This window comes from Thermobifida cellulosilytica TB100 (assembly GCF_001517975.1).
GTDB lineage: Bacteria > Actinomycetota > Actinomycetes > Streptosporangiales > Streptosporangiaceae > Thermobifida > Thermobifida cellulosilytica.
Genome location: NZ_KQ950180.1, coordinates 3,038 through 60,227, shown reverse-complemented (window position 1 = coordinate 60,227; position 57,190 = coordinate 3,038). Strand labels below are relative to the sequence as shown.

Below are 57,190 nucleotides of genomic sequence, written 5' to 3'. Positions count from 1 at the left end.
GGGCGGCTGGCCCAACCGGGACACCGCCAAGCGCTTCGCCGACTACGCGGAGATCGTCTACTCCCGTCTGGGCGACCGGATCACCCACTGGAACACCCTCAACGAGCCGTGGTGCTCGGCCTTCCTCGGCTACGCCTCGGGCGTGCACGCCCCGGGCCGCCGCGAGCCCGCCGCCGCGCTGGCCGCCGCGCACCACCTGATGCTGGGCCACGGCCTGGCCGCCAACGCCATCCGGGAGCTGGGCCGCCAGGCCGGCCACGCCCCGAAGGTCGGCATCGTGCACAACCAGACCACGGTGCGCCCCTACACCGACAGCGAGGCCGACCGGGACGCCGCGCGCCGCATCGACGCGCTGCGCAACCGCATCTTCACCGAACCCCTGGTGAAGGGCCGCTACCCGGAGGACCTGCTCGCCGACGTCTCCGGGATCAGCGACTACGGCTTCGTCAAGGACGGCGACCTGGAGATCATCTCCACGCCGCTCGACATGATGGGCGTCAACTTCTACAACCCCAGTTGGGTGTCGGGCAACCGGGAGAACGGAGGCTCCGACCGGCTGCCCTCGGAGGACTACTCGCCGTCGGTGGGCAGCGAGCACGTCGTCGACGTCGACCCCGGCCTCCCGGTCACCGCCATGGGCTGGCCGATCGACGCCAGCGGCATGTACGACACGCTCACCCGGCTGGCCAACGACTACCCGGGGCTGACGCTCTACGTGACCGAGAACGGCGCCGCCTTCGACGACAAGGTCGTCGACGGCGCGGTGCACGACACCGAGCGCATCGCCTACCTGGACGCGCACCTGCGCGCGGTGCACGCCGCGATCGAGGCCGGGGTGCCGCTCAAGGGCTACTTCGCCTGGTCGCTGCTGGACAACTTCGAGTGGGCGCTGGGCTACGGCAAGCGCTTCGGCATCGTGCACGTGGACTACGAGAGCCAGGTCCGCACGGTCAAGGACAGCGGCCTGTGGTACTCGCGGGTCGTCCGGGCCGGAGGCATCGTCGGGCAGCAGTAGCAGCTCCGATAACAAGGTCAGAACCTCGCCGTCCCGGTGACTTCCAAGATAGAAATAGAGACAAGGAGGCCACCGGGACGGCGTGGTCGTGGGTTGGGGGAAGAGGATGGAGCGTCGGCGGCGTCCGACACTGGAGATGGTGGCTGCCCTGGCAGGAGTCGGCCGCGGGACGGTGTCCCGCGTGATCAACGGCTCCGACCAGGTGAGCCCGACCACACGGGAGGCAGTGAAGAGGGCGATCAAGGAGCTGGGCTACGTGCCCAACCGGGCGGCCCGCACCCTGGTCACCAGACGCACCGACACCGTGGCCCTGGTGGTGGCAGAGGACAACCAGCGGCTCTTCGCCGAACCCTTCTACGCCGGGATCGTCCTCGGCGTGGGCGTGGCACTGTCCGACCGGGGCTTCCAGTTCGTGCTGGCCACCGGCCGCTCCGGAGCCGAGCACGAGCGGCTGGGCGGCTACCTGGCGGGCCAGCACGTCGACGGGGTCCTGCTGCTGTCGCCGCACCGCGACGACCCGCTGCCGCAGATGCTCGACGAGGCCGGGGTGCCCTACGTCTACGGCGGCCGGCCGCTCGGCGTCCCCGAGGAGCAGGTGTCCTACGTCGACATCGACAACATCGGCGGGGGCCGCCAGGCCACCCAGCGCCTGATCGAGACCGGCCACCGCCGCATCACCACCATCGCCGGCTCCCAGGACATGGTCGCCGGCGTGGAACGTCTCCAGGGATACCGCGAGGCGCTGCTCGACGCCGGACTGGAGTACGACGAGAGCCTGGTCAGCTACGGCGACTTCACCTACGACAGCGGCGTGGCCGCCATGCGGGAGCTGCTGGAGCGCCACCCGGACCTGGACGCGGTGTTCGCGGCCTCCGACCTGATGGGGCTGGCGGCGCTGCGGGAGCTGCGCGCGGCGGGGCGCAACGTGCCCAAGGACGTCGCCGTGATCGGCTACGACGACTCGACCGTGGCCGAGCACGCCGAGCCGCCGATGAGCAGCGTCAACCAGCCCACCGAACTGATGGGGCGGGAGATGGCGCGCCTCCTGGTCGACCGCATCACGGGCGAGACCAGGGAGCCGGTCCGGCTGGTTCTGGAGACCCACCTGATGATCCGGGAGTCCGGGTGATCCCGCCCGGCGGCGACCCCGTTCCGGCGGTGGACGGGGCCGCCCCCGCTGTGCCACGCTGACCTCTGAGAATGGTGGAGAAAACGACGACAGGGGACGGGCAGGAGCCGGTGGAGACGCTCCTCACGCGGTGTGCGGTGGACGGGTGCGAGTGGTGCAGCCGGTCCGACTATCCGTGCCGCTGCTGCGGCGGGACCGGCCAGTGGCGGCCGGAGCGGCCCAGACGCGACGCCGACGGGGTGATCGGCTGGGTCCGGGTGCTGGAGCGGTGCCGCATGTGCGGCGGCACCGGCAAGGAGCACAATCCGCTGTGAGCGTGCCGTCCGGCGCCTCCCGTCCGGGCGCCGCGGACCGGAGCCGGTAGGTTTCCTCCAGGACCGGTGTCCGCGACGGCGGCGGACCCGGACGGCAGGGGGTGGACGATGCGCTGGGTCACCTATCTCTCCCCGAGCGGGGGCGAGCGGCGGCCGGGAGTGGTGGACGACGGCTGTGTCTTCGGCTGTCCGGGCGGCGAGGACGTCCCCGGGCTGCTGGCCGGCGGAGCCGACGCGCTGGCGGCCGCCCACCGCCGCGCGCTGGAGGCTCCCGTGGAGATCATCGTGGAGTTCGAGACGCGGCTGTGCGCCCCGCTGGTCCCCGACCGGCCCGTCGTCCTGCACCGCGCGGGGCGGGAGCCCGTGGCCGTCCCCCCGGGCCTGGTGCGCGGCACCGACGACGGCGTGGTGCTCCCGGCCGGGGAGCGGGAACTGGTCGCGGAAGTGGGCGCGGTCGCGTTCCGGTACGGCACGGGACAGGTCGCCGGGTACACCCCGGCCTGCCTGTGGACCGCGGGGGAGGGGGAGCCGGTCGCGCTGACCCTGGGGCCGGCACTGGTCACCGCGGAGGAGGCCGACGGCGCCGCACTCGCCGTCTCCGTGAGCGTGGACGACCTCCCGGCGGCGCAGGGCGTGCTCGGGGACGGCCCGTGGCGGGCCCCCGGGGCGGGCACGGAGCCGGTCGGCTCGCTGCCCGCGCGGACCGGCCCGGTCGCCGCCGGGGCGGAGTTCTTCGTGGAGGCGGGACCGCTGGGCTCCTTCGAGCTTCGGGTCGGGACGGATACGGGCACCTGAGCCGGTCGCCCGCGCCCGTCCCAATTCCGGAGGTCCGGCCACCGCCGGGTTTTCCCCAGCCTGGGGACGGGGCGTGGGCAAAAAGTTATCCATGTGCTGGAATGGGCGTCGACCGGTCCTGTGACGGGGAGAATTTCGGCCTAAACAGCCTGGAAAGACTGGACCAGTCGGGCTGGACGGTATAAACCGGTCGTAGGTAACTCCGGTGATTAGGGACGATCAGGGTAGTGCGGGTCATCTGTCCTGATTGGTACGCTAACAGCTCACGCACGCTGTTCCCGGTACAGCGTCGCGTGACACCTCAAGCCCCCTGAGGTGCGTCCTGCGGCGACGAGTTCTCTCTTCCCGATACCGGGTTCCATACACATGACACCTCAGACGGCACACTGTGGCTTCACAGCGGGCCGGGTGGTGCTGTCCGGTACCCACCCCCATGGGGCTCGCCCCCGGGGCCCCAGGCGGTGACACGAAAGGTTGCGAGGGTCCGTGTCGACACGAGCGACGAACAACGGCGCTGATGCCCACGACGATGTGCCGGAGCAGACCGAAAAGGAGGCCGCGGCCAAGCGCCCCGCCAGACGGTGGCACCCCCGGAACTGGCGCGTCCGTTCCCGGCTGGTGGCGCTCGTGGTCGTTCCCACGGCGGCGGCTCTGCTCCTGGGCGTCATCAGGATCTCCGACAGCGCTCTGATCACCTTCAGGCACGAGCGCACCGAGGCGATGGTGATCCTCGCCGAGGAAATCGTGCAGTTGGGCAACGAGCTGGGCCACGAGCGGATGCTCGTCGCCGCCTACATCGCCGACAACCCCAACCCCGACCGGCGCTCCGACGAGCGCGCGGTCGCGCTGCAAGAGCAGCAGAAGGTCGTCGACCAGGAGCTCAACGACGTCCGCGCGGGCGCCAACGAGCTGGGCGACCCGGGGGACCCGGTGGTCCAGGACCGGCTCGAGTCCATGCTGGAGGCCCTGGAGAAACTCAACGGCGTCCGCGAGGAGGTCGCCAACACCCGGGTCACGATGCTCCCGGCGGTCACCAAGTACCGCCAGATCATCGACACCCTCACCGACTTCGTCGAGACGCTGGCCAACACCACCGACCGGTCCTCGACGCTGCGGGAGAGCATCCGCGCGCTCAGCTCGCTCGGCCGGGCCCGCGACGACCAGTCCTACGAGACCGCGCTGATGCTGCACTCCCTGATCCGCGGTTCGATGTCGGGCGGCGTCCGGGAGGCCATCGAGAACACCCAGGCGCGCTACAACAACGAGATCCGGAACTTCCGCAACAGCGCCACTCCCGAGCAGGAGGCGCTGCTGGACGACAACTACGGCGGCCTGGACGTCAGCCGCCTGGGCACCATGCGCCTGCGCGCCCTGCTGCGGGCCGAGGACGGCCGGGCGCTGACCGGCCTCACCGACGGCGACGGCCCGGAGACCTACGAGGAGACGGCCCTCAGCGCCATGGAGAGCCTGGCCCAGGTCGAGAGCTCCCTGGCCACGACGGTCCGCACCGAGGCGACCCAGCACAAGGAGAGCGGCCGCTCCCTGCTGCTGCTGGACAGCCTCGGCGTGCTCCTCGTGCTCGTCTTCGTCGTCCTGACCACCTCGTGGGTGGCGCGCACCATGGTCGTCCCGCTGCGCGTGCTGCGCGACAGTGCCACGCGCATCGCCGCCAAGGACCTGCCCGACGCCATCGGCCGGATGCGGGAGACCAACGTGCGGCCGGGCGAGGTGAAGATCACCCCGATCGAGATCGACTCCGCCGACGAGTTCGGCGAGGTGGCCCGCTCCTTCGACGAGGTCCACCGCGCCGCGCTGCGGCTGGCCTCCGACGAGGCCGCGCTGCGCACCAACGTCAACGCGATGTTCGTCAACCTCTCCCGGCGCAGCCAGAGCCTGGTGGAGCGGCAGCTCCGCCTCATCGAGCGCCTGGAGCAGGGCGAGCAGGACGACGAGCGCCTGGCCGAGCTGTTCCAGCTCGACCACCTGGCCACCCGCATGCGCCGCAACAACGAGAACCTGCTGGTGCTCTCCGGCCAGGACAACACCCGCAAGTGGGCCCAGCCGGTCCCGCTGGTCGACGTGCTGCGCGCCGCGGTCTCCGAGGTGGAGCAGTACGCGCGGGTCAACGTCCGCGCCCCCTCGCACGTCTCGGTCCTGGGCCGCCCGGTCAACGACGTCATCCACCTCATCGCGGAGCTGGTGGAGAACGCCACCATCTTCTCCTCGCAGGACACCCAGGTCTCGGTCACCGCCCAGGTGATGGACGGCGGCGAGGTCGTCGTCGAGATCACCGACTCGGGCATCGGCATGCCGCCGGAGGAGATCGAGAGCGCCAACCAGCGGCTCGCCGAGCCGCCGCTCATCGACGTCGCGGTCTCCCGCCGCATGGGCCTGTTCGTGGTCAGCCGCCTGGCCAACCGGCACGGCATCAGGGTGCGGCTCAGCGCCGCCCACAACGGCGGCATCACCGCGGCCGTGACCCTCCCCCACGACCTGCTCATCACCCCGATCGAGCCCGCCACCCCGGCGCTCGGCCCGTCTCGGGGAGCGGTGCCGGACACCTACGCCGAGGCCACCGCGGCCTTCGCGTCCTCGCCGGCGCCCGCCGACCCCGCCGACAGCGTGTGGCAGCCGCCGGAGGGCAACGACCGTCCGATCTGGGAGCGCACCAGCACGCCGTCCGGTCTGCCCAAGCGCCCCGACCCGGCCACGCGCGCCGCACAGCGCTCCCAGCAGGAGCGTCCGCCGGAGCACCCGCCCAGCGGCCAGGACCTGTGGGACGCCGGGTGGGCCAAGCGCGCCCGCGCCGCGGCCCAGTCGGCGCCCTCTCCCGCACCGCAGCACGAGAGCCCGGTGACCCCGCCGCCCGCGGCGGAGCCTCCGCGGCCCGCTCCGGCGGAGCCCGCGCGCTCCGACCGCCGGCAGGTCTACGGCTACTCCGTGGACCGGCCCGAGCAGCGCTCCGCCCACCCGCTCGGCGGGCCGAGCCGGCTCGGCGGGGAGAGCCGCAACTGGCAGAGCCCGCTGAACAAGCCCTACACGAGCAGCGGGGCCTCGGACCGTCCGGAGGTCCGCGAGGGCTACGGCTCCACCGCCTACCTGTCCAAGCGGTACGGGACGGGTGGCGGCAGCCAGAACACGATCATCCCCCCCTCCCCGGAGCACGAGCCCGACGAGCCGCTGCCGATCTTCGACTCCATCGAGTCGAACTGGTTCCGCCGCCGCACCGTCAACCCGGCGGTCCCGGTGACCGAGACCGGTCCGATCACCGCCGTCAACACCCCCGACGGACTCGGCACCACCCCTCCGGCCGGCAGCACCTCCGGACAGACCCGTCCCGAGGACGAGTGGCGCTCCGCGGCCGACGTCGGCTGGAAGACCGCTGCCGAGCGGGTCAGCGAGCCGATCGCGGGCGGGATCACCGCGTCGGGCCTGCCCAAGCGGGTCCCCAAGGCCAACCTGGTCCCGGGAACCGTCCCGACGCCGGAGAACTTCAAGCAGATCACCTCGCGGTCCGCAGACCGGGTGCGCAGCCGGTTCTCCAGTTTCCAGCAGGGCATCCGCCAGGGACGCGACGCCTTGAACAAGCGTTCGCACCGGGAGGAGTAGTGTCCGTTTTGAAGGTCGGTGTCCCATGACGGAGAGGCATCATGGGCCGTCAGCGAGGAGTGGATACCAGATGAGTAATGAATTAACATCATCTGCACTTCTCGGACATGGGATCGCCATCAAGTCATCCGCGAGAAACTCTCGGCTGTCGGCCGTTTACCAGATCGGTCGATGCAAAGGCTGGGACCGACAGGAGAGCAGATGAGTCAACCGGTGAACGAACTCAACTGGCTGATCACTGACTTCGCCAACCGTGTGCCCGACGTGGCGCACGCGATCGTGGTGTCGTCGGATGGTCTACCGTTGGCGGCCTCAGCCGGATTCCCCACCGATCGGGCCGACCAGCTCGCTGCGATCGCCTCCGGTCTCTCCAGCCTCACCCAGGGCGCGGCCCGGGTCTTCGAGGGCGGAGCGGTCGCCCAGACCGTGGTCGAGATGGAGCGTGGATTGCTCCTTATCATGGCGATCAGCGACGGATCGTGTCTCGCGGTACTCGCTGCCGCGGAATGCGATCTCGGCTTGGTCGGTTACGAGATGACCCTGCTCGTCGAGCGGGCCGGCCGGGCGCTGACCCCGGCGGCGCGCACGTCGGGTATCCACTGACCCACCACCGACAGGAGGAAGTGGTGGCACCACCTCACGGTAGAGACCCCGGGAGCGCCTCGTGGTTCGGCGATTCCCCGTCAGCCAGCGCGCCCAAGCCGCTGCCCGATCCCCTGACCGGTGGGGAGATGACGCAATCCCCCCAGCAGGTCACCGGACAACAGTGGTCGATCAGTGAGAACGCACCGAGTTCGCTGGTCCGCCCCTATGCGGTGACCCGAGGCCGGACCAGGCCCAAGACTCAGCTGCCGCTGGAGGCGCTGATCTCCACGACGGCGACAGCGCGCAGCGAGTTCGGGACCCTCACCCCCGAATGCCAGGCGATCAGCGACCTGTGCCAGGAGTGGCGTTCGGTGGCGGAGATCTCCGCCCTGTGCCGGATCCCGCTCGGTGTTGCCCGGGTCCTGGTGGCAGACATGGCAGAACAGGGTCTTGTGCAGATTAGGTCGTCGCTGAACACCGACAGCCGACCCAACGTCAACCTGCTTGAAAGGGTACTCAGTGGACTTCGCAAGCTCTAGCCCGGCCGACGAGGGCGGTGCTGTGGCGAACGCGATGACGTCGGTGAAGATCGTCGTCGCCGGGGGCTTCGGCGTCGGTAAGACGACGTTTGTGGGGTCGGTCTCCGAGATCGTTCCACTGACCACCGAAGCGGTCATGACCAGCGCCAGCGTCGGCGTCGACGACCTGGCCAAGACGCCGGACAAGCAGACGACCACGGTCGCCATGGACTTCGGTCGGGTCTCCCTCGACTCCGACCTCATCCTCTACCTGTTCGGCACCCCCGGACAGCACCGCTTCTGGTTCATGTGGGACGACCTGGTCAAGGGCGCCATCGGAGCCGTGGTCCTGGTCGACACCCGGCGGCTGGCGGACTGCTTCCCGGCCATCGACTACTTCGAAGAGGCGAAGCTGCCGTTCATCGTGGCGATCAACGGCTTCGACTCCTACTACCCCCACTCCATCAGCGAGGTGCGGGACGCCCTCACGCTCAGCGAGGACATCCCGATCGTGCAGTGCGACGCGCGGGACAGGGCCTCCACCAAGGCCACCCTGATCCGGCTGGTCGAGCACGCCATCGCGATCGGCGACGCCTCCGCCGAGACCACCTCCACCGGCGGTCACCCCTCCTGGCGCTAGATGAGAAGGACAGCGGGGTTCGGCCGGACGAGCCGTACCCCGCTCCTTTGCCGTGCTCCGGCGCGGGATGCTGGACCTGCCGACGGCGACGGGGAATCATGCGGGCATGACTTCCCAAGACGAACGCAGGGCCTTCTGGGAGGAGCGCCTGGCGGCGGACTGGACGGAGACCGGTGTCGGCTACCGGGCTCTGGGCAGGTCGTTCAACGAGTGGATGTACCGGGTGCGCCGGGAGGTGTTCCTGGACCGGGTGGGCGCCCTCGACGTGGACTGGACCCGCGCGCGCGTGCTCGACGTGGGCTCGGGGACCGGCTTCTACGTCCGCGCCTGGCAGCAGTTGGGCGCCGCCTCGATCACCGGCAGCGACCTGACCGAGGCGGCCGTGGCGCGGCTGCGCGACCACTTCCCCGCGCTGCGCTTCGAACGCCTGGACGTCGCCGAGCCGGGGGACACGTTCGCCGGGGCCGACTTCGACGCGGTCTCCTGCATGGACGTGCTCTTCCACATCACCGACGACGACCGCTACACCGCCGCCGTGGAGTCCGTCGCCCGCCTGGTGCGCCCCGGCGGCTACTTCGTGTTCTCGGAGAACTTCCTGCACCGTCCGGCGCAGCGCGGCGTCAACCAGGTCAACCGGCCGATCGGCTGGATCACCGCACGACTGGACCGGGCCGGTTTCGACGTGGTGCACCGCTCCCCGTTCCTGGTGCTCATGAACGCCCAGGTCGACGCGGGGACGCTGTGGCGCAAGGCGTGGGGCGGGGTGCTGCGCGCCGCCACGCTCACCGAGCCGACCGGGTGGCTCGCCGGGGCCGCCCTCTACCCGCTGGAACGGCGCCTGGTGCGGTCGCGGACGGAGAGCCCGACCACCGAGATCATGATCTGCCGCCGCCGCTGAGACAGCCGCGGCAGCCGGTGTGCGGTTTGCCCTCTGGATGGATGCTGTCGCGGTTGGTGGGTAGGGGCCCCGTGTTCCCGCTACGGGAGGACACAGGAGTGCGGGAACGCCAGCACAAGGGGGGAATCCATGACCACCGCCAAGGATGTCATGCACCGGGGCGCCACGTGCGTCGACGCGAACGTCAACCTGACCGAGGCGGCCCGCATGATGCGCGACCTGGGGGTGGGCGCGCTGCCCATCTGCGGAGAGGACGGCAAGCTGAAGGGCATCATCACCGACCGCGACATCGTGGTGAAGTGCCTGGCGGAGGGCAAGGACCCGGACGCCTGTAGCGCGATCGAGCTCGCCCAGGGCAAGCCGTTCTACGTCGACGCCCAGGCCGACATCGAGACCGTGTTGCAGGAGATGATCCAGCACAAGATCAAACGGCTGCCGGTGATCGAGAACCGCACGCTGGTCGGCATCGTCAGCGAGGCCGACCTCGCCCAGCACCTGCCCGAGGAGCAGGTCGGCCGCCTGGTCGAGGCGATCAAGTCCGGCCCCGCCGACCACGTCTCCTGACGGCCGCGGACCGGACCGCGGGCACCCGCACCGCCGCGTTCCGGCAGGGGCGGCCGGGACGCCTTGCGCCGCTCCGGTCCTCCGCGCCCCGGGTCGCCGACCCGGGGCGCTCCTGTGCGGGCGGCCGGAAAGCCGCGGGCCGCCACGGGACGGCCCCGCGGACGTGCGGTCACGGACCGTGGGAGAGTGGTCGAGGCGAGTGACGAATTCGGGGTGGACGTCTCGCCAGGGCCGGAGTTTGGTGGAAACGTGGCGTTATGGGCAGGTCTGTGAAAATTCCTGTCGCGCTGGCGACCACCGTGCTCCTGGCCGCCGCGGCCGCGGTGCTGTGGACGGCCGAAGACCAGCCGGGACCGGCAGCGGTGCCCCTCGGCTGGCTCGCGGTCCCCGCCGCGCTCCTGCTGTCGGCGGGCCTGTGGGGCTGGGCCCTGCGCCCCCGCGCGCGGGGTGCGGCAGCCGGACCGCAGCGCCACCGGGAGTGGTGGTCGGCGCCGGTGGCCGAGGTGGACCCGCTGCGGGTGGGCGTGCACCGCTCCAGGGACGGCCTGCCCGCCTACGTGGCGCGCGACTGCGACCTCGAGCTGGCCCGGCGGCTGGACCGGGCGGTCGAGCACGGGACGCTCGTGCTGGCGGTGGGGCCGTCCGCGGCGGGCAAGACCCGGGCGGCCTGGCAGGCGGTGGCCGCCCGCTTCGCCGACCGGGACGTGTACGTGCCCGACCCGGGGGCCGACCTGACCCGCCTCGCAGACGCCGTCGCCGCCCGCATCCGGGAAAGCAGCAGACGGGCGGTGGTGTGGCTGGACGACCTCGACAAGCACCTCAACGAAGGCACCCGGCTCACCAACTCCCTGCTGGAGCGGTTCCGCCGGGCGGGCGCGGTGGTGGTGGCCACCCTGCGCCGGGGCGCCTACGCCCGCCTCACCGACCCCGGCCCCGCGGAGCACGCCGTGCCCGGTCTGCGCCTCGGCGAGGAGGAGCAGGGCCTGCTGCGCGAGGCCGACCCGGTGGAGATCGCCCGCCGGTGGAGTGAGGCGGAGCTGGAGCGCGCGCAGGCCAGCGGGGACGCCGCGGTGGTCGAGGCGGCGCGTCGCCAGCGCGACGGCCGCGGCCACGGGGTGGGCGAGTACCTGTCCTCGGCGCCGGCCCTGTACGACCTGTGGCAGGCCCAGCGGGAGCTGTCCGTCGGCGAGGGCGGGCATCCGCGGGCGTTTTGGGTGGTGGCCGCCTGCGTGGACCTGGCCCGTATCGGCGTCGAACACGCCGACCGGGATCTGCTGGAGGCCGCCCACGAGCTCTACGACCTGCCCGCCGTGCTGCGCCCCGAGCCCTTCGAGCAGGCCCTGGCCTGGGCCGCCCGTGTCCACGAGGGCACCTGCGGCCTGCTGCTGCCCGCCACCGCCGACACCCCGCCCACGGCCTGGCGGCCCTTCGACTACCTCGTCGACCGGACCACCACCCCCCTTCCCGAGGGCCTGTGGCACCTGGCCCTGGAGCACACCGCCGACCCGGCCGTCCACACCTCCATCGGCTGGGCCGCCTACGACCACGACCTTCTTCCCATCGCCGAGGCCGCCTGGAGACGCGCCGCCACGGCAGGAAACCCCCGGGCCATGAACAGCCTCGGCCTCCTGCTCGCGGAGCGGGGGGAGGAGACGGAGGCCGAACAGTGGTACCGGAAAGCCGCCCAAGACGGCGACACCACCGCCATGTACAACCTGGGCGTGCTGCTCCAGTCGCGGGGGCGGACCGCCGAGGCCGAGGAGTGGCAGCGGCGCGCCGCCGAGAGGGGCCGGGACGAGGCGATGTACAACCTCGGCGTGCTGCTCCACCAGCGCGGAAAGACCGCCGAGGCCGAGGTCTGGTGGCACCGCGCCGCGGCCGCCGGAAACCCCGACGCCATGGACGCCCTCGACTACCTGCTCCGGCAGCGGGAGGAGGCCGGTGCGGACGAGAGCCTGCTGCGCCGCGCCGCCGCTTCCGGTGACGCCGACGCCATGGTCGGCCTCGGCACGCTGCTCCAGTCGCGGGGGCGGACCGCCGAGGCCGAGGAGTGGTACCGGCGCGCCGCCGAGGACGGCCACGTCGGCGCCATGCGCGCGCTGGCCGGGCTGTGCGAGGAGCAGGGGAGGGTGGTGGAGGCGGTGGAGTGGTGGAGCCGGGCCGAGGAGGACTGAGCCCGGCGCGGCGGGGCCGCCCCGGCGCGCTGCGGCGCCACCGGCCCACGGGAGCGGCGGCCCCCGTGCTGTGCTCCGCGGTGCCCTGCTCCGGGAGCGGGGCCCCGGGGACCGGTTCGTGGGGGCGTCGGCTTCCGGTACCCCGCAGCCCGGTGCGGGGCGGAGCAGAACGGCGGCGGGCGGGGACGGCCAGGCCCGCTACCACCGCAACCTCGCCGAGGCCGACGAGCACCGGTCTGAGGACGCCCGGGGCAAGGCGCGTGCCCGGGCCTGCTCGCCTCGCTCCGAGGGCTTCCGACGGTTCCGCGGAGCAGGCAGGCCCGCCGCGGTCCGCGTGTCCGTGGCGGGGAAGCCCCGCGGCGCCGGAGGGCGGGTGCCGCCGGTCCGGCCACCCGGTTCCTGCCCCCATTAAAAACTGTCCATATCTCCGTAAATAGGACACAATCGCCCGCGTGGAGTGAGGGGAGGCCCGGGTGCGGGCGCGGCGGTCCCGGTCACGGTCCGACCGTCGGCCCGCCCCGGCACCTGCTGCACTCTCTCGGAACCAGCAGCGGGGCGGTGGTCGACACATGGAAGACGCACGGGCCGAAGGGCCGCTGACGCCGGGGACGCGCCGGGGCGCCTCCCCGGTCGGGGAGCGGACCCGTGCGCGGGAGGTCCGCGCGGGCCGGGACGTGCGCGCCGGGCTCGCCCCGGCACCGGGCGGGAGGCTCCGGTGACCGGCGGCGGACAGCAGGGCGAGGACTCCGGGCGCCCCACCCCCGACACCCGGATCGACCTGACCGGGCTGCGGGCCGCGGCGCTGCCCCTCCTGCCGCCTCCCGCAACACTGGTGGGGAGGACGGAGGAGCTGGCGGCGCTGCTGGACTGGCTCGCCCCCGCCGGGGCGGAGCGGGACGGGAAGACCGGCACGGTGGTGTCGGCTCCGGGCGGGACGGGCAAGACCGCTCTGGTGGCGGCCGCCGGTGCGGTCGCCCGCCACCGGGGGTGGTTCTGCGCGGAGCTGTGCGTGGACCTGCGCGGCCACGCCCCCGGCGCCGAACCCCTGTCCGCGGAGGAGGCCCTGGAGGTGCTGCTGCACCAGGCCGGGGTGGACCCCGAGCGCGTTCCGCCCGGCCTGGAGGAGCGGGCCGCGTGCTACCGGTCCACCCTGGCCGCCCTGTCCCGCGCCGACGAGCAGCAGCGCCCGGTGCTGGTGGTGGCCGACAACGCCCGCAGCGCCGACCAGGTGCGTCCCCTGCTGCCGGGGCCGGGCGGGCACCGCCTGGTGGCCCCCGGACGGCGCGGCCTGCACTCCCTGACCGGCGTCCGCTGCGTGGACCTGGCCGCCCTCACCCCCGAGGCGGCCCGGGAGCTGCTGTCCTCCTCCCTGCGCAGCGACGACGTACGCGCCCGCGACCGGGAAGGGCTGGACCGCCTGGCCGGGCTGTGTGGGCGCCTGCCGTTGGCGCTGGAGATCGCCGCCGCCCACCTGGCCCGCAGCCCCGGCCTGACCCCGGCGGGCCTGGCCGGACGGCTGGAGCAGGCCGCCTCGCGGACAGATGAGGACGGGGAGCAGCCCCGGGCGCTGCGGGCCCTGCTCGACGTCTGCCTCACCGGACCGGCCCCGGACCGGGCGCGGGTGCTCCTCCTGGTCGCCTCCGCTCCCGGGCCGAGCGTCTCCACCGCCGCGGCCGCGGTGCTGACCGGCCTCACCCGGCACGAGGCAGAGGAGGCGCTGGGCGAGCTGGCGGCCGCGCGCCTGCTCACCCGGCCCGCCCCGGGGCGGTGGGCGTGCACGACCTGCTCGCCGACCACGCCGCCGCCCACCCCCACCGGGACCGCGGCCGGGCGCTGGCACGGCTGCTGGACCACTACACCGACACCGCCGGTGCCGCCGACGCCCGCCTGCGGGCCCTGCCCGGCCGGCAGGCTCCCGACGGGCCGTTCGCCTCCCGGGAGGAGGCGCTGGCGTGGCTGGACCGGGAGGGAGACGCCCTGGTGGCCGCCGCTCTGGCCGCCCCCGCGCTCGGCCACGCCCGCGCGGCCGTCGCCCTGCCCGGGCACCTGGCCCGGTACCTCTACCACGGGCGCCGTTTCGGGGACTGGGAGAAAGTCGCCCGCTCCGCCCTGGCCGCCGCCCACGCGGCCGGCGACCGGGCCGCCGAGGCGGCGGCCTGGAACAACCTCGGCGCCGTGCTCCAGCAGGCGCGGCGGTACGCGGAGGCCGTGGCCGCGCTCACCCGCGCCCGCGACCTGCACCGGCAGACGGACGACCCCCACGGCGAGGCGGGGGCGTGGAACAACCTCGGCCTGGCGCTGCGCGAAACCGGACGGTTCGACGAGGCGGCCGACGCCCACACCCGCGCCCGCCGGATCTTCCACCGCCTGGAGGACCCCTCCAGCGAGGTGGGCTCCTGGCGCAACCTCGGGCTGGCGCTGCGGGAGGCGGGGCGGTTCGAGGAGGCCGCGGCCGCGCTCGCCCGCGCCTGCGGCCTGTACCGGCAGACGGGGGACATGCACGGCAAGGCGGCGGCCTGGCACGACCTCGGCGTCGTGCTGCGGCGGGCAGGGCGCGTCGAGGAGGCGGTCGACGCCCACACCCGCGCCTGCGGCCTGTACCGGCAGACGGGGGACATGCACGGCGAGGCGGGCTCCTGGCGCAACCTCGGGCTGGCGCTGCGGGAGGCGGGGCGGTTCGAGGAGGCCGCGGCCGCGCTCGCCCACGCCTGCGGCCTGTACCGGCAGACGGGGGAGGGCCACGGCGAGGCGGGGGCGCGGTCCGGGAGCGGCGACGCCGGAGACCCGGCCTGAGCCCGACCGCCCCGGTTCAGGCGGGAAGCCCCAGCTCGCGGGCGATGAGCATGCGCTGGATCTCCGAGGTGCCCTCGCCCACCTCCAGGATCTTGGCGTCGCGGTAGAACCGGCCCACGGGGAACTCGTTCATGAACCCGTAGCCGCCGAAGATCTGCGTGGCGTCGCGGGCGTTGTCCATGGCCGCGTTGGAGGCCACCAGCTTGGCGATGGCCGCCTCCTTCTTGAACGGCTCCCCGGCCAGCATGCGCGCGGCCGCGTCGTAGTAGGCCAGGCGGGCGGTGTGCACCCGGGCCGCCATGTCCGCGATCTTGAACTGGATCGCCTGGTAGTGGCCGATCTGCCGGCCGAAGGCGACCCGTTCGCCCGCGTGGCGCAGGCTCTCGTCCACGCAGCCCTGGGCCAGGCCCACCGCCAGCGCGGCGATGGCGATGCGCCCCTCGTCCAGGATGCGCAGGAACTGCGCGTAGCCGCGGCCCCGCTCGCCCAGCAGGTGGTCCTCGGGCACCCGGCAGTCGGCGAAGACCAGTTCGCGGGTGTCCGACGCGCTCCAGCCGACCTTGGAGTACTTCTGCCCCACGGACAGGCCCGGGGTACCCGAGGGGACGATGATCGCGGAGATCTCCGGGCGCCCGTCGGGCCGCCTGCCGGTCACCGCGGTCACCGTGACCAGGGCCGTGATGGCGGTGCCGGAGTTGGTGATGAAGCACTTGGTCCCGTCGATCACCCACTGGCCGCCGTCGAGCCGGGCCGTGGTGCGGGTGGCTCCGGCGTCGGAGCCGCCGTCGGGCTCGGTCAGCCCGAACGCGCCCAGCGCCTCGCCCGAGCAGAGCCGGGGCAGCCAGGTCGCCTGCTGCTCGGGGCTGCCGAAGCGGTGGATCGGCATCGCCCCCAGCGACACCGCCGCCTCCAGGGTGATCGCCACCGAGGAGTCCACCCGCGCCAGCTCCTCCAGGGCCAGGCAGAGCGCGAAGTAGTCGCCGCCCATGCCGCCCACCTCCTCCGGGAAGGGCAGCCCGAACAGGCCCATCCGGCCCATCTTCGCGACGATGTCGTAGGGGAAGGCGGCGCGCTCGTAGTAGTCGCCGATGACGGGCGCCACCTCGGTGCGGGCGAACTCCGCGACGGTGCGGCGCAGCTCTTCGTGTTCCGGGCTGAGACGGTACGACATCAGCTCTGCTCCTCGGTGGTGGTGGACGCCGAGCGGTCCGGTTGCGGACCGGACGCCCGGGCGACGACGGCCAGGAGGTCGTCCATGGCCACCGACTGCCCGGGGCGGACACGCAGTTCGGTAATGGTGCCGTCGAACGGCGCGGTGACGGGGTGCTCCATCTTCATGGCCTCGACCACGGCGACCGTCGCGCCCGCCCGCACGGCGCCGCCCAGGACGGCCGGCACGGCCAGCACCGTGCCGGGCATGGGGCTGCGCAGCACGCCGTCGGCGTGCGCCTCCGGCGTCCGCAGCGGGGCCGTACGGGCCTCCTCCCGGATGTGCCAGGCCGCCCCGCCGCGGCCCAGCCACAGGTCGCGCCCGTGCTCGGCGCGGGCGTAGTCGTGGGCGCGCCCGCCGTAGACGACGTGCAGGCCGCGGCCGTCGGCGGTGCGGGTTGCGGAGGCGGCGACGGGCGCGCCGTCGCCCACCCGCACCTGGAAGCGGTCCGGCGAGCCGGGCTCGGCGCGGACCCGGACCGCGACGGCGTCGCCCCCGGCGGGGTGCAGCCGCCACACGGTCCAGGCGGGGCCGCCGATCCGCCAGCCGTCGGGCACGGCGAAGCGGTTCGCCTCCCCGGCGGGAGGGCGCAGGCCGAGCTGCCGGTCCAGGGCCGCGGCGGCCAGCACCTCCTCGTCCGCCCCCGCGTCGGCGGTCAGCTCCGGGCGCAGCCGTTCGACCAGGCCGGTGCTCAGGTCCCCGGCGGCCACCTCGGGGCGGGCCAGCAGGGCGCGCAGGAACGCGGTGTTGGCCCCGCAGCCCAGCAGCGTGGTGCGGGCCAGGGCGGCGTCGGCCCGCCGCAGCGCGCCCGCCCGGTCGGCGTCCCACACGGTGACCTTGGCCAGCAGCGGATCGTAGGCGGAGGTGACGACGCCGCCCCCGGCGATCCCGGAGTCCACCCGCACGCCCGGCCCGGCGGGCTCCTCCCACCGCAGTACCCGGCCCCCGGTGGGCAGGAAGCCCCGGGCCGGGTCCTCGGCGTAGATCCGGCACTCCAGGGCGTGGCCGGTCCAGGAGACGTCGTCCTGGGCGAACGGCAGCTCCTCGCCCAGGGCGATGCGCAGTTGCGCCTCCACCAGGTCGATGCCGCGCACACCGCGGATCGTGACCACCTCCTCGGTGACCGGGTGCTCCACCTGGAGGCGGGTGTTCATCTCCAGGAAGAAGTGGTCCGCGTCCGTGCCGGGCACGGCCGCGTCCGCGGCGGGCACGACGAACTCCACGGTGCCCGCGCCCACGTAGCCGCAGGCCCGGGCGGCGGCCACCGCGGCCCGCCCCATCGCGGCGCGCCGGTCCGGGGTGAGCAGCGGGGAGGGGGCCTCCTCCACGATCTTCTGGTGGCGGCGCTGGAGGCTGCACTCGCGTTCCCCCAGGTGCACGACGTTGCCGTGGGCGTCGGCGAGGACCTGCACCTCGATGTGGCGCGGATGCTCCACGAACCGCTCCGCCAGCAGGGTGGCGTCGCCGAACGCCGCCCGGGCCTCCCGGCGCGCCGCCGCGGCGGCCTCCGCCAGTTCGGCGGCCCGGCGCACCAGGCGCATGCCCTTGCCGCCGCCGCCCGCCGACGGCTTGAGCAGCAGCGGGTAGCCGACCCGTTCGGCCGCGGCGGCCAGCTCCGCGTCGGACATGGGGCGGCCCGGGGTCTCGGCGAAGCCGGGCAGCAGCGGCACCCCCGCGGCGGCCGCGGTGCGCTTGGCGCGGATCTTGTCGCCCATCGCCTCCACGGCCTCCGGCGGCGGGCCGACGAAGACCAGTCCCGCCGCGGCGCAGGCCCGCGCGAAGGCGGCGTTCTCCGCCAGGAAGCCGTAGCCGGGGTGGACCAGGTCGGCCCCCGCGGACAGGGCGGCCTCGACGATCGCGGCGGCGTCCAGGTAGTCGGGCACGCGCAGCGCGGTGTCGGCGGCGCGCACGTGGGGCGCGTCGGCGTCGGCGTCGCTGTACACGGCCACCGCGCGCAGCGCCAGTCGCCGCAGGGTGCGGATGATCCGCACCGCGATCTCGCCCCGGTTGGCCACCAGCACGGCGGGGGACCCGGACAGCGGGGTGGGGAAGGTCGTCATCGCGGGCTCCGTTCCTTGTCTGGCTACATGCGGAAGACGCCGTAGCCCACCGGTTCCAGCGGGGCGTGCCGGGCCGCGGACAGCGCCAGCCCGAGCACGGTGCGGGTGTCGACCGGGTCGATGACCCCGTCGTCCCACAGTCGCGCGGTGGAGTAGTAGGGGCTGCCCTGCTCCTCGTAGCGGGCCCGGATGGGGGCCTTGAACGCCTCCTCGGCCTCGGCCGTCCACTCCTCGCCGCGCGCGGCCATCTGGTCGCGGCGCACCGTGGCCAGCACGGCCGCGGCCTGCTCGCCCCCCATGACGGAGATCCGCGCGTTGGGCCACATCCACAGGAAGCGCGGCGAGTAGGCGCGGCCGCACATGCTGTAGTTGCCCGCGCCGAAGGAGCCGCCGATGACGACGGTGAACTTGGGGACGCGGGCGCAGGCCACGGCGGTGACCATCTTCGCGCCGTGCTTGGCGATCCCCCCGGCCTCGTAGTCGCGGCCCACCATGAAGCCGGAGATGTTCTGTAGGAACAGCAGCGGCACGGAGCGCCGGTCGCACAGCTCGACGAAGTGCGCGCCCTTCAGCGCGGACTCCGAGAACAGGATGCCGTTGTTGGCGACCACCCCCACCGGGTGGCCGTGGACGTGCGCGAACCCGGTGACCAGGGTGGGGCCGTACTCGGCCTTGAACTCGGTGAACTCGCTGCCGTCGACGATCCGCGCGATCACCTCGCGCACGTCGTAGGGGGTGCGGGTGTCGGCGGGGACGATGCCGTACAGGTCGGCGGGGTCGGCCGCGGGCGGCCGCGGGGCGCGGACCTCCCAGGCGGGGGCCGGGCGGGGGCCGAGGGTGGCGACGATCCGGCGGACGATGTCCAGCGCGTGCGCGTCGTCGTCGGCGAGGTGGTCGACCACGCCGGAGACGCGGGCGTGCACGTCGCCGCCGCCCAGCTCCTCGGCGGTGACGACCTCGCCGGTGGCGGCCTTCACCAGCGGCGGCCCGCCCAGGAAGACGGTGCCTTGCTCGCGGACGATCACCGCCTCGTCGCTCATGGCGGGCACGTAGGCGCCGCCCGCGGTGCACGAGCCCAGCACTGCGGCGATCTGCGGGATGCCCAGCCGGGACATGGTGGCCTGGTTGTAGAAGATGCGGCCGAAGTGCTCGCGGTCGGGGAAGACCTCGTCCTGCATGGGCAGGAAGGCGCCGCCGGAGTCGACGAGGTAGATGCACGGCAGGCGGTTGTGCAGCGCCACCTCCTGGGCGCGCAGGTGCTTCTTGACGGTCATCGGGTAGTAGCTGCCGCCCTTCACGGTGGCGTCGTTGGCCACCACCACGACCTCGCGGCCCGCGACCCGCCCCACCCCGGTGATGATCCCGGCGGCGGGCGCGTCGCGGCCGTCGGGCCCGTACATCCCGTGGGCGGCCAGCGGCGACAGCTCCAGGAACGGCGACCCCGGGTCGAGGAGGGCGTCCACGCGCTCCCGGGGCAGCAGCTTGCCGCGCGCCCGGTGGCGCCTGCGGGCCTGCTCGGGGCCGCCCAGCGCCGCGGCGGCCAGGTGGCGCCGCAGTTCGGCGGCCAGGACGCGGTTGACCTCGGCGTTGGCCCGGAAGGCCGGGCTGGACGGGTCCACGGCGGAGGTGAGCACGGACGGGCCGCTCATCGTCCCTCCCCACATTGTTAATGAGCATTAACAACAGTGATGTTAGTCACTGTTAACATTGGCGTCCAGGACCGAGGCGGACGGAGGTGCGACGGTGCGGAACAGCGGGGCGGGACGTCGGGAGGCCATTCTGCGCGCCGCCGCCGAACTCTTCGCCGAACGCGGCTTCCGCGGCGTGTCCATCGAGGACCTGGGCCGGGCGGTCGGCACCACCGGCCCCGCCCTGTACCGGCACTTCCCCAGCAAGGAGGCGCTGCTCGCCGAGGTCCTGCTCGACATCAGCGAGCGGCTGCTGCACGGGGGAGAGGACCGCGTCGCCGCCCACCCCGACCCCGCCGACGCCCTGGACGCCCTGCTGCACGGCCACATCGCCTTCGCCCTGGACGAGCCGGCGCTGATCACCGTGCACGACCGCGAACTGGGCAGCGTCCCGCCCGAGCCGCGGCACCGCATCCGCAGGCTCCAGCGCGCCTACGTGGAGCAGTGGGTGGCCGTGCTGGCCCGGCTGCGCCCCGGCACCGCCGAGCCGGTGCTGCGCACCGCGCTGCACGCGGTGTTCGGCCTGCTCAACTCCACCCCGCACAGCGCGGGAGAACTCGACCGGGACCGGATGGCCGACCTGCTGTTCCGGATGGCCCGGACGGCGCTGCTCACCGCCGCGGAGTAGCACGGCGCCACGTTTGGCCCCCCGGCCCGCGGGCAGCGGGCACGGCGAACGTCCGACTGACAGGGGGTCCGACGATGACACGGCCACGCATCGTCGTGGTCGGCGCGGGGTTCGCGGGACTGAACGCGCTGCGCCGACTGGAACGCAGAATTCCGCAGGGCAGGGCCGAACTGGTGCTGGTCGCGCCCAACGACTACATGCTCTACCAGCCGCTGCTCCCCCAGGTGGCCTCGGGGCTGCTGACCCCGCAGTCGATCGCCGTCTCCCTGCACCGCAAGCTCCGCCGCACCCGGATCGTCCCCGGCGCGGCCCTCGGGGTCGACGTCGAGCGGCGCACGGTCGTGGTGCGCAAGATCTCGGGGGAGTACAGCTACGAACGCTACGACCGGCTCGTCCTGGCGCCGGGAAGCGTCACCCGCACCTTCGACATCCCCGGCCTCATGGAGCACGGCCGCGGCAACAAGAACCTCGCCGAGGCGGTCTACCTGCGCGACCACGTGCTGGCCCAACTGGAGCTGGCCCACGCCAGCGACGACCCCGCCGAGCGCGACGAGCGCTGCACCTTCGTCGTGGTGGGCGGCGGCTACACCGGCGTGGAGACGGCGGCCTCGATGGAGCTGCTGTGCGAGGAGGCGTGCAAGCTCTACCCGGACCTGCACCGGCACATCCAGTGGCACCTGGTGGACATCGCGCCCCGCCTGATGCCGGAGCTGGGCGAGACCCTGGGGCGCAGCGCCCTGGAACTGCTGCGCGCACGCGGCATCCAGGTGGCGCTGGAGGTCACCGTCCGCGAGGTGACCCAGGACAAGGTGACCCTCACCGACGACCGGGTGCTGCCCTGCCGGACGCTGATCTGGACCGCCGGGACCGCGCCGAGCCCGCTCATCGCCGCCACCGGCCTGCCCACCGAGCGCGGCAAGCTCCTGGTGGGCCCGGACCTGGCGGTCCCGGGGCACCCGGAGATCTTCGGCATCGGCGACTCCGCGGCCGTCCCCGACCTGAGCAAGGACGACGGCGCGTTCTGCCCGCCCACGGCGCAGCACGCCTCCCGGCAGGGCCCGGTGGCCGCGGACAACGTCGTCGCGTCGCTGCTGGGACGCCCGGGCAGGGAGTACCACCACCGCGACCTCGGCCTGCTGGTGGACCTCAGCGGCCGCGACGCGGTGGCCCGCCCGCTCGGCGTGGAGATCACCGGCTCCCCCGCGCTGGCGCTGACCAGGGCCTACCACCTGTACTCGGTGCCCTCCGGCCCCGCCCGGACGCGGGTGGCCGTCAACTGGGGCATCCGGGCGCTGCTCGGCGGCGAGGTCTGCCGGCTGGGCTTCCTCAACCGCAGCATCGAGACGCTGGTGGACATCGAGGAGTACTCCCGCTACCTGAAGCCCGAGCAGGCCAGGGAGAAGGTGAGCCTGGCGCTGGGGGAGTGAGGGGCCGCCCCGTACGGACGGCACGGGCGCCGCCCGGCACCGCCCCGCGGGGAGCGCGGGACGGAGCGGGTGCGGCGCCCGTGCGGTCTACGGCCGTACGGTCAGGCGACCACCTCGTAGCCGGCCTCGGCCACAGCGGAGCGGAGCTGCTCGGCGTCGAGCGGGGCCGCGCTGTCGATCTCGACCCGTCCGCTCGCCAGGTCCACGCGCACGTCGGTCACGCCCGGCAGTTCGCCGATCTCCTCCTTCACCGAGCTCACGCAGTGTCCGCAGGTCATGCCGGTGACGGTGATGGTGGTGCTGGCCATGGCGACCCTCGTCTCTCGATCGGTGTCCACATCGGTCAGGAGCGGACCAGCCGCGCGATCGCCTCGGACGCCTCGCGCACCTTCGCGTCGGCCTCGGCGCCGCCGTCGGCGAGCGCGTGGGCCACGCAGTGCTTGAGGTGCTCGTCCAGCAGCGACAGGGCGAAGGAGCGCAGCGCCTTGGTCACCGCGGAGGTCTGGGTGAGGATGTCGATGCAGTAGGCGTCGTCCTCGACCATCCGTTGCAGGCCGCGCACCTGCCCCTCGATCCGGCGCAGTCGGTTCAGATGCCGCCGCTTGTTGTCGTGGTAGCCGTAGGCGGCCATCGCGGTGTTCTCCTGTCGGCTGGTCGCTTCCTCGGCCAATCATACCCCCTACGGGTATATCCGGAGTGGGCTCCGGAGACGGTCACTTCCCGACCGCGGAGGGCGCGGTCGCTCCATCGTCGCTGATCCGCCCGCGTGTCCCGGCCCGGGCGCTCAGGACCGCAGGCCGAGCCGCCGCAGCTCCAGGGCGGCCAGCTCCGCCACGACCCGCTCGTCCCCGCGCTGCCACGCGTCCACCGGGTCGGCGTGGACGCGGCTCAGCGCGCCCACCGGCGCCGTCGTCAGCGCGCGCAGCGCCAGCAGCCGGGTCCCGGTCCCCCCGGGCGCCCGGCGCAGCCCGCGGGCCTGCGAGGCCCGCCGGATCCAGCGGATCCGCGCCGGCAGCCACAGCCCCAGCGCGGCCACCGCGGGCAGGACCGCGACGGCCAGCGACAGCGTCAGGGCCAGTTCGGCCACGGTCTGCTGGAAGCCCACCCCGGCCGAGCTCAGGTCCTCGCCGGTCGCGCCCATGCTCACGAACGGCTCGGCCAACTGCTCGCCCACGAACGGCACCTCCCGCGCCGCCTCGGCCGCGGCCTCCATGTGGGTGCTCAGACCCTCGCCCGCGTCCTCCAGGAGGACGCCGGGGCGCGCCAGCGCGCTGAGCGCCTCGTGCAGGGCCGTCGCGGCCTTCACCCACAGCGCGATCCAGGCGATCGCGAGGACGTCGCACAGCAGTTGCACGCAGAGGCGCAGCGGACGGTCGGCGTAGATCTTCACCAGGGCTCCCGGAAGGGTGGGGGGACGGGGGATCGCCGGACGGCGGGGCGTGCGGCGGCGTGAAGAGGGTGTTCCCCCGCCTGCCCCGGCCAATCCGACCTGTGGGACATACCCTGCCAGACAACCAGTGATCTGCGGAAACCCCGCGTTGCGCGCTTGCCCTGCCGGGCGGGGCGGTCGAGCATGGGGGCATGAGCGGACAGAGCGGGCACGAGGTGGAGCTCATCCGGCGCATCGGTGAGCTCGTGACCGAGGAGCGCGACCTGAGGGAGCAGCGCGGGCACCGGCTCACCCCGGCCGAGCGCGACCGCATCAGGGAGCTGGAGACCACCCTGGACCAGTGCTGGGACCTGCTGCGCCAGCGGCGGGCCAGGGAGGAGTTCGGGGGAGACCCCGACGAGGCGCACCCCCGCCCCCGGGACCAGGTGGAGGGGTACCGGCAGTAGGCGGCCTGCTGCGGATCCGCCGCGGACGCGGGAACCCCGGCGGCCCGGTCGGCATCAAACGGGGATGAACCTCCCCATCGCCTCCGTGCGGGGCGACCGACCAGAAGGCGCCACACAGTGGAGATACTGACCGCGATCGGCATGGCCTCCTCGGCCGGACTGAACGCCTACATCCCCCTGCTCGTCGCGGGCCTGCTCTCCCGCTACACCGACGTGCTGTCGCTGTCCGGCGGGTGGCAGTGGCTGGAGGACCCCTGGGCGCTGGGCATCCTCACGGTCCTCCTGGTCGTGGAGCTCCTGGCCGACAAGATCCCGATCCTGGACCACCTCAACGACGTGCTCCAGACGGTCATCCGGCCGACGGCGGGCGGCATCGTCTTCGGCGCCAGCGGGACCGCGGTGAGCGGCGACGCGGACGTCGCCGCGGCCGACTCCGGGGGCGGGGTGTGGATGATCGTCGTGGGGGCGGTCATCGCGCTGTTCTTCCACGCCGCCAAGGCGGTGACCCGCATGATGGTCAACAGCGCCAGCGGGGGTGTGGGCGCGCCCGTGGTCAGCACCGCCGAGGACGCCGTCAGCGCGGTGACGGCCCTGCTCGCCGTCCTGCTGCCGGTGCTGATCCTGCTGCTGGTCGTGGTGGCGGTCGTGGCCCTGGGATGGCTCGCGGGGTGGTCCTACGGGCGGCGGCGCGACCGGGCCGCGGAGGCGGGCGGCGGGTCCGGCCGGGGCCGCCGCGGGTGAGCTCGCGTTCCCGGACGTTTGCCTCGGGCGCCTAGAGTACGGGACGTGGAAGAGCGATTCCCGACCTTGCGCGAGGGCGTCCGACACATCGTGTGGGACTGGAACGGCACCCTCCTCGACGACAACCACGCCAACCTGGCCGCGGCCAACCACGTGTGCGCGCTGTTCGGCCGACCCCCCGTGGAGCTGGAGGAGTGGCGGCGGATCTTCCGCCGCCCGCTGGTGCCCTTCTACGAGGAACTGCTGGGCAGGCCCCTCACCCCAGAGGAGTGGGCGCGGCTCAACACCGCCTACGACAGCCACTACCGGAACCTGCTGCCCTCCTGCCGGCTGGCCGACGGCGCGCTGGAGACGCTGCACACCTGGCGCGGGGCGGGAGGGTCGCAGTCGCTGCTGTCCATGGCCGCGCACGACCACCTGGTCCCGGTGATCACCGAGCACGGCCTGGTGCCGCACTTCACCAGGGTGGACGGGCGGCGCTACGACACCGACGCCGACTCCAAGGCCGAGCACCTGGTCGACCACCTGGCAGCACAGGACATCGACCCGGCCACGGTGGTGCTCATCGGCGACATCGACGACGACGCGCACGCCGCCCGCGCGGCGGGCGCCCGCGCGATCCTGGTCAGCACGGGGCTGATGAGCCGGGAGCGGCTGGAGGAGACCGGCCACCCGGTGGCCGACTCGCTGGGCGAGGCGGTGCGGATGCTGCTCGCCTGAGTGCCCGAGGACGACGGAGGGGCGGTGCTCCGTGCGGAGCACCGCCCCTGTCGCGTCAGTGCGCGGAACCGGGTCAGCCGAGGGCGACCTTGCGGGCGTCCTCGAAGCGCCGGGCGACGTCGGCCCAGTTCACGACGTTCCAGAACGCCTTGACGTAGTCGGCCTTGACGTTCTTGTACTGCAAGTAGAAGGCGTGCTCCCACATGTCCAGCATGAGCAGCGGGTAGGAGCCGGCCGCCAGGTTGCCCTGGTGGTCGTAGAGCTGCTCGATGATGAGCCGCTGGCCGAGGATGTCCCAGGCCAGGATGGCCCAGCCGGAGCCCTGGATGCCGGTGGCCGCGGCGTTGAAGTGGGCGCGGAAGGCGTCGAAGGAGCCGAAGGCGTCGTCGATGGCGGCACCCAGCTCGCCCTCGGGCTTGTCGCCGCCGTCCGGCGACAGGTTCGGCCAGAACACCGTGTGGTTCACGTGCCCGGCCAGGTTGAAGGCGAGGTTCTTCTGCAGCAGGTTGATCTTGCCCAGGTCGCCCTTCTCCCGAGCCTCCGCCAACTGCTCCAGAGCGTCGTTGGCGCCCTTGACGTAGGCGGCGTGGTGCTTGTCGTGGTGCAGCTCCATGATCTGGCCCGAGATCCACGGCTCCAGCGCGGAGTAGTCGTAGGGCAGTTCCGGAAGCGAGTACGGCGCGGACATCTACGCACCTTCCAGTTCTAGAGATCTGACAGTTGACCCCTGCGAAAGATCGCTACACAGAAAACTATCAGCCGGAGGGATTCCCCTCCGGCATCGCCTCTGGGGCAGGGGCTGCGGCGGCGGCCGCCGGCCGCCCGCTACCCTCCGCCGTTCTCCTCATGCCTGCCGGGTCCCGCACCGGACCGGGCGCGGCCGGGTCAGGGGACGACCAGGCTCAGCGCCTCGGCGACGAGGGCGGGACGCTCCCCGCCCTCGATCTCGACCTCGTGCCGCATGGTCAGCAGGATGCCCTTGGCGTTCTCCGCGGCGTCGACCAGTTCGAGGCCGTCGCGGACGCGCGAGCCCACCCGCACCGGTTGCAGGAAGCGGACCCGGTTCAGGCCGTAGTTGATGGCCATGGCCGGGGCCTTGCGCAGGCGGTAGACCTGCCAGGAGAACATCGGCAGCAGGGACAGGGAGAGGAAGCCGTGCGCGATGGTGCCGCCGAACGGCCCGGCGGCGGCGCGTTCCACGTCCACGTGGATCCACTGGTGGTCGCCGGTGGCGTCGGCGAACCGGTCGACCTGCTCCTGGGTGACGGTGTGCCAGGGGCTGTGCCCCAGGTGGCTGCCCTTGGCGGCGGCCAGCGCGTGGACGTCGGCGAACTCCTGCATGCTGGGCGACCCTTTCTCCTCCCGTCCGCGGCGGCCGCGCCGCCGACAGACCGACTGGATGGTATGTGTCATGGGCTACAGTACCGCCCGGAAAAGGGCGGTCGTGGGGGGCCCCGCGGACCTGGGGGCGGTCGGCCGGGCCCGCGGAGGCCGCCTCAGTCCCGGAGCAGCTCCTCCAGGCGCTGCTGGGGGACGCCGAGGTACTGGGCGACGTCGGGCAGCGGCAGCCCGGCGGCGGAGAGCCCCTGAACGATCTCCCTCAGCTTGGCCGAGGCGGTGCGCACGGCCTCGTCGGCGATGTGCAGCGCACGCCGGGCCTCGACCGCCAACTGGTCGAGCTCCTCGCTCACGTGCGGTTGCAGGTCGACGTGGACGGTGCGCTCCTCCCGGTCGAGCTGGGCGGAGATGAACTCCCTGGCCCGCGCGGGGGCGTCACCCAGAGTCGGCGACCAGGTGACCCCCACGTCGGGGACGCGGAGCTCCCAGCCGTTCTCCCATTTGCGGGCGCGTACCTCGTACAACGCCACAGGTCTTCCTTTCTGCGGAGGAGGGGTTTCTGATCATTCCGGAGCGGAGTCCCCGCGGCAATACGACGCAGTGAAATTGCAGCGGAGCAATCCCGGCGCATAGGGAAATAGTGAACCACCGATCATGGGGCGACCTCCGGGACTGCGTAGTTGCGAAACAGTCCCGTTACGCAAGTTGACAGAACGGAAACCAAAGCTTCCTAGTGTCACGATAAACGGTCCGTGACCGACTACCCACGGGATGTGGGTCGACGGCGGGGAGTGACGAAGGGAGGCCGGTGCATGCGGTGTGCGGTCCAGCACCACCACGAGAGCCGGGCCGCAGCACGACCGCGCGGACCTCCCGCACCGGGACGGCCATCCGCGCCTATGAGGACGCGGCCACCAGCACCCGGGAGGGCGCCCTCAGCCGTGCCGGGTCTTCCACAGCGAGGTAGAGGACCATGACTCACTCGGTCGAGGCGACCGGACGACCCCTCCACGTACCAGTGATCAACATCTCCCGCTGGGAGATGGGCTCGGCACGTCACCGCGCCTCCATCGCCGCACAGGTGGACGCCGCGGCCACGGAGACCGGACTGCTCCAGATCGCCGGGCACAAGATTCCCGACCCCGTCGTGAACGGACTGGAACGGGCGATGGACACCTTCTTCGCCCTGAACGACCGGGCCAAGCAGGCCGTCGGCGCCCCCGCGGCCTGGATCGACCGCGGCTACCGGTCGTTCCCCGTCGCGCCCGGACTCCGCCCAGCCGAGTCCTTCACCATCGGCACCCAGGCCGACGACTACCGCGACCTGGCCCTGCCCTCCGCGCACTACCCCGAGAACCTCTGGCCGGCGGCCCTGCCGCGGTTCCGCCACCAGATGATGGCGTGGTTCGAGGCGGTCCGACAGTTGGCCCGTCGGCTCACCCGGATCTTCGCCGTCACCCTGAACCTGCCCGAGGGGTTCTTCCACACCTACACCGGGCACTCCCTCGACGTGCTCCGCATCGAGAACCCTCCGGCGCCCACGCCGGAGCGCACCGACGCGGGCATCCTCACCATCCGCCGGGCCACCCCGGAGCCGTGCGTGCAGTACCGGGGCGACGACGGCCGCTGGCACCGCGTCGTCCCCGAAGGGGACGCCGTCCTGGTCAACGTCGGCGACCTGCTGGCGCGCTGGACCAACGACCGCTGGGTCTCGCCCGTCTACCGCGTCGTCCCCCCGTCCGGGGCGGACAGCCGGGACCGCTGCCGGATGGCCACCTTCTTCCACGACGGGGACTTCGACGCCCTCGTGACCCCGCTGCCCACCTGCGTGGACGAGCAGCGCCCCGCCAGGTACGACCCGGTGACCGTCGCCGCCCACCTCGCCGACCGGCGCGGCTGGGACCTCACCGGTCCGGGGGCCTGACCCCGCTCAGTCGAGGAGGCCCAGCGACGCCGAGCGCACCGTCAGCGCCTCGACGGTGCGCTCGTCCACCTCGTGTCCCAGCCCAGGACGGGTGAGCGGGACCGCCGCCACGCCGTCGTGCGCCCGCACCGCCGGAAGCACCAGGTCGTGCGCGAAGCGCTCACCCGCCGGAGGCATCTCGCACGGCAGCGCCGCACCGGGCAGCGAGGCCAGCGCCACGACCGCGGCCCGGCCCAGCCCCGACTCGTGGTCGGACCCGCACCACACCTGCCAGCCGGCGTCCACCGCCCGGTCGTGGGCGCGCCGCGCCGGGGTGAGCCCGCCCATCCGCACGATCCGCAGGTTCAGCGCGGAGCCCGCCCCCAGCCGGATCGCCTCGTCCAGCCGCTCCAGGGAGTCGGCGGAGTCGTCCAGCGCCACCGGGGTGCGCAGGGCGCGGCTGAGCCGGGCGTGGGCGGCGAGGTCGTCGGCGGGGAAGGGCTGCTCGACGGCGAGCAGCCCGTAGTCGTCCAGGGCACGCAGCGCGGCCAGGTCCTCAGGGCTCTCGGTGTAGCGGCCGCCCCCGTCCACCTGGAGGACGAGGAACGGGTAGGTCTCGTGCACGGCGCGCACCGCCTCCACGTCCCAGCCGGGGGCGATCGCCAGGCGGATGCGCTTGTGCCCCGCGCTGACCTGCCGGTTCACCTCGCGGATCAGTGACTCCACGGAGGGCTGCGGCCCCAGCGTGACCCCGGTGGCGACGGCGGTGCGGACCCCGCCCAGCGCGTGCGCCAGCGGGGTGCCGCGCTGGCGGCTCCACAGGTCCCAGCAGGCGGTGTCCAGCGCGGCCGCCACGGCGGGCCGGTAGGCCAGCGACCGCCAGGCCGTCGCGGCCTCGGTGGGCCGCTGCCAGCGGTACCCCACCAGCGCCGGGGCGTAGGCGGTCACCAGGGCCTCCCACAGGGAGTCGTCGGCGTCGGGGATCTCCCCCCAGCCGCTGGTCCCCGCGTCGTCGCGCACCCGGACCAGGATGTGCCGCACGAAGCGGCCGCAGCCGCCGGACCGCTGCCGCGGCCGGGGCAGCCGCACCAGACGCATCTCCACGGCCGCCACGCGGGTGAGGGTCGTCGGCTCCGTGCGTGCCACTGACCTGTCGCCTCCCGAACACCTGGGTCGCGGCCGCGGAACCGGCCGTTCTTCTCATCCCCGACGGTATCCGCTCCACCGGACCGAACACCACCGGTCAGGGGCACCCGCCGCCGCAGATCCCGTGCTCCGGCCGCGGACGGACACGCAGGAGCGCACCGCCCCGCACGCGGCGGACGCGGGATCGGGGCGCGGCGGCCGGGAGCGGTGGAGCGGGCCCAGGCCACGCCGTGCGGGCCGCCCCGGCCGCCTAGTGGTAGGCGGCCAGCAGGGGGCCGCCGCGCGGCGAGGGGTCCTTGTCGGGCTCGGAGGGCACCGCGGTGCCGGACACCCACGTGCCCAGCACCCTCCCTTGCAGGCGTCTCCCCGCGTACGGGCTGGTGTCGGAGGCGGGGACCACCTGGTGGGTGTCGGGGTCGAAGGCGACCAGGTCCGCGTCGCGGCCCGCCTCGACGGCGCCCTTGGTGGCCAGCCCCACCAGCTCCGCGGGGCGCTGCGCGGTCCACAGGCTCAGCTCGGCCAGTCCGCACCCGCGGCGCCGGGCCGCGGTCCACAGCGCGGGCAGGCTCCACCGGATCGCCGCGATGCCGGTGCCCGGCCGGTGCCCCGAGCCCACCGAGCCGACGACGGTCTCCCCGGAGGGACCCGAACCGCGCAGCAGGGCGTTCCACAGCGCACCGCGGTTGGCGTCGGAGCGCAGCGGCGGGCGGCAGCGGTAGGCGGGGTCGCTGTCGGGCACGTGCTCGGCGGGCAGGCACAGGTAGTGCGGACTGGTCTGGGCGCTCACCGGGATGCCGACGGCCCGCGCGGCGGCGAGGATCGCCGCGCACTCGGCCGCCACGAACGGCGCGATGTGCACCCGGGCGCCGCTGCTCCGTGCGGCGGCGAGCACCCGTTCCAGCCCGCGCCGCTCCGCCCGGGGCGGGCGCGCGGCCAGCAGCGCGCTGTTGCTCGGCCCCACCGGGGTGCCCAGTTCCCCGGCGTCCTCGGCGTGCACCACCAGCGGCACGCCCATCGTCGCCACCTCGGCCATGCTCTTGCCCAGGTGGATGTCGTCGAGGGCGGGCAGGTCCGCGCCGCCCCCGTCCGACAGCGAGCAGGCGAACCCCACCACGCCGTTGGCGCGCAGGTCCGCCAGTTCGGCGGGGCCGCTGCGCGGGGTGACCCCGCCGAGGAAGGCGACGTGGACGGCGCAGTCGCTCGCCGAGGCGTGCAGGTGGGCGCGGAGCGCGTCGGTGGAGGTGATCGCGGGGCTGGCGGGCGCCGGGGCCACGACGAGGGTGGTGACGCCCCCGGCCGCGGCGGCGCGCGTGGTGTGCGCGTACCCCTGGGACAGCAGTTGTCCGGGAGCCTGCACCGCCACGTCGACGTCCACCATCCCGGGCAGCAACGCGACCTCGCCCAGATCGGTCTCCTCCCGGCAGGGCAGGTCGGCGGAGTGGTCGGCGACCGCGGCGATACGCCCGTCGAGGACGGCGACCGCGGCCGGACCCACACCCGTCGGTGTGACCGCGCGTCGGGATCGGATGACGAGATCGAATTGGCGCACCTGGCCCCCTTGCGTGGTTGTCGCCGACAGTCGGGCCCGTCCCGGTGCCGGGCCTCGCGGACCGTGCGACGCGGGTCGGGCGTCGGTTCCCGGCGGATCGACCGTACCGCGGCGCCGACGTCCGGCCCGGGCACCGACACCGGCAGGTCGTGCCGCTGTGCGCCATTGTCCCCGGCATTCGGGAAGAGCGCGGGCTTTTCGACACACCTGGGCCGAGTTTCTGGCCCGCAGGCGCCTCCGGAACGCGGCAGCGCCCCTACGTATAGTGTCGGGGCAGGGGGGTACGACGGCTTGTAGTCGTTCGCTTAGGCTTGTCCGAGGTGGTGTCCGCACTGAACATCCTGGTCTGGTTCTTCGGTGACGCGGCCGAGACGGCCGCGTCGTGGCTGTGGGGAGCGCTCGGGGTACTGGTCGGTGCGGGGATCGCCGCCGCGGTGATCAGCAGTCGCCGCAGGACGTGAGGACGTTCGACGACGGAGCGTGGACGTGGCTTCCCCCGGTAACCAACGACCCAGGACCGACACACCCGGCACGGGCGAGGCCGTCGTGCTGGTCGCCGCGGCGTCGGCGGCGGCCTGCCTGGTCGCGCTGATCCTCGCCCTGCTGCTGGGCGGCGCCGGATACCCCCAGATCACCCCCGGCCTGCCCGACCCCGGCACACTCACCCGCTGGGGGCTGCCGGTCGCCAAGACCACCGTGGACGTCTCCGCCGCGCTCACGGTCGGGCTGCTGGTGCTCGCGGTGTTCCTGATCCCGCTGGAGCGGACCGCCCTCGGCGGGCAGGCCCAGGGGTACGTGCGCGCCGCCTCCTGGGCGGCCCTGGTGTGGGCGGCGTCGGCCGGCGCCGCGCTCGTCTTCCAGCTCTCCGACATCCTGGGGCGGCCGGTCACGGAGATCCTCGGCAACGAGATCACCAGCTACGCCAGCTCGGTGCCCCAGGGCATCGGGTGGACCCTGGCCCTGCTGATCGCCCTCGGGGTGGCCCTCACCGGGCGCACCGTCGTCAGCGCCTCGGGAACGGCCCTGCTCACCGGCCTCGCCCTGGTCGGGATGCTGCCGCCCGCGCTCACCGGGCACGCCTCCTCCGCGGGCAACCACGAGATGGCGGTCGTCGGCCTGTCCGCGCACGTGCTGTCCGTCTCGCTGTGGGTGGGCGGCCTGGCCGCACTGCTCTTCCACGCCCTGCGCGGCACCGGCGAGCACGTGCCCGTCGCGGTGCGGCGGTTCAGCACGCTGGCGCTGTGGGCCTGGATCGGCGTGGCCCTCAGCGGCCTGGCCAGCGCCGCAAGCCGCCTCTCCGCCGCCGCGGAGCTGTTCACCACCGCCTACGGACAGGTGATGCTCGCCAAGGTCGCGGCCTTCCTCGCCCTGGGCGCACTGGGCTGGGTGCACCGCACCCGCACCGTCCCCCGCATCGCCGAGGAGCCGGGGCGCCGCCTGTTCCTGCGCTTCGCCGCGGTCGAGGTCGCGCTCATGGCCGCGGCGATGGGGCTGGCCGCCGCGCTCAGCCGCACCGCCCCACCGCCGGACCTGACGCAGGCCACGGACGCCTTCCGCAACCTCACCGGCTTCGCCCTGCCGCCGCCCATGGGCGTGCGGACCCTGCTCACGCTGTGGCGGCCCGACCTGTTCTTCATCCTGGTCGTCGCCGTGCTGGGCGGCCTCTACCTGGCGGCCGTGGTCCGGCTGCGCCGCCGCGGCGACACCTGGCCGTGGGGGCGGACCGTCGCGTGGCTGGCCGGTCTGCTGGCGCTGGGCGCGGTCCTGTTCACCGGAGTGGGCACCTACTCCTACGTGCTGTTCAGCGTGCACATGGTGCAGCACATGGTGCTGTCCATGCTGGTGCCGATCCTGCTGGTGCTCGGCGCGCCGGCGACGCTGGCGCTGCGCGCCCTGCGGCCCGCCCGCCGGCGCGGCGACCGGGGGCCCCGCGAGTGGCTCACCGTCTTCCTGCACAGCGGGTACTCGCGGCTGGTGACGCACCCGGGCTTCGCCACCCCCATGTTCGTCCTCAGCGTCTACGCGCTCTACTTCACCCCGCTGTTCGGCACGCTCATGCAGGACCACCTCGGGCACATGTACATGAACGTGCACTTCCTGCTCTCGGGGTTCCTGTTCTACTGGATCATCATCGGAGTGGACCCCGCCCCGAGGAAGGTCCCCTTCCTGCTGCGGATCGTGCTGCTGCTGCTGGCGATGGGCTTCCACGCCTTCTTCGGCGTGGCGATCATGATGCAGTCGGCGCCGCTGGGCATGGAGTACTACGGCCAGTTCGACGTGCCGTGGCTGGAGAGCCTCGCCGACGACCAGTACGCGGGCGGCGGGGTGGCCTGGGCCATCGGCGAGGTCCCCACCATGCTGGTGCTGATCGCGCTGGTCGTGCAGTGGTCCCGCGACGAGGAGCGCGCCGAGCGCCGCCGCGAGCGCCACAGCCGCCGCGGCGGCTCCGAGGACGCCGACCTGGACGCCTACAACGCCTACCTGGCCTCCCTGGACCGCCGCGCCAGGGAGCAGGAGCAGCGCCAGCAGCGCTGAACCGGATCCCGCACCCGGCGGAGCGGGCCGCCCCGGGCCGGTCGCACGGCCGTCCGGGGCGGCCCGCTCCGCCCGGCTGCGGCTCAGACGAGGAGAACGGCGACGACCGCGCCGAGGAGGCCCACCAGCACGCACACGCCCAGCGAGCCCAGGTACACGGCCGGTCCCGACAGGCGCGGCAGCGCCTCGGACTGCGCGGCGCGCCGGGCGAGCAGCGCGGAGAAGAGCAGGGTCGAGCCGAGGATCAGCAGGGCCACGCAGAACGCCGTGGTGAAGGCCGAGGCGAACCCCGCCTGGGGGACGTCGGCCAGCAGGCGGACGGCGCCCAGCGCGGGCAGGGCGACGAGCAGCAGGGCGATGGCCGCCCCCGAGACGACGCGCGGACCCGTCCGGGCCGAGCGGCCGACGAGGGCGAGCAGCAGTCCCTGAAGGGCGACGTTGAGCACGACGCCGCCGACTCCGAAGATGGCGATAGTGGTGAGCAGCGAGATCACCGGACGATTGTCCCACTGCCGGACCGGTACCGCGGTCCGGGGCCGGGTGTGGCGGCTCAGACGGCCGCGGACCGACCGGAGCGGTGCGCCGGGCAGGCGCTCAGGTGCGGCCGGGGGCCGAAGTCGATCCGGCGCAGCAGGGCGGCCTCGGCGCGGTTGAGCAGCACCAGGGAGCGGGCCTCGGGCACCGCGTCGCGGGGGTCGCGCGCGACGGCGTCGAGCAGGGCCCGCCACCGGCGCACGTGCCCGCGGAAGCTGCGTCTGCCGACCCTGCGGCCGCGGGTGATCTGCCCGAGGAGGGCCTCGGCCGGAGCGGCGGCGACGAACAGCAGGTGGAGTTCGGCTCCGGTCAGGCGGCAGTACAGCGCGAACAGCAGGCGCACCGCGCGGCGGGTGCCCGCGTCGTGCACGATGACCGGGCCGCCCCCGCACAGCGCGGCCAGGACGCGCAGGTAGTGCAGCAGGTGGGTGACCCACCGCCACAGCGGGTAGGGGAGGGCTCCCAGGAGCGGGGTGAGCCGGTTGCGGGATTGCAGGGAGTCGACGACGTGGGCTCCGTCGCCGGTGCGCACCGTGGCGGTCTCGGCCCCCGTCAGGCCGTAGAGGCGGCCCAGCAGGGTGCTCTTGCCCGCTCCCGGGAGGCCGCCGAGCAGGACCAGGCAGTGTCTCGGGTAGCGGAGCACGAACTCGTCGAGGGGGACGGAAAGGGGAGGTGGGGCGGTCACACCGGGAGACCTCTCCGCTCCGGGTAAGAGGACGGTAAAGGGAGGGTGGTTTTCCCGTCCGAAACGGAGGCGGCCGGTGCCCCGGCGCCCGGGGCGCCGTACGTGACGGGAGGCGTGCGGCCCGGGGCCTTCCGGGCGGGCGCCCCGCCCTCAGCCCGCCCGCCGGAGCCGGCCCCGGCAACCGGGCGGCCTCACAGGTCGGGGATGAGGTCGGGCCACGGGAACAGGTAGATCGACATGAGCACGATCGCGATCGTGAGCATGGGGGTGATGACCTTGCGCTCCACCGGCCCGTCGGTCTTGAAGCCGATGTTCTGCCCGAACCGGTACTTCCAGAACGGCCACAGCAGCGGCACCCCCATCTCGGTGGCCATGTCGCCGACGAAGTGCAGCAGGCAGCCGTAGCACACGGCCAGGCCGAGCCAGGAGTAGTTCGTCCCGGAGGAGTACAGCGCCAGGGTGATGCCCGCCGTGGCCAGCGCGTTGATGAACTCGGCGGCCACGCGGTTCTTCTCCATGCCGTAGCCCAGTCCGTTCAGCGCGATGCCGATCAGCAGGAACACGAACACCTGGGCGGCCAGCTCCGACCACCACACCAGCAGTTGCGCGAGCCCGCCCATCAGCAGTGCGAACAGCAGGGAGTGGGTGCCGTTGCGGTGGCCGCCGAACGCCCAGTTGAAGAACGCCCCCAGCGTCTCGGTGAAGACCCCGTAGGTCTTGGTGATGGTGGCGCTCTTGTGGTCCAGGTCGGGAATGAGCGCGGCTCCCGCGCAGACCAGACCGCCCGCGATGATCTCGCCGGGCCCCAGGTCCAAGGTGACGCCGAAGACGTCGACCTGGTTGAGCAACGGAACGACAGCCATCCAACCGACCACGCCGCTGAGGGCGTGAGAATGCCCCATCATGGGCGGAACCGTAGCGGTTCCAGACGGTTTTTGGCGAGTGGTGGAGGTCAGCGGTCTGGAGGGGGAACCGCCCGGGGCGGTGCGGGACACCGCTCGGCTGCGGACCGCCGGGCGGGAGCGCTGGCCGGGTGCGGTCAGCGCCCGGCGGAGGTCCCTGCTCGCGGGCTTGCGGTCGGCCGCAACCCCGCCTTCCCGGACGACCGCCCGGACCGGGCGGGCCGCGGACGGAGCCGAGCCCTCGCCCGGCTGCGCATATGCTTCGTTCCAACCGCCCGTTCCGGCGTGGCCGTCTGGCGCCGACTGCTCGGTGTCCAGTGCCGGACCTGGGCGCCGTGGCCCGTCCGCGGTGTCCCTGGCCCCGGTGGCGCCCGGCATGCTCGTGGGGATCATGTCGGGGCCGCGGGGCACGGGCGGTCTCTTCGTGCCCGAGCGCGCCGCCGCACCGGTCCGCCCGCCGCTGACGGCCGCGGCCCCGGACCGGGCGGGGCCGCGCCGGTCCGGGGCCGCGGGAAGGGAGCGAGCGGCGGGGCGGGGCACGCCGCGGCGGGCGGTCAGGGCAGCGTCAGGATCTCCGCGCCATCCTCGGTGATCACGAGGGTGTGCTCGAACTGGGCGGTGCGCTTGCGGTCCTTGGTCACCGCGGTCCAGCCGTCCTCCCACACCTCGTACTCGATGGTGCCCAGGGTGATCATCGGCTCGATGGTGAAGGTCATGCCGGGGACCATCACGGTGTCGGCGCGCGGGTCGTCGTAGTGCGGGACGATCAGCCCCGAGTGGAACTCCGGCCCCACGCCGTGGCCGGTGAAGTCGCGCACCACGCCGTAGCCGAAGCGCTTGGCGTAGGACTCGATGACCCGGCCGATCACGTTGATCTGCCGCCCCGGACGGCACGCCTTGATGCCGCGCATCAGGGCCTCGCGGGTGCGCTCCACCAGCAGCCGGGACTCCTCGTCGACCTCCCCGGCCAGGAAGGTGGCGTTGGTGTCGCCGTGCACGCCGTGGATGTAGGCGGTGACGTCGACGTTGACGATGTCACCCTCGGAGATGACGGTGTCGTCGGGGATGCCGTGGCAGATGACCTCGTTGATCGAGGTGCACAGCGACTTGGGGAACCCCTTGTAGCCCAGCGGGCTGGGGTAGGCGCCGTGGTCGCAGAGGAACTCGTGGCCGATGCGGTCGAGCTCGTCGGTGGTGACGCCGGGCCGGACGTGCTTGCCGACCTCCTCCAGCGCCTGCGCCGCGATCCGGCCGGCCACCCGCATGGCCTCGATGGTCTCCGGAGTCTGCACATCGCCCAGCACGCCCTCGACCGGGTGTTTCTTGCCCACGTACTCGGGGCGCGGGATGGACGGCGGGACCGTTCGTCTGGGCGAGATACGCCCGGGAACCAGCGGGGTAGTCATGGAATACGAGTGTAGTCAGCGACGACGGGAGGCGTCCGTGAGCAGCGGACTGGGGCGGGACATCCTGCCCGAACCGGAGGACGGCGCGGACAAGTGGTGGTACTCGCTCAAGACCGGGCAGGTCGAACGCGGTCCGGGCAGTCCCAACAAGGACCGGCTGGGCCCCTATCCCGACCGGGCCTCAGCCGAGGCGGCCATGGCCCGGGCCCGGGAGCGCAACGAGCAGTGGGAGGAGGAAGACCGCGCCTGGAACGAGTGGTGACGAAGATCTTTCCTGGTAAACGGGGGTCCGGGCGCAGCCGCCGCCACCGCGGCTGACATGATCATAGTTATGACACAACAGAGTTCTCCGCACGATCTGCCCGACGTCTCCGGTCTGTCCATCGCCGTGCTGGGCGGTACCGGCGACCAGGGACGCGGACTGGCCCGCCGGTTCGCGATGGCCGGGCACGAGGTCATCCTCGGCTCCCGCAGCGCCGAGCGCGCCCAGGCCGTCGCCGAGGAGCTCGGCGGCGGCCTTCCGGTGCGCGGCGCGGACAACGCGGCCGCGGCCCAGGCCGGCGACGTCGTGATCGTCGCCGTTCCCTGGGACGGCCACCGCGCCCTGCTGGAGTCGCTGAAGGACGTCCTGGCGGGCAAGATCGTCATCGACTGCGTCAACCCGCTGGGCTTCGACAAGCGCGGCGCCTACGCGCTCCCGGTCGAGGAGGGCAGCGCCGCCGAGCAGGCCGCCGCGGTCCTGCCGGACAGCCGGGTCGTGGCCGCCTTCCACCACGTCTCCGCCGTGGTCCTGCTCGACCCGGAGGTCGCCGAGGTGGACCTGGACGTGCTGGTGCTCGGCGACGACCGGGAGGCCACCGACGTCGTGCGCGCCCTGGCCTCCCGCATCCCCGGCGTGCGCGGCATCTACGGCGGACGGCTGCGCAACGCCCATCAGGTCGAGGCGTTCACCGCGAACCTGATCTCGATCAACCGCCGCTACAAGGCGCACGCGGGCATCCGCATCACCGACGTCTGAGCCGCGGGCCCCGGGTCCGTCGCGGCCCGGCGCCGCGTGCCGGGAGCCCCGTCCGCCGCGCCTGCCAGGAGAGGGTACGGCGGGCAGGCCCCGGCGCCGAGGGGACGGCGGCGGGGCCTGCCGGGACCGGGGGCGGTGGGATCCCGCAGCGGCGGCCGGACGGGCCGCCGCAGTGCCGTACCGGGGCGCGGGCCGGCCGTGCCGCCCCTGCGGTGCGGCGGGCGGCACGGCGGAGGGGCGGCTCAGAGCCAGCCCCTGACCTTCTCGATCAGCGCGACCGGGTCGTCGGCGACGGGGACCAGGTTGAGGTGGGTGACCCCGGCCTCGCGGAACGCCTCGATCCGCTCGCGGACGTAGGACTCGGGGCCGACCAGGTTGGTCAGCTCCACCATCTCCTCGGGCACCGCGGCCGCGGCCTCCTCCTTCTTCCCCGACAGATAGAGGTCCTGGATCTTCTCGGCGGCCTCCTCGTAGCCGTAGCGCCGGGCCACCGAGTTGTAGAAGTTCTTGCCCTTGGCGCCCATGCCGCCGACGTACAGCGCGATCATGGGGCGGGCGAGGTCCAGCAGCTTCTTGGTCTCCGGCCCCTCGCCGATCGCGATCATGCCGCCCGCGGCGATCTGGAGCTCGCCCAGTTCGGGGGAGCGCTTGGCGCGGCCCGCGGCCAGCGCGTCGCCCCACACGGCGGCGGCCTTCTCCGGGATGAACAGGTGGGGCAGCCAGCCGTCGGCGATCTCCGCGGTCATCTCGACGTTCTTGGCGCCCAGGGAGGCCACGAAGACCGGGATGTCGTCGCGTACCGGGTGGTTGATGATCTTGAGCGGCTTGCCCAGGCCGGTGCCCTCCCCCGGCGGCAGCGGCAGGGTGAAGACCCGGCCCTCGTGGGTGAGCGGGCCGCGGCGCGCCCACACCTTGCGGCAGATCTCGATGACCTCGCGGGTGCGGGCCAGCGGCGTGGTGTAGGGCACTCCGTGCCAGCCCTCGATGACCTGCGGTCCGCTGGCTCCCAGGCCGAGGACGGCGCGGCCGTCGGAGAGGTAGTCTAGGCCGGCGGCGGTCTGCGCGATCAGGGTGGGGGTGCGGGAGTACAGCGGCAGGATCGCCGAACCGATCTGCACCCGCTCGGTGCGGGCGGCCAGGTAGCCCATCAGGGAGACGGCGTCGAAGCCGTAGAGCTCGGCCACCCACACGGTGTCCAGGCCGACCTTCTCCAGCTCGACCACCTGGTCGACGGTCTTCTTGATGTCCCCCGAGTAGTTCAGGGGCATGGAGATCTGCATGGGAAGCCTCCGCTGTCCGGTGCGCCAGGATCCCGATCATGCTACTACTGAGTAGTTTTCTGGGGCGGACAACGGAACCCGCGGCGGCCCGGCCGGGCCGCCGCGGGACGTGGAGACCGGAGCCGCGCCGGGCTCAGGCGTAGGAGTGCTGCTCGTCCGGGAACACCCCGGACACCACCTCGTCGGCGAAGCTCGTGGCGGCGTTGCGCAACTGGGTGGCGAGGTCGGAGTAGGGCTTGACGAACTTGGCCACCTTCGGCGACAGCCCGGCCATGTCCTGCCACACCAGCACCTGGGCGTCGGTGTCCGGCCCCGCGCCGATGCCGATGGTCGGAATGGTGAGCTGCCGGGTGATCTCGGCGCCCAGCCGGGCCGGGACGCACTCCAGGACCACGGCGAAGGCGCCCGCCCGCTCCAGCTCCTTGGCGTCCGACAGCAGGGTCTCGGCCGCCTCGTGGCCGCGCCCCTGCACGCGGTAGCCGCCCAGGGTGTTGACCGACTGCGGGGTCAGCCCGATGTGGCCCATCACCGGCACGCCCGCGGAGGTCAGCGCCTCCACCTGGGGGGTGACCCGGTGGCCGCCCTCCAGTTTGACGGCCTGGGCTCCGCCCTCCTTCATCAGCCGGGCGGCCGAGGCCAGCGCCTGCTCGGGGCCGGACTGGTAGGAGCCGAAGGGCAGGTCGGCCACGACCAGCGCCCGCTTGGCCGCCCGCGACACCGCGGCGGTCAGCGGCACCAGGTCGTCGAGGGTGACCGGGATGGTGGAGTCGTAGCCGAAGACGACCATGGCGGCGGAGTCGCCCACCAGCAGGACCGGGATGCCCGCCTCGTCGAAGATCCGCGCCGTCAGCGCGTCGTAGGCGGTGAGCATGGGCCAGCGCTCACCGCGCTGCTTGGCCAGGGCGAGGTCGTGGACGGTGACGCGGCGGTTCGAAGCGCCGCCGTACAGGGCAGGAGCGGGGGTCTTGGGGTTCATCTGTGCGTTTCCTCCGTTGTCTCGAAGCGCCGTGGAGGCGTCCCCGGACGTTGTCGGTCGCGGTCGGCGCGGACGCGCCGGACGTTCTCATCATGGCACGCATGATTTGCGTTGTTCTACCAGATGAAACCGATTTGCTACCCCAAACCCTCCTGGTATGCAGAAAACGGGTCACCGCAGGTGCGCGGTGGGGCGGCCCGCTCGGGGAGGACGGCGCGGCCGCGGACGGCCGCGGCGGTCGGTTGCGCCGCGGCCGGACGGGATCAGAGCGTCGGCAGGTAGCGCTGCAACTCGAAGGGGGTGACCTGGCGGCGGTACTCCTGCCACTCCGCCTTCTTGTTGCGCAGGAAGAAGTCGAACACGTGCTCGCCCAGCGCCTCGGCGACCAGCTCGCTGTTCTCCATCGCCCGCAGCGCCTCGTCCAGGCTCTGCGGCAGCGGGGTGATGCCCAGCGCCCGCCGCTCGGCGTCGGTCAGCGCCCACACGTCGTCGGAGGCGCCCGGAGGAAGCTCGTAGCCCTCCTCGATCCCCTTCAGCCCGGCCGCCAGGATCACCGCGAAGGCCAGGTAGGGGTTGCACGCGGAGTCCAGCGAACGGAACTCGATCCGGGTGGAGTTGCCCTTGCGCGGCTTGTACATCGGCACCCGCACCAGCGCGGAGCGGTTGTTGTGCCCCCAGCAGATGTAGGCGGGCGCCTCGCCGCCGGCCCCGGCCGAGGCCGCGGCGTTGCCCCACAGCCGCTTGTAGGAGTTGACGAACTGGTTGCACACCGCCGTGATCTCGGCGGCGTGCCGCAGCAGGCCCGCGATGAACCCGCGGCCGATCTTGGAGAGCTGGTACTCGGCCCCCGGCTCGTAGAAGGCGTTGCGGTCGCCCTCGAACAGCGACAGGTGCGTGTGCATGCCGGAGCCGGGGAACTCGGTGAACGGCTTGGGCATGAAGGTGGCGTAGACGCCCTGCTCCAGGGCGACCTCCTTCATGACCAGCCGGAAGGTCATGATGTTGTCGGCGGTGGTCAGCGCGTCGGCGTAGCGCAGGTCGATCTCCTGCTGGCCCGGGCCGCCCTCGTGGTGGCTGAACTCCACCGAGATGCCCATGTCCTCCAGCATCATGATCGCGTTGCGGCGGAAGTCGTGCGCGCTGTTGTGCGGAGTGTGGTCGAAGTAGCCGCCGTCGTCGTTCGGCTCCGGGAACTCGCCGTACTCGGGCTTCTTCTTCAGCAGGTAGAACTCGATCTCGGGGTGGGTGTAGAACGTGAACCCCAGGTCGGAGGCCCGGCTCAACTGCCGCTTGAGCACGTTGCGCGGGTCGGCGTAGCTCGGCGAGCCGTCGGGCAGCAGGATGTCGCAGTACATGCGCGCCGTCCCGTGCGGCTCGTTGCGCCACGGCAGCACCTGGAACGTGGTGGGATCGGGCTGGGCGAGCATGTCCGACTCGTAGACCCGGGCGAAGCCCTCGATCGCCGATCCGTCGAAGCCGATGCCCTCGGCGAAGGCGGCCTCCAGCTCGGCGGGGGCCACCGCAACCGACTTGAGGTACCCGAGCACGTCGGTGAACCACAGTCGCACGAAGCGGATATCGCGCTCCTCAAGAGTGCGGAGCACGAATTCCTGCTGTCGGTTCACGGTCCACCTTCCTCATTCGATTTCGCGGGACGCCTGACGTTCTTACCAGACTCCCACCGACAGTGTGCCCTGAAGGCGTTACCGGGACGTTAACCCGGCCTCTCCTTTCCGCCTCTACCCGAGGAGGAGGGAGGCGACACCGGACGTGCGGGGCACAGGAGGAGACCGCGCGTACCGGGCGGAGGGGGCCGGGCGTTAGGCTCGAAGCCGTGGCACAACTGCGACTCGCTATGGCCCAGGTCAACCCCACCGTGGGCGATCTGGAGGGAAACTGCGGCCTCGTCTGCGCCCAGGCGCGTCGGGCCGCCGAGGCGGGGGCGCACCTGGTGGTGTTCCCCGAGATGGTACTCACCGGATACCCGGTGGAGGACCTCGCCCTGCGTTGGACCTTCGTCGACGCCTCCATCGAGGCCATGCACGCCCTGGCCGGGCGGCTCGCCGCCGACGGGCTGGGCGACCTCCCCGTCGTCGTCGGCTACCTGGGACGCCGCAGGGGAGGGACGACCACCGCGCTGGGGCAGCCGGTCGGCGCCCCGCAGAACGCGGTCGCACTGCTGCACCGGGGGCGGGCGGTCTTCACCTCCGCCAAGCACCACCTGCCCAACTACGGGGTCTTCGACGAGTTCCGCCACTTCGTCCCCGGCAACGTGCTGCCGGTGGTGCGGCTGCACGGCGTGGACACGGCCTTCGTGGTCTGCGAGGACCTGTGGCAGGACGGCGGCCCGGTCTCCGCGGTGCGCGCGTCCGGGGCCTCGCTGCTGGTGGTGCTGAACGGCTCGCCCTACGAGCGCGACAAGAGCGACACCAGGCTGGAGCTGTGCGCCCGCCGGGCCCGCGAGGCCGGGGCGGCCCTGGCCTACGTCAACATGGTCGGCGGCCAGGACGAACTCGTCTTCGACGGTGACTCCCTCGTCGTCGACGCCTCCGGGAGCCTGCTGGCCCGCGCCCCCCGCTTCGAGGAGACGCTGCTGGTGGTGGACCTGGAACTGCCGGACACGGCGGGACCGCCGGACACCGGAGCGGCGGAGGTCGGCGGCATCACCATCGAGCGGCACCTGCTGTCCGAGCAGCCGGTGCCCGCCTACGAGCCGCTGCCCGCCCCGGTGGCGCCGCACACCGACGACCTCGGCGAGGTGTACGCGGCCCTGGTGCTGGCCACCCGCGACTACGTGCGCAAGAACCGGTTCTCCTCGGTGGTCCTCGGCCTGTCCGGCGGCATCGACTCGGCGCTGGTCGCCACCATCGCCGCCGACGCGATCGGCCCCGAGCGGGTCCACGGGGTGCTCATGCCGAGCCGCTACTCCAGCGACCACTCGGTCGCCGACGCCGAGGAGCTGGTGCGCCGCCAGGGCATCAACGGGCGCATCATCCCGGTGGGGCCGATGGTGGAGGCGTTCGAGCAGGCCGTGGAGGTGGACGGGCTGGCCGCGGAGAACCTACAGGCCAGGGTGCGCGGACAGTTGCTGATGACGCTGTCCAACCAGGAGGGCCACCTGGTGCTGACCACCGGCAACAAGAGCGAGCTGGCGACCGGCTACTCCACCCTCTACGGCGACTCCGCGGGCGGGTTCGCGCCGATCAAGGACGTCTGGAAGACCCTGGTGTGGGAGCTGGCGCGGTGGCGCAACGCCGAGGCCGAGCGCCGGGGCCAGACCCCGCCGATCCCGGAGAACTCCATCACCAAGCCGCCCAGCGCCGAGCTGCGGCCCGGCCAGCTCGACACCGACTCGCTGCCGGAGTACGAGGTCCTGGACGCGCTGCTGGACGACTACGTGGGCACCGACCTGGGCCGGGCCGAACTGGTCGCGGCCGGGCACGACCCCGCGCTGGTGGACCGGGTGATCCGCCTGGTCGACCGGGCCGAGTACAAGCGCCGCCAGTACCCGCCGGGACCCAAGATCAGCAAGCGCAACTTCGGCCGGGACCGCCGACTGCCGATCACCAGCCGGTGGACGGTCTGACCCGGTGACGAAGACGGCGGCGGACCACCGGTCGCGGTGGTCCGCCGCCGTCGCCGTCTTCGGTGGCGCGTGTCACCAGAACACGGCCACGCCGACGTTGAGCAGGGTCAGCAGACCGGCGGCCAGCGCCAGCCGCGAGGAGGGCTTGCGCGAGTTGAGGACGGCCAGCACGATCACCGCGATGTTGACCACCAGCTTGACTGCGATCTTGACGTGGTCGACGGAGCCGAGGTCGCCCATCTCCCGGACGCCCACCAGCAGCAGACCCAGGACCAACTGGGTCAGCGCGCTGTGCAGCAGCACCTTGGGCGCGTTGGCGTAGCCGCCCAGTTGCTGCATCAGCCATCCCGAGACGATCCCGGCCATGGTCACCAGGTGGAGGAAGACGAGTACGGACAAGACAATTCCCATACGTCGCACGTTACCCCCTCCCGCCGCCGCCCTCTCTCCGAGGTGGGGTGGCGGCGGGGACGCCGCCCCGGGAGGGGACCGGGGCGGCGTCGCGGGACGAGGCGCTCACGGCGGGCGGGGCGTCACGGGGAGGGGCACCGCCCGCCGGGGCCTTTGGTGGTCCGGAGGGTTCACTCCCGCCAGGAGTCGGTGAAGGTCTGCGAGCAGTCCGGGCCGCCGTCGGCCGTGGCCCACCGGTTGCCCCCGTGCTCCCACTCCACGGTGTCGTCGGGGTTGACCTTCACGTACTTGTACTCGAACGGGACCCCCTCGGGCAGGGCGGTCTGCCCCGTCCACACCGGGTAGGCGGCCGCGTCGGTGCTCAGCCGCAGCCCGTTCGCGGGGTTCCAGGAGCCCAGCTCGGGGATGGAGCCCACCACCCGGACCTCCTGGCCGTACCAGGTGGTGACGGTGGCGTCGAAGCGCGCGGCGACGGCCGAGCAGTCGTCGCCCGCCGAGGGCTGCCCGGGGCCGCAGCCGTCGGGGTCGGTGCACTCGGTCAGCGCCTCGACGTGCAGCGCGACCGCGCCGTCGGCCGGGACGGTGGCGGTGAACCGGCCGCCGGACACCTGGTAGGTGGGCGCGTCGCACACGCCGTCGACGAAGGTGCCGTTGGCCACGTCGCAGTAGGTGCCGTCGGGCAGGCCGGTGGTGAAGGTGCGCGTCCAGGCGCTGCTTGTGGCGTTGAACGCGGCGTACCCGGCGGAGCCCCGGGCGAAGGCCAGGCGGCCGCTGCCGTCGGTGACGGACGGGCCGATGCCCTGTCCGGCCACCGCGTTGTGGAAGGACACCATGCCCGCGACCGCGCGGTGCTCGCACACCCAGCGGTCCGCGGAGCAGTCGGTGGGCCGGGTGGTGCCGTCGGCGTCCATCGGCGGGCCGGTCCTGGGGTCGCCGGACCAGGTGTAGCTGGACATCACCTTGGGCGTGCCGTAGGGGTGGGCCAGCATGAACTTCTGCGCCAGGTCGTAGCGGGCCCCGTCGGCGTGGGTGAGGATCGGGTCGTTGCGCTGGGTGTCGTGGTTGGCCACGAACACCACGGCCTTGTCGCCGGGGGTCAGGCCGCCGCCCAGCCCGGTCAGGTGGGCGATGCTGCCGTCGGCGAAGGCGTGGCTGATGTCGCGGTGGTACTGGAACTCGGTGACGTCCCCCATGGGGGTGTAGGAGCCGGTGCCGATCGTGCCGTCGGCGATGACCTCCTGGAAGACGTACGGCCTGCCGCCGCCCCAGTCGGGGTGGACGTCGTCCAGCCGGGAGAGGATCGCCTGGACGTCGGCCTCGGGGATGTGCTTGGCCGCGTCGATGCGGAAGCCCGCCACGCCGATGCCGACCAGCTCGTTGAGGTAGTCGGCGATGCGGTCGCGGACGTGGTCGGAGGAGGTTCTCAGGTCGGACAGGCCGACCAGCTCGCAGTGCTGCACCTCCCACTTGTCGTTCCAGTCGGCGATGTCGCGGCGGCAGTCGTTGAAGTCCTGGCTCTGGTAGAGGCCCGGGTAGTCGTACTTGCTGTAGGTCGAGCCCGCGCTGCCCGGCCCGGAGCCGACGGACCCGGTGCCGCTCATGTGGTTGACGACCGCGTCGACGTAGATCTTGACCCCGGCCTCGCGGCAGGTGTCGACCATGTCGACGAACTCGGCGCGGGTGCCGCGCCGGGTCTGGTCGAGCGCGTAGGAGACCGGCTGGTAGTCCTGCCACCAGGGGTAGCCCTCGCCGGCCAGCACCACGTGCTCCTGGGGCGGGGAGACCTGCACCGCGCCGAAGCCGTTGGGGCCCAGCGTGCTCTCGCACTCCTCGGCGACCGACTCCCAGCGCCACTGGAACAGGTGGACGATGACGTCCCGGTTCCCGGCCGGCGCGGCATGAGCGGGGGAGGCCGCGACGGTCAGGGGAACCAGGGGCGACGCGAAGCCCGCGACGGCCGCGAGTACCGCGGCCAGGGGTCTGCGCACTCCCATACAGACGCTCCAATACGGATCGGGGAAAACACACGCCTGAAAGAGTCCGTGCAAGCAACGAAAATCTTGCAAGAACTTTCAGGGTGAGACGAAGATAACAACCGGTGCCTGGTTTGTGAACCGCCCGGTGCGGAGTCGTGATGGATGGCGAAAGATGCGACTATATGGGAGTTATGTCGGGTTCATGGGAGGGGATTCGGGGGACGGAGTGGTGCGACAGGTGCTTGAAAACTCCGCAAGAACCGCAACAGCTTGCGTAAACCTGCTCGAGTGAGAGGGGGGAGCCCGGCCCGGGCGGGCGCACGGCGCGACGCCCGACGGCGCCGGGACAGGGGCGGGCGCCGCCCCGGGAGTCCCGCCTGCCCGGCGGGCCGGTCGCACGCGCAGGCCGCCGCCCGGCTCCGAGCGCCGGACGCCCCGGCACGGCTCAACTGTCGTAGAACACGCGCTCCATCACCACGCGGGCCCGGCGGGTGGCCCGGAGGTACTCCTCGGTCATCCGCGCCCCCGGACCCACCTCGCCGTTGTCGGCGCGGTAGCCCAGCGCGGCCGCGATGGCGGTGCGCTCCCGCAGGTCGGTCGGGATGGAGTCGCCGCCCTTGCCGCGGACCAGGGTGATCGCGCCGCGCACCCGCGACGCCAGCCGCCAGGCCACCTCCAGCGTCGCGCCGTCGTCGGGGTCCAGCAGGCCGCTGCTCACCGCCGCGTTCAGCGCTTGCAGCGTCCCCGTCGTGCGCAGCTCGGGAACCGCGTGGGCGTGGCGCAACTGGATCAGTTGCACCACCCACTCCACGTCCGAGAGCCCGCCCCGGCCCAGCTTCGTGTGCAGGGCCGGATCGGCGCCGCGCGGCAGCCGCTCGGCCTCCATGCGCGCCTTGAGCCGCCGGATCTCCCGGATCGCCTGGTCGCTGGGACCCCCGTCCGGGTAGCGGATCGGATCGATCAGCTCCACGAACCGCTGCCCCAGCTCGACGTCCCCGGCCACCGGCATCGCGCGCAGCAGCGCCTGGCTCTCCCAGTTCGCCGCCCAGCGGGTGTAGTAGGCAGCGTAGGAGTCGAAGGTCCGCACCATCGGCCCGTTGCGGCCCTCCGGGCGCAGCGCCGCGTCCAGGCGCATCGGGGGTTCTGCCGCGGGCAGCTCCAGCAGCCGGGACAGCTCCCGCACGACCGCCTCCGCGGTCGCCGCGGCCTCGGCCGGATCCGCCCCCGGCAGCGGGTCGTGCACGTACATCACGTCGGCGTCGCTGGTGTAGCTCAGCTCGTTGCCGCCGAACCGCCCCATCGCGATCACGCACATCCGGGTGCACGGCTCCGAGCCCCGCCGGTGGGCCACCCGTTCGATCGCCGCGCGCAGCGCCGCGTCGATGGTGACCGCCGCGATCGCGGTCAGCGCGTCGCCGACCCCGTCGATGTCGGTCACCCCCAGCAGGTCGGCCACCGCCGTGCGCAGCAGCTCGCGGCGGCGCAGTGCCCGCACCCCCGCCACCTGGTTCTCCGCCGTGTCGTGCCGCCGCAGCGCCGCGTCGGCCTCGGTGACCAGCTCCGCGGTGCGGCGCTGCACGAGGTCGGCGTCGTCGGCGAGCATCGCCACCGCCTCCGGCGCGCGCAGCAGCAGGTCAGTGACGTAGCGGCTGGTGCCCAGCAGGTAGGCCATCCGCTCGGCCACCCGCACGTCGTCGCGGAGCAGCCGCAGGTACCAGGGGGTGGTCCCCAGCGCGTCGCTGACCTGGCGGAAGCCCAGCAGACCGGCGTCGGGGTCGGGCGAGTCGGCGAACCAGCCCAGCATCACCGGCAGCAGGGTGCGCTGGATCGCCGCGCGCCGCGACACCCCGGAGGTGAGGGCCTCCAGGTGGCGCAGCGCCCCCGCCGGATCGACGAAGCCCAGCGCCTCCAGCCGGGTGCGCGCCTGCTCGGGGGAGAGCCGCACCTCGTCCTCGGGCAGCCGCGCCACCGCCTTGAGCAGCGGCCGGTAGAACAGCTTCTCGTGCAGGCGGCGCACCTCGCCGGCGCGCCGCCGCCAGGTGGCGGTCAGGTCGGCGACCGGGTTGGCGGTGAAGCCCAGCGACCGGCCCAGCCGACGCAGCTCCTGCTGGCCGTTCTCGGTCCGCGAGTCGGGCAGCAGGTGGGTGCGGCGCAGCCGGTGCAGTTGCAGCAGGTGCTCCACGCGGCGCAGGAAGCGGTAGGAGTCGGCCATGTCGGCGGCGTCCTGGCGGCCCACGTAGCCCCCCTGGGACAGCGCCTCCAGCGCCTCCAGGGTGTTGCCGGAGCGCAGCGACTCGTCGCTGCGGCCGTGGACCAGTTGCAGCAACTGCACCGCGAACTCGATGTCGCGCAGCCCGCCCCGGCCCAGCTTGAGCTCCCGGTCGGCCTCGGCCCGCGGGATGTGCGACTCGACCCGGCGGCGCATCGCCTGCACCTCCTCGACGAAGTCCGGCCGGCTCGCAGCGTGCCACACCATCGGGCTGATCGCCTTGACGTAGGCCGCGCCCAGCTCCGCGTCCCCGGCGATCGGGCGGGCCTTCAGCAGCGCCTGGAACTCCCAGGTCTTGGCCCAGCGCTCGTAGTAGGCGACGTGCCCGGCCAGCGGACGCACCAGCGGCCCGTTCCTGCCGTCGGGACGCAGCGCCGCGTCCACCTCCCACAGGGTGCCCTCGGCGTCGGTCTGCCGCGGGATCTCCATCATCGCGGCGGCCAGCCGGGTGGCGGACTCCATCGCGGCGGTCTCGTCGCAGCCTTCGGCCGGCGCGGCGACGAAGACCACGTCCACGTCGCTGACGTAGTTGAGCTCCCGGCCGCCGCACTTGCCCATGCCGATCACGGCCAGGCGGCAGCGCGCGGCGTCCTCGGGGAGGCGGGCGCGGGCCACGGCCAGGGAGCCCTCCAGCACGGCCGCGGCCAGGTCCGCCAGCTCGGCGGCGACCTCCTTGAGGTCTTGCAGTCCGGTGAGGTCCCGCCCGGCCAGCCGCAGCACCCGCCGCCGGTAGGCCAGGCGCAGCGCGTGCGTCACCTCGGCCGCGTCGGCCTGCGTCAGGTCGGCCACCGGGGCGGGGGAGTACGGGTCGGCGCCGATCACGTGCAGCAGCCCCGTGCGCAGCTCCTCGGCGTCGGGCACGCGGGCGGCGTCGGCGCCGCGCAGCTCCCGCCAGTCGCCGGGGTGGCGCACCAGGTGGTCGGCGAGCGCGCGGCTGGCCCCCAGCACCTGGACCAGGCGCTCGCGCAGGTCGGCGTCGTCGAGCAGGGCGCCCAGCAGGTCCGTCTCCTCGGAGCGCTCCAGGATCCGGACCAGTCCCAGCAGCGCCAGGTCCGGATCGGCCGCCCGGCCCAGCGCGTCCACGACCGCCTCGTGGACGACGGGGTCCAGCCCCGCCTCCCGCAACAACTGCGCCGCGCGCGTCGCGTCGCCGAACCCCCGGCGAGCCAGCGCGCCCACACCCATTCCAGAGCTTTCCCGAGTCGCCACAGCACAACGGTAGCCGCCGGGGGCGCGGTGGGGAGCGTGCGAGGGGCGAAAGAAAGGAACGAATCCGCCATGGCAGTCATAAGCCACAAAGAGGACACTTGGGGCGGTGTCTGTCCTCCGACGCTTCCCCCTGGGGGTTCCATGCAGTGGCTGCTGCTCATCGGCGCGATCCTCACCGAGGTGACCGGGACGCTCTCGCTCCGGTACTCGGAGGGGTTCACCCGCCCGCTGCCCTCCGTCGTCGCGCTCACGTGCTACGGAGCGGCGTTCTACCTGCTCTCCCTGGTGCTCGAGCGGGGCATGGGCGTGGGAGTCGCCTACGGCATCTGGTCGGCGCTGGGCGTCACCCTGGTCGCGCTCGTCGGGGCCCTGTTCCTCGGCGACACCCTCACCCCGGTCCAGGTGGTCGGCATCGTCCTGGTGATCGCGGGCGTCGCCGCCCTGGAACTGGGCGCGGCGCACTGAGGATCAGGAGCGGCTCTTTCGCGGTTCCCCGCGGCGGCCTGCCGGGCCCGGAGAACGACCGCGCCCCGGGCGGCATGCCGTGCAGCGGCACCCGGGGCTCAGGGAACCTGAGCGTACCCGGGAGGCGGCCACGCCTGCCGACGGCGCGGCAGGCCCGGCCGCCGGGGTGGGGACAACGAGGCGGGGCCGCCCTCCCGGAGGAGGGCGGCCCCGCCGCTGCCGTCAGGCGCGTCCCGGCGCGCACCGGGAGCCCGGCCACGAAGCCCCGCGGTGCGGTGCCGAGCGGTGCGCGATCAGACGTCGTAGTAGAGCTCGAACTCGCGCGGGTGCGGGCGCAGCCGCAGCGAGTCGATCTCGACCGTGCGCTTGTAGTCGATGTAGGTCTCGATCAGGTCCTCGGTGAAGACGCCGCCCTCGACCAGGTACTCGTGGTCGGCCTCCAGGTTGTCCAGGACCTCGTCCAGGGACGCCGGGACCTTGGCGATCTCGGCGGCCTCCTCCGGCGGCAGCTCGTACAGGTCCTTGTCCAGCGGCTCCGGCGGCTCGATCTTGTTCTTGATGCCGTCGATGCCGGCCATCAGCATGGCGGAGAAGGCCAGGTACGGGTTGGCCGACGGGTCGGGCACCCGGAACTCCAGGCGCTTGGCCTTCGGGTTGGGGCCGGTCAGCGGGATCCGGACGCAGGCGGAGCGGTTGCGCTGCGAGTAGACCAGGTTGATCGGCGCCTCGTAGCCCGGCACCAGGCGGTGGTAGGAGTTCACCGTCGGGTTGGTGAAGGCCAGCAGCGACGGGGCGTGCCGCAGCAGACCGCCGATGTAGTAGCGGGCCGTGTCGGACAGCTGCGCGTAGCCGTTCTCGTCGAAGAACAGCGGGGAGCCGTCCTTCCACAGGCTCTGGTGGCAGTGCATGCCGGAGCCGTTGTCGCCGAACAGCGGCTTGGGCATGAAGGTCACCGTCTTGCCCGCGGCGTTGGCGACGTTCTTGACGATGTACTTGTAGAGCTGCACCCGGTCGGCCTGCTGGAGCAGGGTGCCGAACTTGATGCCGATCTCGGACTGGCCGGCGGTGCCCACCTCGTGGTGGTGCAGCTCGACCGGCAGACCCGCCTCCGCCAGGGTGCGGACCATGCGGGAGCGCAGGTCGCTGTAGTGGTCGCTGGGCTCCACCGGGAAGTAGCCGCCCTTGTAGCGGGGCCGGTAGCCCAGGTTGCCGCCCTCGCGCTTGCTGCCGGTGTTCCAGGCGCCCTCGACCGAGTCGATCGAGTAGTAGCCCGCGTTGGGCTCGGTGGCGAACTGGACGTCGTCGAAGATGTAGAACTCGGCCTCGGGACCGAAGTACGCGGTGTCGGCGATGCCGGTGCTCTTCAGGTACGCCTCGGCCTTGCGGGCGACGTTGCGGGGGTCGCGGCTGTAGGACTCCCGGGTGAGCGGGTCGTGCACGAAGAAGGTGATGTTCAGCGTCTTGTACTCGCGGAACGGGTCGATGACCGCGGTGCTCAGGTCCGGCAGGAGCAGCATGTCGGACTCGTGGATCGCCTGGAAGCCGCGGATCGACGATCCGTCGAACATCTGGCCGTTGGTGAGGAAGTCCTCGTCGACCTTCTCGACCGGGATCGTCACGTGGTGGACGCCACCGAACAGGTCGGTGAACCGGACGTCCACGAACTGGACGCCTTCTTCGCGAATGTAAGCGAGAGCCTCATCGGCGCTGCTGAACAAGGTTACCTCCGTGCAGGTTCCAAGGCCGCGGGACGGGTGTTTGCCGCGTCGCGAGAGATCCGCCCACGCCACCTCCCGGCTACGTATGCGACGCTAGGAGCGGCCGATTTCCGACCCGTGTCTCGTATGTTTCGTGGATGTTACGCCGGAGGTCTTTTCCGGTTTGCGGGCTCTGGTCCCCGTTTCTGCGGGTCAAGAAAGCGCAAACTCCGGAGGACAGTACGGTGAGGGCATGGGTGAATCGAAAGGTCACGACGGTCCGACCGGAGTCGCCGAGGGCGGGGACGGTACCGAGTTCCGCTACCGGGGCAGCCGACTGGGGTTCCCCGAGACGGGGCCGGGGTCGGTGCCCGGCTTCGGACGCCGCCTGGCCGCCGTGGTGATCGACTGGTTTCTCGCGAACTGCCTGTCGGCGCTGCTCTTCGGCACCCCGCTGCTGCCCGGCACGGGGGCGGCCTCCCCCCAGGGAGTGGCCCTGTGGCTGCCGCTCCTGGTCTTCGGGGTGATGACCGCCGCGCTGCTGACCCTGTTCGGCACCACCGTGGGCAAGCGGCTGGTCGGCATCCGCATCGCCGCCACCGGCGAGCGGAGATGGCCGTGGCCCGTCGCGATGCTGGTGCGGACTCTCCTGCTGTGCCTGGGGCTGCCCGCCGTCGTCTACGACCGCGACCAGCGCGGCCTGCACGACCGCGCCGCCGGAACGGTCAACCGGCGCTTCTGAGAACGGGACAGACGGAAACCGGCGCTGCCGGGGCCGCGCGGGCGGCCCCGGCAGCGCCGGTCGCGTTCGGAGCGGGTCAGCGCTGCCTGGGACGGGGCATCCTGGGCATCTTGACGCCCTTGGGGAGGGGGCCGCGCGGGGCCTGCATGGCCGGGGGCAGCGCCTTGAGCCGGTAGCGCAGCTCCGTCAGTTGCGGCTTGTCCAGGTTGCGGGGCAGCTTGAAGAGGCTCTTTTGCAGTTCGGAGACCTTGACCTGGCCCTCGCCGTTGCCGACCTGCACGTCGTAGATGGGCGTGTCGTAGGCCACCCGCATGACGCGCTTGCGCTCCGCCGCGATCAGCGACTTCAGCCGCTGCGGGTCGCCCTCGCCGACCAGCACCACACCCGGGTAGCCCACCGCGCGGTGCACGACGTCCATGTTGCGGTTGGCGTTGACTCCCGGGTCGACCGTCCAGTTGCCGCGCAGGTTCTGGAGGATCGCCAGCCCTGCGCCGAGCTGGCCGTCCAGCAGGCGGTACTGCACCTTCTGCGCGCTCTGCGAGAAGGCGATCAGGCCCGCCAGCACCGCCAGCGGGATGCCCAGCAGCAGTGGGTACAGCCAGGAGCCCGTGAGGACGGCGATCAGGACGGCTGCGGCCAGCACCGCCACCATGATCCCGACCGCGATCGGGATGCTCTTCGGGCTGTGCTGGTGCACGATCCTGACGACCATGCCGAACTGCTTGAACCTGCCGGGCTGCTTCGCGGCGGCCTCGCCCTTGGCCGAGTCGGCCTGGGCGGTCCTGGTGTCCTTGGGCTTCTTGGCCATACCTCAAGGATAGGGCGGGAAGCGGACATGTGAGACGGCGGCGGTTCCCCGCCGCCGTCTCACATCGGTGTCACCCCGGTGTCACCGCCGCTGCGGGCTCAGGACGCGGCGGCCGCCCCGCGGCGCTCGACCGCCTGCCGGTACAGCCGTCCCGCCCGGTAGGAGGAGCGCACCAGCGGGCCCGACATGACCCCGGCGAAACCGATCTCCTCGGCCTCCCGGCCCAGCTCCACGAACTCCTCCGGCTTGACCCAGCGGTCGACCGGGTGGTGCAGCCTCGAGGGGCGCAGGTACTGGGTGATGGTGAGCAGGTCGCAGCCGGCCTCGTGCAGGTCGCGCATGGCCTGGCTGATCTCCTCGCGGGTCTCGCCCATGCCCAGGATCAGGTTGGACTTGGTGACCAGTCCCGCCTCGCGGGCGCGGGTGATCACCTCCAGGGAGCGCTCGTAGCGGAACCCGGGCCGGATGCGGCGGAAGATCCGCGGCACCGTCTCGATGTTGTGCGCCAGCACCTCCGGACGCGAGCCGAACACCTCGCCCAGCAGGTCGGGGTCGGCGTTGAAGTCGGGGATCAGCAGCTCGACGCCGGTGCCGGGGTTCAGCTTGTGGATCTGGCGGACCGTCTCGGCGTACAGCCACGCGCCGCCGTCGTCCAGGTCGTCGCGGGCCACCCCGGTGACGGTCGCGTACTTGAGGCCCATCGTGCGTACCGACTCGGCGACCCGCAGCGGCTCGCCCCGGTCCAGCGCGGCGGGCTTGCCCGTGGCGATCTGGCAGAAGTCGCAGCGCCGGGTGCACTGGTCGCCGCCGATGAGGAAGGTGGCCTCCCGGTCCTCCCAGCACTCGTAGATGTTGGGGCACCCGGCCTCCTGGCACACCGTGTGCAGGCCCTCGTTCCTGACCAGGGAGTGCAGCTCGGTGTACTCCGGCCCCATCCTCGCCTTGATCTTGATCCACGGCGGCTTCTTCTCGATGGGAGTCGCGCTGTTGCGGGCCTCCACCCGCAGCAGCTTGCGGCCCTCGGGAGCGATGCTCACAGCCGGCCTTCCTTTCGTTTCGCTTGTGGCGCGTACCCGTCGACGTGGCTCAGGCGTCGACGGGCTCGGGGAGCGCGGGCCACCCGACGACTCTGCGGTGGCTGGACGCGCCGAGCACCTCGGCCAGGTGGTGCTCGGTGGCCGCCAGGATGTCGCCCACGCGGACGTCGCGACCCAGTTCGGCCGTCAGCGAGGTCACTCCGGCGTCGGAGATCCCGCAGGGCACGATCCGGTCGAACCACGACAGGTCGTTGTTGCAGTTCACCGCGAACCCGTGCATCGTCACCCCCTTGGCGACCCGGCAGCCGATCGCGGCGATCTTGCGCTCGGGCAGGCCCCGCCCGGGGTCGGCGGCGAGCCATACGCCGGTGCGGCCCTCCACCCGCATGCCGGCGAGCCCGAACTCGCCGATCATCCGGATGACCGCCTCCTCCAGCGCGCGCACGTAGGCGACGACGTCCATGGGGGCCGGGAGCCTGACGATCGGGTAGGCGGTGAGCTGGCCGGGGCCGTGCCAGGTGATCTTGCCGCCGCGGTCGATGTCGACGACCGGGGCGCCCGGGTCGGTCAGCGGACGGTCCCACGGGCCGGTCCGCTTGCCCGCGGTGTAGACGGGTTCGTGCTCCAGGAGCAGCACGGTGTCCGGCAGTTGATCGGCGACGCGGCGCCTGTGGAGCTGCCGCTGTAGTTCCCAGCCCTCCTCGTAGGGGACGGGGGTCTCGCCCAACCAGTGGTACAGGAGCTCACTCACGCCCTCCACCTTATGCGCTGCCCCGGCCCCGGAGAGCGCCGAGCGGAGCCCGCCGCATGCGGGGAGAAGACGGAAAGCGGGAAGGTTTTCCCGGAAACTCTCCCTAGTGCGACGGTGGGTGATAGTCTGATTACATCGCGCTTGTCCGGCGGTTCGCCGCGACGGGCGCCCCGGTGTCGGCTGCTCGGCAACCGGGACACGAAGACCTTGGTGGTGGGGATCACCAGGGGATGATGGTGGGGTATGCGGTGGGGCGGCACGGGACAGTGCCGCCCCACCGTGCGTTCGCGGCCGGACCTAGTCCAGCCCCAGGGCGGCCTCGAAGGCGCCCTCCTCCAGACGCTGCCTGACGTCGGTGAGGAAGCGCGCGGCGTCGGCGCCGTCGACGAGCCGGTGGTCGTAGCTCAGCGACAGGTACACCACCGAGCGGACCGTGATGACCTCGCCCAGTTGCGGGTCCTCCACCACCACCGGCCGCTTGACCACGGTGCCGGTGCTCAGGACCGCCACCTGCGGCTGGTTGATGATCGGCGTCTCCAGCAGCGCGCCGTTGGCGCCGCTGTCGACCATGGTGAAGGTGCCGCCGCTCAGCTCGTCCGGGGCGAGGCGGGCGGTGTGCGCCCGCTCGCTCAGGTCGGCGATCTTGCGGGCCAGGCCGCCCAGGTTGAGGCTGCCGGCGTCCTTGATCACCGGGGCCAGCATGCCCTGCTCGGTGTAGACCGCCACCGCGAGGTTCTCGGTGCTGTGGTAGGTGACCTCGGTGCCGTCGATGACCGCGTTGAGCTTGGGGTGGGCCTTGAGCGCCTCGACCGCGGCCAGCGCGAAGAACGGGAAGAAGCCCAGCTCCACGCCCTCGACCGAGGCGAAGCGCGCAGCGGCCTGCTCCCGCAGCCGCGCGATGTTGGTGACGTCCGCCTCGACCACCTGGGTGAGCTGCGCGGAGGTGCGCAGCGACTCCACCATCCGCTCGGCGATGGTCTGGCGCAGCCGCGACATCGTCTCGGTGCGGCCCCGCAGGGAGGTGTCGGCCGTGCGGCGCGGCGCGGCCGTGGCGGGCGCGGGCCGGGACGCGGCGGCCCGCTGCTGCTCGCGCTTGCGCCGGGCGGCCTCCAGGACGTCCTTCTTGCGGATGCGTCCGCCCACGCCGGTGCCCCTGACCTCGGACAGGTCCACGCCCTCCTGGGCGGCGAGCTTGCGCACCAGCGGGGTCACGTACCCCTCGCTGGTCGCGTCGGTCCCCGACAGCCGCCCGGTGCCGCTCAGCGTCCCCAGGTCCACCGTCGGGGTCTCCTCCTCGCGGGTGCGGCGGGCCTGCGGGGCGGGGGGCTGCGGCTGCTGCTCGGCCGCGGGCTGCGGTGCGGGTGCGGCCTGCGGTGCGGGCTCGGGCTGGGTGGGTTCGGGCTGCTGTTCGGGAGCGGGCGGGGCCGCGGGGGCCTCGTCGGGGCTGCCGATGATCGCGATCTGGGCGCCGACCTCGACGGTCTCGTCCTCGCCGACGAGGATCTTGGTCAGCACGCCGGAGACGGGTGAGGGGATCTCGGTGTCGACCTTGTCGGTCGAGACCTCCAGGAGCGGCTCACCCGACTCGACGGTGTCGCCCTCCTGCTTGAGCCACTGCGTGAC

General features: G+C 72.9%; 51 protein-coding genes and 1 pseudogene (1 of these 52 only partly in view). 26 read left to right on the top strand and 26 right to left on the bottom strand.

The features are described 5' to 3' along the window. The 13 genes and pseudogenes from AC529_RS00265 to AC529_RS00205 all read left to right on the top strand — a co-directional run. On the top strand, positions 1–1,015 hold the 3' portion of the coding sequence (locus tag AC529_RS00265; RefSeq protein WP_068752922.1) for a GH1 family beta-glucosidase. 440 nt of this gene lie to the left of the window's left edge; 1,015 of the gene's 1,455 nt are visible here — the last part of the coding sequence; the start codon falls outside the window, past its left edge; it ends in the stop codon at positions 1,013–1,015. A gap of 106 nt (positions 1,016–1,121) precedes the next feature. Further along, positions 1,122–2,144 carry a LacI family DNA-binding transcriptional regulator gene (locus AC529_RS00260; protein WP_068752921.1) on the top strand — a complete coding sequence of 341 codons (1,023 nt, stop codon included), beginning with the start codon at positions 1,122–1,124 and terminating at the stop codon, positions 2,142–2,144. A 71-nt stretch (positions 2,145–2,215) separates the two neighbouring features. Next, the gene (locus AC529_RS00255; protein WP_068752920.1) at positions 2,216–2,458 is read left to right on the top strand and encodes a hypothetical protein; all 243 of its coding nucleotides are present in this window, start codon (positions 2,216–2,218) and stop codon (positions 2,456–2,458) included. 66 nt (positions 2,459–2,524) lie between these two features. Continuing rightward, positions 2,525–3,253, top strand: a complete 729-nt coding sequence (locus AC529_RS00250) for a hypothetical protein (RefSeq protein ID WP_332307028.1) — start codon at positions 2,525–2,527, stop codon at positions 3,251–3,253. Between the two features lie 486 nt (positions 3,254–3,739). Then, complete coding sequence (locus AC529_RS00245) at positions 3,740–6,862, top strand: sensor histidine kinase (protein ID WP_068752919.1); 3,123 nt, start codon at positions 3,740–3,742, stop codon at positions 6,860–6,862. 201 nt (positions 6,863–7,063) lie between these two features. Next, positions 7,064–7,465 carry a roadblock/LC7 domain-containing protein gene (locus AC529_RS00240; RefSeq protein ID WP_068752918.1) on the top strand — a complete coding sequence of 134 codons (402 nt, stop codon included), beginning with the start codon at positions 7,064–7,066 and terminating at the stop codon, positions 7,463–7,465. 128 nt (positions 7,466–7,593) lie between these two features. Next, positions 7,594–7,986, top strand: a complete 393-nt coding sequence (locus AC529_RS00235) for a DUF742 domain-containing protein (RefSeq protein WP_394326423.1) — start codon at positions 7,594–7,596, stop codon at positions 7,984–7,986. Positions 7,987–8,020: 34 nt separating this feature from the next. Then, the gene (locus AC529_RS00230) at positions 8,021–8,605 is read left to right on the top strand and encodes a GTP-binding protein (protein WP_068754326.1); all 585 of its coding nucleotides are present in this window, start codon (positions 8,021–8,023) and stop codon (positions 8,603–8,605) included. A gap of 106 nt (positions 8,606–8,711) precedes the next feature. Continuing rightward, a complete protein-coding gene (locus AC529_RS00225) occupies positions 8,712–9,503 on the top strand; it encodes a class I SAM-dependent methyltransferase (RefSeq protein ID WP_068752917.1) in 792 nt (263 codons plus the stop codon). Positions 9,504–9,632: 129 nt separating this feature from the next. Next, positions 9,633–10,067, top strand: coding sequence for a CBS domain-containing protein (locus tag AC529_RS00220; RefSeq protein ID WP_068752916.1), 435 nt, complete (start codon positions 9,633–9,635; stop codon positions 10,065–10,067). 269 nt (positions 10,068–10,336) lie between these two features. After that, a complete protein-coding gene (locus AC529_RS21105; protein WP_068752915.1) occupies positions 10,337–12,241 on the top strand; it encodes a tetratricopeptide repeat protein in 1,905 nt (634 codons plus the stop codon). A 457-nt stretch (positions 12,242–12,698) separates the two neighbouring features. Then, a pseudogene (locus AC529_RS21285) lies at positions 12,699–13,409 on the top strand (hypothetical protein); the annotation flags it as partial. Between the two features lie 605 nt (positions 13,410–14,014). After that, on the top strand, positions 14,015–15,034 hold the full coding sequence (locus tag AC529_RS00205; protein ID WP_068752913.1) for a tetratricopeptide repeat protein: 1,020 nt from the start codon (positions 14,015–14,017) through the stop codon (positions 15,032–15,034). Between the two features lie 16 nt (positions 15,035–15,050). Here the strand turns inward: AC529_RS00205 and AC529_RS00200 are convergent, their stop codons facing one another. Genes AC529_RS00200 through AC529_RS00190 form a run of 3 tightly spaced genes read right to left on the bottom strand, consistent with a single transcriptional unit; the run spans position 15,051 to position 19,938 of the window. Beyond that, complete coding sequence (locus AC529_RS00200; protein WP_068752912.1) at positions 15,051–16,205, bottom strand: acyl-CoA dehydrogenase family protein; 1,155 nt, start codon at positions 16,203–16,205, stop codon at positions 15,051–15,053. Beyond that, positions 16,205–18,304, bottom strand: coding sequence for an acetyl/propionyl/methylcrotonyl-CoA carboxylase subunit alpha (locus AC529_RS00195; RefSeq protein ID WP_068752911.1), 2,100 nt, complete (start codon positions 18,302–18,304; stop codon positions 16,205–16,207). The genes AC529_RS00200 and AC529_RS00195 overlap by 1 nt, the downstream gene beginning before the upstream one ends. Before the next feature lie 23 nt (positions 18,305–18,327). Further along, the gene (locus AC529_RS00190) at positions 18,328–19,938 is read right to left on the bottom strand and encodes a carboxyl transferase domain-containing protein (protein ID WP_394326430.1); all 1,611 of its coding nucleotides are present in this window, start codon (positions 19,936–19,938) and stop codon (positions 18,328–18,330) included. Between the two features lie 109 nt (positions 19,939–20,047). Here AC529_RS00190 and AC529_RS00185 point away from each other — a divergent pair, with 109 nt between their 5' ends. Together AC529_RS00185 and AC529_RS00180 are read left to right on the top strand one after the other, a co-directional pair. Beyond that, positions 20,048–20,620, top strand: a complete 573-nt coding sequence (locus tag AC529_RS00185; protein ID WP_068752909.1) for an SACE_7040 family transcriptional regulator — start codon at positions 20,048–20,050, stop codon at positions 20,618–20,620. A 74-nt stretch (positions 20,621–20,694) separates the two neighbouring features. Next, the gene (locus tag AC529_RS00180) at positions 20,695–22,047 is read left to right on the top strand and encodes an NAD(P)/FAD-dependent oxidoreductase (RefSeq protein WP_068752908.1); all 1,353 of its coding nucleotides are present in this window, start codon (positions 20,695–20,697) and stop codon (positions 22,045–22,047) included. Between the two features lie 101 nt (positions 22,048–22,148). Here the strand turns inward: AC529_RS00180 and AC529_RS00175 are convergent, their stop codons facing one another. The 3 genes from AC529_RS00175 to AC529_RS00165 all read right to left on the bottom strand — a co-directional run bounded on the left by AC529_RS00175 (position 22,149) and on the right by AC529_RS00165 (position 23,437). Next, positions 22,149–22,355 carry a heavy-metal-associated domain-containing protein gene (locus AC529_RS00175; RefSeq protein WP_068752907.1) on the bottom strand — a complete coding sequence of 69 codons (207 nt, stop codon included), beginning with the start codon at positions 22,353–22,355 and terminating at the stop codon, positions 22,149–22,151. A gap of 35 nt (positions 22,356–22,390) precedes the next feature. Further along, entirely contained in the window at positions 22,391–22,678 is a 288-nt protein-coding gene (locus tag AC529_RS00170) for a metal-sensitive transcriptional regulator (RefSeq protein WP_068752906.1), read from the bottom strand. A gap of 153 nt (positions 22,679–22,831) precedes the next feature. Continuing rightward, positions 22,832–23,437, bottom strand: coding sequence for a hypothetical protein (locus AC529_RS00165; RefSeq protein WP_068752905.1), 606 nt, complete (start codon positions 23,435–23,437; stop codon positions 22,832–22,834). Positions 23,438–23,628: 191 nt separating this feature from the next. Here AC529_RS00165 and AC529_RS00160 point away from each other — a divergent pair, with 191 nt between their 5' ends. The 3 genes from AC529_RS00160 (at position 23,629) to AC529_RS00150 (ending at position 25,344) form a co-directional block, all read left to right on the top strand. After that, positions 23,629–23,883, top strand: coding sequence for a DUF2630 family protein (locus tag AC529_RS00160; RefSeq protein WP_068752904.1), 255 nt, complete (start codon positions 23,629–23,631; stop codon positions 23,881–23,883). Positions 23,884–24,000: 117 nt separating this feature from the next. Beyond that, complete coding sequence (locus AC529_RS00155) at positions 24,001–24,624, top strand: DUF4126 domain-containing protein (protein ID WP_083947824.1); 624 nt, start codon at positions 24,001–24,003, stop codon at positions 24,622–24,624. Between the two features lie 45 nt (positions 24,625–24,669). After that, the gene (locus AC529_RS00150; RefSeq protein ID WP_068752903.1) at positions 24,670–25,344 is read left to right on the top strand and encodes an HAD family hydrolase; all 675 of its coding nucleotides are present in this window, start codon (positions 24,670–24,672) and stop codon (positions 25,342–25,344) included. A gap of 73 nt (positions 25,345–25,417) precedes the next feature. On the opposite strand, the gene AC529_RS00145 is transcribed toward AC529_RS00150, so the two are convergent. From AC529_RS00145 to AC529_RS00135, 3 genes are all read right to left on the bottom strand, one after another. Continuing rightward, positions 25,418–26,032 (bottom strand): superoxide dismutase, encoded by a 615-nt coding sequence (locus AC529_RS00145; protein ID WP_068752902.1) that lies wholly within the window; start codon positions 26,030–26,032, stop codon positions 25,418–25,420. Positions 26,033–26,229: 197 nt separating this feature from the next. Further along, the gene (locus AC529_RS00140; RefSeq protein ID WP_068752901.1) at positions 26,230–26,685 is read right to left on the bottom strand and encodes a MaoC family dehydratase; all 456 of its coding nucleotides are present in this window, start codon (positions 26,683–26,685) and stop codon (positions 26,230–26,232) included. A 155-nt stretch (positions 26,686–26,840) separates the two neighbouring features. Continuing rightward, entirely contained in the window at positions 26,841–27,212 is a 372-nt protein-coding gene (locus tag AC529_RS00135; protein ID WP_068752900.1) for a hypothetical protein, read from the bottom strand. A 443-nt stretch (positions 27,213–27,655) separates the two neighbouring features. Here AC529_RS00135 and AC529_RS00130 point away from each other — a divergent pair, with 443 nt between their 5' ends. Next, entirely contained in the window at positions 27,656–28,606 is a 951-nt protein-coding gene (locus AC529_RS00130) for an isopenicillin N synthase family dioxygenase (protein ID WP_083947823.1), read from the top strand. A gap of 6 nt (positions 28,607–28,612) precedes the next feature. Here the strand turns inward: AC529_RS00130 and AC529_RS00125 are convergent, their stop codons facing one another. Next, a complete protein-coding gene (locus tag AC529_RS00125) occupies positions 28,613–29,731 on the bottom strand; it encodes an enolase C-terminal domain-like protein (protein ID WP_068752899.1) in 1,119 nt (372 codons plus the stop codon). Positions 29,732–29,981: 250 nt separating this feature from the next. Beyond that, the gene (locus AC529_RS00120; protein ID WP_232306507.1) at positions 29,982–31,226 is read right to left on the bottom strand and encodes an amidohydrolase family protein; all 1,245 of its coding nucleotides are present in this window, start codon (positions 31,224–31,226) and stop codon (positions 29,982–29,984) included. A gap of 374 nt (positions 31,227–31,600) precedes the next feature. Between AC529_RS00120 and AC529_RS19875 the strand changes: the two genes are divergently transcribed. Together AC529_RS19875 and AC529_RS00115 are read left to right on the top strand one after the other, a co-directional pair. Continuing rightward, positions 31,601–31,741, top strand: coding sequence for a hypothetical protein (locus tag AC529_RS19875; protein ID WP_157080014.1), 141 nt, complete (start codon positions 31,601–31,603; stop codon positions 31,739–31,741). Between the two features lie 25 nt (positions 31,742–31,766). Further along, positions 31,767–33,815: a cytochrome c oxidase assembly protein gene (locus AC529_RS00115; protein WP_068754322.1), complete on the top strand. Its 2,049-nt coding sequence runs from the start codon at positions 31,767–31,769 to the stop codon at positions 33,813–33,815. Positions 33,816–33,898: 83 nt separating this feature from the next. Here the strand turns inward: AC529_RS00115 and AC529_RS00110 are convergent, their stop codons facing one another. From AC529_RS00110 to map, 4 genes are all read right to left on the bottom strand, one after another. After that, positions 33,899–34,309 (bottom strand): hypothetical protein, encoded by a 411-nt coding sequence (locus tag AC529_RS00110; RefSeq protein WP_068752897.1) that lies wholly within the window; start codon positions 34,307–34,309, stop codon positions 33,899–33,901. Between the two features lie 56 nt (positions 34,310–34,365). Next, positions 34,366–35,034, bottom strand: a complete 669-nt coding sequence (locus tag AC529_RS00105; RefSeq protein WP_068752896.1) for an ATP-binding protein — start codon at positions 35,032–35,034, stop codon at positions 34,366–34,368. A gap of 191 nt (positions 35,035–35,225) precedes the next feature. Next, positions 35,226–35,939 (bottom strand): metal-dependent hydrolase, encoded by a 714-nt coding sequence (locus AC529_RS00100; protein WP_068752895.1) that lies wholly within the window; start codon positions 35,937–35,939, stop codon positions 35,226–35,228. Between the two features lie 551 nt (positions 35,940–36,490). Beyond that, positions 36,491–37,342, bottom strand: coding sequence for a type I methionyl aminopeptidase (gene map / locus AC529_RS00095; protein ID WP_068752894.1), 852 nt, complete (start codon positions 37,340–37,342; stop codon positions 36,491–36,493). Positions 37,343–37,379: 37 nt separating this feature from the next. Here map and AC529_RS00090 point away from each other — a divergent pair, with 37 nt between their 5' ends. Together AC529_RS00090 and npdG are read left to right on the top strand one after the other, a co-directional pair. Next, on the top strand, positions 37,380–37,604 hold the full coding sequence (locus AC529_RS00090; protein ID WP_232306506.1) for a hypothetical protein: 225 nt from the start codon (positions 37,380–37,382) through the stop codon (positions 37,602–37,604). 69 nt (positions 37,605–37,673) lie between these two features. Further along, entirely contained in the window at positions 37,674–38,360 is a 687-nt protein-coding gene (npdG, locus tag AC529_RS00085) for an NADPH-dependent F420 reductase (RefSeq protein WP_068752892.1), read from the top strand. A gap of 242 nt (positions 38,361–38,602) precedes the next feature. On the opposite strand, the gene AC529_RS00080 is transcribed toward npdG, so the two are convergent. The 3 genes from AC529_RS00080 to glnA (AC529_RS00070) all read right to left on the bottom strand — a co-directional run bounded on the left by AC529_RS00080 (position 38,603) and on the right by glnA (AC529_RS00070) (position 42,241). Beyond that, complete coding sequence (locus tag AC529_RS00080; RefSeq protein WP_068752891.1) at positions 38,603–39,640, bottom strand: LLM class F420-dependent oxidoreductase; 1,038 nt, start codon at positions 39,638–39,640, stop codon at positions 38,603–38,605. A 133-nt stretch (positions 39,641–39,773) separates the two neighbouring features. Next, on the bottom strand, positions 39,774–40,616 hold the full coding sequence (gene panB, locus AC529_RS00075) for a 3-methyl-2-oxobutanoate hydroxymethyltransferase (RefSeq protein ID WP_068752890.1): 843 nt from the start codon (positions 40,614–40,616) through the stop codon (positions 39,774–39,776). Between the two features lie 263 nt (positions 40,617–40,879). Continuing rightward, a complete protein-coding gene (glnA, locus tag AC529_RS00070) occupies positions 40,880–42,241 on the bottom strand; it encodes a type I glutamate--ammonia ligase (RefSeq protein ID WP_068752889.1) in 1,362 nt (453 codons plus the stop codon). Positions 42,242–42,450: 209 nt separating this feature from the next. Here glnA (AC529_RS00070) and AC529_RS00065 point away from each other — a divergent pair, with 209 nt between their 5' ends. Continuing rightward, positions 42,451–44,202: an NAD+ synthase gene (locus tag AC529_RS00065; RefSeq protein WP_083947822.1), complete on the top strand. Its 1,752-nt coding sequence runs from the start codon at positions 42,451–42,453 to the stop codon at positions 44,200–44,202. Positions 44,203–44,274: 72 nt separating this feature from the next. Here AC529_RS00065 and AC529_RS00060 read toward each other — a convergent pair whose 3' ends face one another. From AC529_RS00060 to AC529_RS00050, 3 genes are all read right to left on the bottom strand, one after another. After that, positions 44,275–44,613 (bottom strand): hypothetical protein, encoded by a 339-nt coding sequence (locus tag AC529_RS00060; protein ID WP_068752887.1) that lies wholly within the window; start codon positions 44,611–44,613, stop codon positions 44,275–44,277. A 170-nt stretch (positions 44,614–44,783) separates the two neighbouring features. Next, positions 44,784–46,607 (bottom strand): carbohydrate-binding module family 20 domain-containing protein, encoded by a 1,824-nt coding sequence (locus AC529_RS00055; RefSeq protein WP_068752886.1) that lies wholly within the window; start codon positions 46,605–46,607, stop codon positions 44,784–44,786. A 427-nt stretch (positions 46,608–47,034) separates the two neighbouring features. Then, positions 47,035–50,043 carry a bifunctional [glutamine synthetase] adenylyltransferase/[glutamine synthetase]-adenylyl-L-tyrosine phosphorylase gene (locus tag AC529_RS00050; RefSeq protein ID WP_068752885.1) on the bottom strand — a complete coding sequence of 1,003 codons (3,009 nt, stop codon included), beginning with the start codon at positions 50,041–50,043 and terminating at the stop codon, positions 47,035–47,037. Between the two features lie 165 nt (positions 50,044–50,208). On the opposite strand from AC529_RS00050, the gene AC529_RS00045 reads away from it, so the two are divergent. Continuing rightward, the gene (locus AC529_RS00045; RefSeq protein WP_068752884.1) at positions 50,209–50,532 is read left to right on the top strand and encodes a DMT family transporter; all 324 of its coding nucleotides are present in this window, start codon (positions 50,209–50,211) and stop codon (positions 50,530–50,532) included. A 293-nt stretch (positions 50,533–50,825) separates the two neighbouring features. On the opposite strand, the gene glnA (AC529_RS00040) is transcribed toward AC529_RS00045, so the two are convergent. After that, positions 50,826–52,250, bottom strand: coding sequence for a type I glutamate--ammonia ligase (glnA, locus tag AC529_RS00040; RefSeq protein ID WP_068752883.1), 1,425 nt, complete (start codon positions 52,248–52,250; stop codon positions 50,826–50,828). A 232-nt stretch (positions 52,251–52,482) separates the two neighbouring features. Between glnA (AC529_RS00040) and AC529_RS00035 the strand changes: the two genes are divergently transcribed. Then, complete coding sequence (locus AC529_RS00035) at positions 52,483–52,971, top strand: RDD family protein (RefSeq protein ID WP_068752882.1); 489 nt, start codon at positions 52,483–52,485, stop codon at positions 52,969–52,971. A 76-nt stretch (positions 52,972–53,047) separates the two neighbouring features. Here the strand turns inward: AC529_RS00035 and AC529_RS00030 are convergent, their stop codons facing one another. The 4 genes from AC529_RS00030 to sucB all read right to left on the bottom strand — a co-directional run. Next, the gene (locus AC529_RS00030; protein ID WP_068752881.1) at positions 53,048–53,779 is read right to left on the bottom strand and encodes a DUF4191 domain-containing protein; all 732 of its coding nucleotides are present in this window, start codon (positions 53,777–53,779) and stop codon (positions 53,048–53,050) included. 98 nt (positions 53,780–53,877) lie between these two features. Next, positions 53,878–54,816, bottom strand: a complete 939-nt coding sequence (gene lipA, locus AC529_RS00025) for a lipoyl synthase (RefSeq protein WP_068752880.1) — start codon at positions 54,814–54,816, stop codon at positions 53,878–53,880. A gap of 49 nt (positions 54,817–54,865) precedes the next feature. Further along, entirely contained in the window at positions 54,866–55,567 is a 702-nt protein-coding gene (gene lipB / locus AC529_RS00020; RefSeq protein ID WP_068752879.1) for a lipoyl(octanoyl) transferase LipB, read from the bottom strand. Positions 55,568–55,864: 297 nt separating this feature from the next. Then, on the bottom strand, positions 55,865–57,190 hold a 1,326-nt coding region (gene sucB / locus AC529_RS00015), incomplete at its 5' end, for a 2-oxoglutarate dehydrogenase, E2 component, dihydrolipoamide succinyltransferase (protein WP_068752878.1).

Excerpts from the sequence above, each read along its gene's own strand:
- AC529_RS00260 (WP_068752921.1), top strand. The coding sequence starts at position 1,122 with ATGGAGCGTCGGCGGCGTCCGACACTGGAGATGGTGGCTGCCCTGGCA.
- AC529_RS00255 (WP_068752920.1), top strand. The coding sequence starts at position 2,216 with ATGGTGGAGAAAACGACGACAGGGGACGGGCAGGAGCCGGTGGAGACG.
- AC529_RS00240 (WP_068752918.1), top strand. The coding sequence starts at position 7,064 with ATGAGTCAACCGGTGAACGAACTCAACTGGCTGATCACTGACTTCGCC.
- AC529_RS00235 (WP_394326423.1), top strand. The coding sequence starts at position 7,594 with ATGACGCAATCCCCCCAGCAGGTCACCGGACAACAGTGGTCGATCAGT.
- AC529_RS00230 (WP_068754326.1), top strand. The coding sequence starts at position 8,021 with ATGACGTCGGTGAAGATCGTCGTCGCCGGGGGCTTCGGCGTCGGTAAG.
- AC529_RS00225 (WP_068752917.1), top strand. The coding sequence starts at position 8,712 with ATGACTTCCCAAGACGAACGCAGGGCCTTCTGGGAGGAGCGCCTGGCG.
- AC529_RS00220 (WP_068752916.1), top strand. The coding sequence starts at position 9,633 with ATGACCACCGCCAAGGATGTCATGCACCGGGGCGCCACGTGCGTCGAC.
- AC529_RS00200 (WP_068752912.1), bottom strand. The coding sequence starts at position 16,205 with ATGTCGTACCGTCTCAGCCCGGAACACGAAGAGCTGCGCCGCACCGTC.
- AC529_RS00195 (WP_068752911.1), bottom strand. The coding sequence starts at position 18,304 with ATGACGACCTTCCCCACCCCGCTGTCCGGGTCCCCCGCCGTGCTGGTG.
- AC529_RS00180 (WP_068752908.1), top strand. The coding sequence starts at position 20,695 with ATGACACGGCCACGCATCGTCGTGGTCGGCGCGGGGTTCGCGGGACTG.
- AC529_RS00175 (WP_068752907.1), bottom strand. The coding sequence starts at position 22,355 with ATGGCCAGCACCACCATCACCGTCACCGGCATGACCTGCGGACACTGC.
- AC529_RS00170 (WP_068752906.1), bottom strand. The coding sequence starts at position 22,678 with ATGGCCGCCTACGGCTACCACGACAACAAGCGGCGGCATCTGAACCGA.
- AC529_RS00160 (WP_068752904.1), top strand. The coding sequence starts at position 23,629 with ATGAGCGGACAGAGCGGGCACGAGGTGGAGCTCATCCGGCGCATCGGT.
- AC529_RS00145 (WP_068752902.1), bottom strand. The coding sequence starts at position 26,032 with ATGTCCGCGCCGTACTCGCTTCCGGAACTGCCCTACGACTACTCCGCG.
- AC529_RS00140 (WP_068752901.1), bottom strand. The coding sequence starts at position 26,685 with ATGCAGGAGTTCGCCGACGTCCACGCGCTGGCCGCCGCCAAGGGCAGC.
- AC529_RS00130 (WP_083947823.1), top strand. The coding sequence starts at position 27,656 with ATGACTCACTCGGTCGAGGCGACCGGACGACCCCTCCACGTACCAGTG.
- AC529_RS00100 (WP_068752895.1), bottom strand. The coding sequence starts at position 35,939 with ATGATGGGGCATTCTCACGCCCTCAGCGGCGTGGTCGGTTGGATGGCT.
- map (WP_068752894.1), bottom strand. The coding sequence starts at position 37,342 with ATGACTACCCCGCTGGTTCCCGGGCGTATCTCGCCCAGACGAACGGTC.
- npdG (WP_068752892.1), top strand. The coding sequence starts at position 37,674 with ATGACACAACAGAGTTCTCCGCACGATCTGCCCGACGTCTCCGGTCTG.
- AC529_RS00080 (WP_068752891.1), bottom strand. The coding sequence starts at position 39,640 with ATGCAGATCTCCATGCCCCTGAACTACTCGGGGGACATCAAGAAGACC.
- panB (WP_068752890.1), bottom strand. The coding sequence starts at position 40,616 with ATGAACCCCAAGACCCCCGCTCCTGCCCTGTACGGCGGCGCTTCGAAC.
- AC529_RS00060 (WP_068752887.1), bottom strand. The coding sequence starts at position 44,613 with ATGGGAATTGTCTTGTCCGTACTCGTCTTCCTCCACCTGGTGACCATG.
- AC529_RS00055 (WP_068752886.1), bottom strand. The coding sequence starts at position 46,607 with ATGGGAGTGCGCAGACCCCTGGCCGCGGTACTCGCGGCCGTCGCGGGC.
- AC529_RS00050 (WP_068752885.1), bottom strand. The coding sequence starts at position 50,043 with ATGGGTGTGGGCGCGCTGGCTCGCCGGGGGTTCGGCGACGCGACGCGC.
- AC529_RS00045 (WP_068752884.1), top strand. The coding sequence starts at position 50,209 with ATGCAGTGGCTGCTGCTCATCGGCGCGATCCTCACCGAGGTGACCGGG.
- AC529_RS00035 (WP_068752882.1), top strand. The coding sequence starts at position 52,483 with ATGGGTGAATCGAAAGGTCACGACGGTCCGACCGGAGTCGCCGAGGGC.
- AC529_RS00030 (WP_068752881.1), bottom strand. The coding sequence starts at position 53,779 with ATGGCCAAGAAGCCCAAGGACACCAGGACCGCCCAGGCCGACTCGGCC.